This is a genomic window from Gemmata palustris, from assembly GCF_017939745.1.
Lineage (GTDB): Bacteria > Planctomycetota > Planctomycetia > Gemmatales > Gemmataceae > Gemmata > Gemmata palustris.
Genome location: NZ_JAGKQQ010000001.1, coordinates 5,521,406 through 5,579,076, shown reverse-complemented (window position 1 = coordinate 5,579,076; position 57,671 = coordinate 5,521,406). Strand labels below are relative to the sequence as shown.

The window sequence follows — 57,671 nt, the reverse complement described above, 5'->3', positions numbered from 1 at the left end:
ACGACTCGTTCAGTTTGTCCTTGAACGGGACTTCCCAGAGCGGCTTGCCGTCCAATCCCACGCCGCGGACGTGCGACCCGGTCAGCGCGACGATCTGCTCGTTGATGACGGTCGGGGAGGCGTAGCTCGCCGGGTCGTCGGTGGCCTTCCACGCGGTCTTGCCGGTCTTCGCTTCGAGCGCCACGATCCCGGCGCCTTTTCCGCCGACGAGAGCGACCACTTTGTCCCCGGTCACCAGCGGTGACGCGGAGGTACCGAAGAACAGATTCTTCGCGCCGAACTCCTTGAGCGCGTCCACTTTCCAGTCGACTTCGCCGGTTTTGGCGTCCCAGGACGCGAGAACACCGGTCCCGCCGTAGGTGAAGATCTTACCGCCGCTGACGGAGGGGGTGCCGCGCGGCCCGTTGCCGAACAGCGGCTTGAACTCCGGTCGGTCGTAGCTCTTTTCCCACTTCAGGTCACCGGTCTTCGCGTCGAACGCGGCCAGCGCGTCGGCGTTCTTGTCCTTCGGTTGGTAGAAGGCGTACACGACCCCGCCGGCGACGACGGGCGAGCTGTGCGCCTCGCCGACCGGCTTCACCCACACGGGCTTGAGGGTACCTTCCCACGGCGCGACCGGTTCGGGCGTGCTGTTGTCGCGATTCGGCCCGAGAAACTGCGGCCAGTCGCCCGCGCTCAGTGGGAGCGCGGGCACGAGCGCGAGCGCAAAAGCAGCGAGGAAGCGGGACATGCGAACCTCCTGGCGAGCCGGGCGGCATCAGCCCCCGGAGTGATTGACGACGGGCAGCGGCACCCGTGTCACGGGCGGTGTCATGCTATCGCCTGCCCGATCGTTTGGCCCCGCTTCACGGGGGGCGTTCAGGAAGTGGTGGAGGGGCGCGTAGTGCCAGCCCGTGCCGTGTACGTCAGCGATCCGCTTCAGTTTCGCGAGCGCGTCTTCCGTGATTTCCGACATGCGCGCTTCGTAGCCCGGGTCACAGAAATAGATCCGGCACCCGAGCGGGCGCGAGTCGCGCGCGGTGCAGAGCCCTTCGATTTGGAACGGGCACCCGTCGCGCGAAACGGGTTGCTCGTAGAACGGGGCGCGCTCGAGCAGAATCTCGGCTTCAAACGCGCTGATAAAGAGGGTGTGCCCGTACTCGGTGAACCGGCAGCAGCGCCCGGACGCATCGCACCGCGGGCGGGCCTCCGCAATGGCCGCGTCCGCGTCCGCGTACACCGCGAGCACGTCTTTTCGCACCTCGTCAGTCATCAGCACGGTCCCAGTCGTGGGTCAAAATCTGGAGCGGGAATGTCGACCTTTGTCTCTCGTGAAGGCGCCACAGGTAATGCGCAAGCTCATTTATGAGTGTAAATACACAATGAGAGGTCCAATTCGCGGGCCGCTTCTTAAAACGCCGGCGCCGATTTCACGAAAATCCTTGACGGAAATTTATACTTCGTTCATGATGAATTCCCCGTTTGTTTCATGTTCGCCCCATTTTGGGTGTCTCTCTCATTTTTCGTTCGGAGTCTGTCATGCCTCTCTCCCTCTCTCGTGCTACCCGCTCGCGCGGGTTCACACTCATTGAATTGTTGGTGGTAATTGCGATCATCGCGATCCTCATTGGACTCCTCCTCCCCGCCGTCCAGAAGGTCCGCGAGGCCGCGGCCCGGGCGCAGAGCCAGAACAACATCAAGCAAACGCTCCTCGCGTGCCACAACGGGCACGACACCACGAACTACCTACCGCCGGTCGTGTCGTTCTGGTGGAGCAACCCGACCAACTTCACCTACTCCAGCAGCGACGCGACGTTCTACTTCTCCCTGCTCCCGTACTACGAACAGGGCGCGATCTCCGCGGGCATCTCGAACTGGGGCGGCTCCGGTTTGGGTCAGGTCGGCAACACCGGCAAGGCGGCGATGAGCTTCCCGATCAAGATCCTGACGGCCCCGAACGACCCGAGCGGCGGAGACGGCATTTTCGCCCGCGGGTTTAACGCGGACTGGATGTGGGATCCGGCGAAGAGCGCGGGCGGTGTGGACGTGGCCCTGTGCAGCTACGCCTGTAACTTCCAGGTGTTCGGGCGCCCGGGCCAGAACGCCAACGACCCGTGGGACTGGCAGAACACGGCCGGCAAGAGCACGCTGACGAGCATCTCCGACGGTACCTCGAACACCATTTTCGTCGCCGAGAAGCGAAAGGCGTGCGGTCCGGCCGGAACGCCGAACAACTCGAACACGTTCGGCACCGCGTGGGGGCACCCCGCCGACGACCGGTACTGGCCGACCTTCGCCCGTATCCCGGTTAGCACGGGCGTGCCGGTCGATCAGCGCCAGTTCCCGGTCCCGCAGTTCGCCCCGACGAACGCGAACTGCGACAACTACCGCGCTCACGGCATGTCCTCGGGCGTGATTATGGTCGGGCTCGGCGACGGGAGCGTGCGCGGGGTCTCGTCGAGCGTCACGCAGCTCACCTGGAGCCAGGCCGTCCTGCCGCGCGACGGCAGCGTGCTGACGAACTGGTAAGCCCACTGGCGCGCGGTCCCGGCGCCTTGTAGCCCGGGGCCGCGCGTTTTCCCACCCTCTCCACTCCGCAAGCGGATATACGAATGCGTCGGACTGCCTCATTATTTCTCTGTGTTGCAACGGTCGCACTAATCGCACTCGGGTGCTCGTCGAAGTCGGAAACGAAAGAAACCGTCGTCACCGGTTCGGTCCTTCTCGATGGCGAGAAATTGACGATGGGTGAAGTGTACTTTGAATCCGAGGACGGCAAGGCAAGCGCACGCGGGGAGATCGCCCCGGACGGTACATACCGGATGCCATCTTCTCCACTGGGCAAGGTAAAAGCCGCCGTGCGCACCGCGAACTACGCCCGGTTCGCTCGCCCGGCGTCGAAGGACGGTAAGACGGTTACCGTGGGCGGGCGCGACGGCACCTACACACCGGTGCCGAAGAAGTACGAAGACGTCGCGACGTCCGGCCTCAGTTACACGGTGGCCGCGGACTCGGTGATCGAGATCACGATCTCCAAGAAATAGGGTCGCGTGTGCGGCCGCTCGCAACTGGTTGGAACCTCCAGCCAGTTGCCAGACGATCTCTCACATCTTGATGACCTTCAGCCGCCGGGAAATCTCCTCGACCGGGATCACCTCCCCGCGCCCGGAGCCGGGGCACACTTCGCAGGTGCGTTTCCAGTCCTCGGGCGTTTCCACGTTGCTGTCCCAGAACGGCCACGTGCGGCACTGCCCCGGGCGCACGCGGTACACAGTGCAGCCCTTCTTGTGATCGAAGAACACGCAGTCACCGTTGGCCTTTTCGCGGATCGTCCGGCGGCCCCGCGCCTTGCGGGTGTGCAGGTCGCGCACCTCGTCGAGCGGTTGACCCAGGAACGCGGCGAGGGCCTCGAGTTCTTCGTCGGTGACCCACACGAACCCGGGCGCCCCGGTGCAGCAGTCGCCGCACTGCGTACACTCGAACGCCAGACCGTCGGCGTACCACGGTTCGGTCGTGCGGGCCGACTTCGCGTCACTCACGTTTATCACTCCGAGAACGGTGAACCTGATGATACCGCGCGCGCCGATTGGTACCAACTGGGGCGCGCCTTCCGTCTGGTGATCCGTCCGATATTTGTTGCATTTAAATTAAGAATATCTGTATGTTTCGCCGCTTATTCTGTGGTTTCGCGACGACTCAACGTTTCGGCCGCGTGCTCGGGCTTTCGTTATGCGCTGTCGGTCGGGGCACAGTTCATTCGGACGGGCGCCGTGAAGCACGCGCTCGTGATCGGGGCGCGGCGCTCGCGCATCATCGATTTCACCGGTCCGGAAGCCCGTGGGACGATGGTTCGCAGTGGCCGGGGCACGCGGACAAGCGGCGAGAGCTGCTGGGAAATGAAATCCGGGCCGTTCTACGCCCTGGAGCGACCGAGCAAGAATTACATGCGGTGGCGGAACGCATGCTCAATTTGGCGGCGTGATATTTAAGGATGTCGCGCCAAGAGCAGATTCAAATACAACCGGCGGGCTCACGCCGCGCCATTCGTAAGGCTCCAACGGCTCGGTCGCTACAAAAGTCGCGCCGCACTCATTTTTCTGTCATATTGGTGCCGGACACGCGGCACGGGTGTTGCTGTTTTCGAGTTACGGCAACTCCCCTCTTGCCCCCGCACGGTTGCGTCCGCATCCTGTTAACACCGGTGCCGCCGGTCGGGTCTGCCCGCCACCGCTCCGAGGGTCCACCGCCCTTCGCGGAGGTCGCGATTGCTCGCCGTTCTATACGCGACGACTCTGTTCGTAGGCGCAGCCCTGCTGTTCCTCGTGCAACCACTCGTCGGCAAGCTGCTCTTACCGCTCGTCGGGGGTACGCCCGGGGTGTGGAACACCTGTATGGTGTTCTTCCAAATCGTGCTCCTCGGCGGTTATCTCTACGCGCACCGCAGCACCGGGAAGTTCGGCGTCCGCCGGCAGGCCGTGTTTCACCTGTTGTTGCTCGCGGCGGTCATCGTGTCGTTCAAGGCGGCGATCGCGTACACGGGTTCGCCGGTCGCGGTCGTCCCCTCCATGCTACCGGACGACCAGGACTCGTTGCTCCTGATGGTCGCGCGACTCGGCGTTGTCGTCTGGATTTCCATCGGCGTGCCGTTCTTTGTGCTGTCCACCACGTCCCCACTGCTCCAACGGTGGTTCGCCACGACCGGCCACCCGGCCGCCAAAGACCCCTATTTCCTCTACGCGGCGAGTAACGCCGGCAGCCTACTCGGGCTCCTCGCGTACCCGCTCTTGATCGAACCGCGGCTCACGCTCCAGGACCAGCAGTGGGTGTTCGCGGGCGGCGTGCTCGGGTACGTGGCGCTGGTAGTGGCGTGCGCGCTCACCGTCATCAGGAACGGGGAGCGCCCGGCCCCGAGCGCGGAACCAAAAGGGGACGTGCCGGAGGCTCTGGGGTCGGAACTTGCCCCCCCCACGTCCGTGTTTCCCGTTTCGGCCCGAAGGATCGGGCGCTGGGTCGTTCTCGCCACGCTGCCGTCGAGTTTGTTGCTCGGGGTGACCACGCACATTTCGACCGACCTCGCGCCGGTCCCGCTCTTGTGGGTGGCGCCACTGGCACTGTACCTCATGAGCTTCATTCTGGTGTTCGCCCGGTGGCCGGACGGCGTACACCGCGTCGTCGGTCGGGTGACACCGATGCTGCTCCTGTTCGTCGTGCTCACGCTCTTGCTGAACGCGGCCGAACCACTGGCCCTGGTCGTGCTGCTACACATGGCGGCGTTCTTCGGCGTCTGCCTCGTGTGCCACGGCGAACTGGCCAAGGACCGCCCGCCCGCCGAGTACCTGACCGCGTTCTATTTCTGGCTCTCGTTCGGGGGCGTCCTCGGCGGGCTGTTTAACGCCCTGATCGCGCCGCTCCTGTTTTCGTCACTCGGGATGGTGGAGTACCCGCTGGCCCTCGTGCTGGCCGGGGCCATCCGTCCGCACGACGACGAGCAGGAAGGGAAGCTGCGTGTCCCCGACGTCGTGCTCGTGCTGGTGCTGCTCGGCCTTTCGGTCGGGTTGGTGCTCACGGTGCAGCAGTTCTTGAAGATGCCCGTGGAACAGAGCGCGCCCGACGCCGTCGCCCAGCGCCTGCTCCGCGGGGGGCTGATGTTCGGGATTCCGGGCGTCGCCGCGTTCGCGCTGATCCGCAAACCGGCCCGCTACTCCCTCGCGCTCGCGGCAATTCTGCTCGCGGGCGCCTTCGACACGGGACTGTTCGGCGAGACACTCCATAAAGAGCGGAACTTCTTCGGCGTGATCCGCGTGACGCGGGACGGAAAGTTCATCAAGTTGATTCACGGCACCACACTTCACGGGCAGCAGCGCGCGGACGAACCCGGCCAGCCGCGCCCGATGACGTACTACCACCAAAAGGGACCGGTCGGTAACCTGTTCGACGCGCTGCCCCGGGAGCGGGTGAATAACGTCGCGGTGGTGGGATTGGGGACGGGAGCCGTGGCGTCGTATGCGCAACCCGGTCAGAAGTGGACCTTCTATGAAATCGACCCGGCGGTCGTGCGCATCGCTAACGACAAGCAATACTTCCGGTTCCTGTCGGATTGCCGCGGGTCGTGCGACGTGATCCTCGGCGACGCCCGCCGGCACCTGAACCGTGCCCCGGACGGCGCGTTCGACGTCATTATCCTTGATGGATTCTGTTCCGACGCGATCCCCGTTCACCTGCTCACGCGCGAGGCCATCGCACTTTACATGTCGAAACTCGCGCCCAACGGGATCATCGCCCTACACGTCTCGAACGCGCACCTGAACCTGCCGCCCCTCATCCGCCGATTAGCCGACGACCACAGCCCGTCGCTGGCCACTCGCTACTGTCACGACGTGCCCCTCGACGGCGAGCCCGAAGACGGCAAGACCGAGTCGCAGTGGATGCTGCTGGCGCGCTCGGAAAGCGACCTCGCACCGGTTCTCAACTTCAACAAAACTCACGCCAAGAAGTCGTTCATTCAGTGGGATCCCGTTGATCTAGTAGACGGCCCCATCTGGCGCGACGACTTCGCGAACCTGCTCCGCGTGTGGAAGCGGCGCGGGGAGGAATAACCGAAACGCGATTCGCAAAAGCGTTTAACCGCCGAGGGCACGAGAGGGCGCGGAGAAAAGCAAAGACCTTGAGGTAAGTTACTCAGGTCTTTGCTTTTCTCCGCGCCCTCTCGTGCCCTCGGCGGTGAATACTATCAGCCTATCAGCCTCTTACTTCTTTGCCTTCTCCAACGAGTCCTTCAGGAATGCCGCGAACTGCGCCGGGTCGTTGATCTTCCCCTCTTCGTATGTGCCGATCAGTTTCAACTTTCCGTCGGCCTGCGGCACGAGCACCGCGTAGAGCGGGAGCTTAATGTCCTTGAAGACCTCGGTCTGGAAGTCGCGATTGACCCGCGCCTCGGCCTTACGAGCCGCTAATCCCGGATCGGACGTGTACGACGCGGCCGGGAGCCAATCGGTGTAGAGTTGGACCTTCTCGAAGTTCTGCATCTCCTCGCGCACCGCGGGTTGCGGGAACACCGAGTGCTCGTTGTACTTGCAGTTCGTACACGTCTCGCCGGTGAAGTCCAGGAAGATGGGGCGCCCGCTCTTGCGCGCCGTATCGATGGTCTCCTTCAGGTCCGTGCTCCAGCCCTCGTCCTTGCTCGTTTCCGGGAGGAGGAACGATTCGACCCAGGCGTACACGGTGCCGGCCGGGCGCTGCGGCTTCCCGTCCTGGCCCTTGAACGTCGCCGGGAGCAGATACAGCGCGAGCCCGAGGAACAGTAGCGCGAAGATCAAGCGGGGGACGCCAATGTTCGGGTTCTCCTCGTCGTGCGGCAGGCGGTAGACGTTCAGCAGGTACAGCCCGCACGCGACGCTGATCGCGATCCATCCGCCCAGAACCACATCGTAGGTGAAGTATTGCGGCGTCGGGAGTACACCGAGTTCGGCGGTGCGGAGGAACTTGAGCGCTGCCGCCAGTTCCAGAAAACCCATCACCACCTTCACGCTATCGAGCCACCCGCCGGATTTGGGCAGTGCCTTCATCAGCCCGGGTACGAGCGCGAGCACAAAGAACGGGGCCGCGAACGCGGTGGCGAACGCCAGCCCGCCCGCGATTTCCTTTACAGTAGGTACCGCGATCAGGCTCCCGCCGGTGTCGTTACCGGCCGAAATGCCCGCGAACCCACCGAGGAACGGGGCCACGCACGTGAAACTGATGACCGTAAACGCCAGCGCGCCGAAGATCGTACCGATCACGCCGCCCTTCGACTGCTTCGCTTGCAACCGCTTCTGGAGCACGTTCGGCAGCGAGATCTCGTACATCCCGAACAGGCTCAGGGCCAGTACGAGGAACAGCAGCGCGAGCAGCACGTTGGTAACGGGTTGCGTGCTGAGCCACGCCATGAATTTCAGGAGCGCGAACGCGGACACCCCGAGCACCGAGATAATGGTGAGGCAGTACACGCCCGCCAGTTTGAGGCGCTCGCGGAACGAGCCGTGCGCTTGCTTGAGGAAGATGCTGACCGTGATCGGGATCATGGGGAAGACGCAGGGCGTGACGAGCGAGATCAGCCCCCAAGCCGCGGCCGTGAGAACGAACGCCCACAATCCCTGAGACTGCCCACCGTCGCTCCCACCACTCGTGTCCCCGGTTCGCTCGATGTTGCCCGCGTACCCGTTCATCTCTTCGGTGTAAGCGGCAACCGGTTTGGCCGCCTTTCGGTTGCTCTTTTTTGCGGCCTCCGCACCGGGCGCAGTGGAGCGGGCGGTGGCCGTATCCAGTCCGGCTACAAGAATCGCACCGGCACCCACGCGGATGACATCGGTCGGCGACTGAATCTTGAGGAGCGCTGAAGCGAGGTCTTGCGGGTTCACGTGGTCCGACGCGCCTTCTTCCACCCGGAACTCGGCGGGCGGGAGCTTTTTGCCGTCCGCAGGAATGCAGTTTTTATCGTCGCACACCTGGAGGTCCAGGCCGTCTAACACAACCGATTTGGCACCGGGCTTCGCTTTCGGCGAAACCACGGCCTTGAACTCCCAGGTGATCGGCTGATCGGTGTACTCGTCCATCGCGAGCGAATCCGGGCGCGGTTTCTGCTTCCACTTGACCGGTGGGTCCGCCACACCTCCGATGAAGATCAGTTCGCCGGGCGAAGAGAGCTCGAGCGTGTTACGGGCCAGTTGCTTCGGGTCCGTTGGGAACGCCGGGTACGTCCAGGCGTGCGACTTCGGCGAAACGGTCACCTTTACTGCGACCGTTTCGCCCCATTTCACTTTCGCGGGCACGACTTGGACCGTCACGTCCGCGCGTTTTGCGAACTCCTTCGGTAACTTGCTTTCTGCCCGCGCGAACGGCTCGTCCCCGAACTGGGCGCCGGCGGGCGCGGTGACAGCGCACAGAACGAATATCGCGAGCGGGAGGGCGGAGCGTGGCATGTGAGAGCACCGCGACGGGGGAACAAGAACAAAGCCCACGGGAGCCGTGGGCTTTTCTATGGATCAAGGGGCGACATGCCGGTCTGCCCCGCTGAGGGGACATACAGCACGGTTTGAGATGCCCTTACAGACGCGGACCGCGGGCGCCTTATTCGCGCGCCGCACGTCCGGCTACTTCGCGCCGAGCGCCTTTTCGACTTCTTCCGCGAACGCCTTTTCTACCGGTACCGCAGGGCCTTCGAGCACCTTGAACGCGGCCTCCACCGGCACCGCCTTCGAGGGGAAGCAGTTGTTCTTATCGCACACGTTCAGGCCGAACGACGCGAGTTTTACAGTCGTGGCGCCGGCCGTGGCCTTCGGCGACACGACCGCCTTGCGGGTGTACACCACCGTGCCCGGACAGTACCGCAGTTCCTTAATGTCGAGATCCGGTTCTTCCTTCGTGGCGAAGTCCTTCGGGTCTTCCGGCTTGCCCACGAAGATGAGCTTGTCCGGAGCGGGGAACTTGATCGTGTTCACCATCCCGTCCGCCTTCTTTTCGGGCTGGAACAGCGGGTAGGTGTGGTACCCCTCGTTGAGTTCGACGGTCAGCGAGAACGTGACCGTTTGGCCCCGCTTCGCCTCCGCGGGCGTGAAGCGCCCCTCGACCTTCTTCACGGCCTTCTCGTACCACTTCTGGGCGCTCGCCGAACCGGGTACGAGCGCGAACAGCGTAGCCAAAGCCATCGCAAACACGACCACACGCGCGCGGGTCATCGGTGAATCTCCTGAGCCTTTCTGACTTACCCGTCTCACAAGCCTGCTGTGTTGAAGGTTTGAGTCTTTGGTTTCGTGGCACAGGTCTCTGGCCTGTGAAGTCTTACACACAGGCCAGAGACCTGTGCCACGAAACCAAAGGCGAAACTCATCGTTTCAACGCAGTATCGCAAAGGGATGAGGCTGAAAAACCGCGCCGACTACTTTTTCGGTTCCTGCGGCTTCACTTCTTTTGGCACAAGGGGTGGTTCGACGCCCTTCAGTTGGAGCGTACTGACGGCCTTTGTTGCCACGTCCACGACACGAATGCGGTGCGCGTTCGTGTCCGCCACGAAGAGCTTGCCGTTCGCGTAGCTGATGCCGCTTGGTTCGTTGAACGTCGTCGGCCCGAACCAGCCGAGCGGGTTCCCGCCGACGAGCGTCTTTAGTTCACCAGTCTTCAGATCGAAGATCTTGACTTTGCTGTTGTAGGTGTCGGCGACGAACAACTTGCCGTCCGCGTAGGTCACGCCGAGAGCGTGCTGGAGGCGGGCCTCGGTCTTCTGCATCAGTGGGTCGTCGGCAACTTGCCCCGGCCCGTCCACGTCACCGAACGTGAACAGCCCGCGCCCGACGAGCGTTTCGACTTTACCCTCGGGATCGAGCGGCACCTTGCGCAGAGCACTGATTTCGCTGTCCGCAACGAACAGGTTCTTGCCGTCGCTCACCAAACCGCTCGGCTGCGCGAACATGGCCTTCCGCAGCGCGCCGTCGCCGATCGTTTCGCGCCCGTTGCCGGCGTAGGGGGTGAGGGTCTTCTCTTTCAGGTCGAGCAGCCAGATTTGGTGGTGCCCGGCCATCGCGATGTAGAGCTTGTCACCTTCCAGAGCCAAGTCCCACGGGCTGTTCAGGCCGATCTGCTTCGCGGGTACGGATCGCGCGAGTCGGCGGTTGTCAATTTCGTGATCTTGTTCACCGCTACCCGCGATCGTGGTGACCGTTTTCGCCTTCAGATCGACTTCGCGAATGAGGTGGTTCTTGCGGTCCGCCACGAACACCGTGTCGCCTCGTACCACCATGCCCTGCGGGTCATCGAACTGCGCCTTGTCGAACGCGCCGTCGGTCTTGCCCGGCGCCCCGGTGCCGATCACCGCGATCTTGTTGCCCTGCAGGTCGGTCACGACGAGCCGGTGGTGCGTGCTGTCCGCGATGAACAACCGCTTGCCCTTCTCGTCTGCCACAACCTTGCCGGGGAAGAACAGCGGGGTGTCGCCGCTCTCACGGAACTTCGCGAGGTCGAACCGGAGCGGCTTCTCGTCGAGCGTTTTCTTCTTCTTGTGCTCGTCGATCAGCTTTGAAACGACGACATCGAGCAACTCGTAGTTGCCCTCGCCCGACGTGTACCCGACGAGGTTGCCCTCGGGGTCGATGACCACGAGCGTCGGCCACGCTTCCACTTCGTACTTGTTCCAGATCGTGTGGTCCGCGTCGTTGATGACGGGGTGCTCGATCTGGTAGCGCAGGACCGCCTTGCGGATGCTCGCGGTCGCTTTTTCGTTCTCGAACTTCGGCGAGTGGACGCCGATGACCACCAGTTCGTTCGGGTACTTCTTCTCGAGCTTCGCGAGGTCCGGCATGATGTGAATGCAGTTGATGCAGCACAGCGTCCAGAAGTCGAGAATAACGATCTTGCCCTTCAGATCCTTCTTGAGCGTGAGCGCCCCGCCGCTGTTCAGCCACGCGGTGCCGCCCTCGAGTTCCGGGGCCGCGACCTTCTTCTTTTCTTCCTTCTTGTCGTCTTTCTTCTCTTTATCGTCCCGGCGGAAGGCGATCGCTTCCGAGGTTTTGAGGGAGGGAACGTCCAGTTGCTTCTTGCTCTGCGGCTCTGCGGGCGGGTCCGACTCCGCGCGCCCGGCCACCGCCTCGAACGTGAGGTACACCGTGCCGCACCCGAGCGCCAGCGCGACGGCCCACTGCCACGCGAACTTGGTTTTGGGTGCGGACGGTACGGGGGCGGGAACGGGCGCAGCGTCGGCCGGCGGCGGGGTGTCGCTCATCGTGCTCACTCCTGGGTCGGTCGTGGTCGCCACTATCGTAACCAATGCCATCCGCGCCGCATAGAGCGGAGCACAGAACCGGCCCCATCGTTACAACGCATCGAACAGGTCTTTCCACCCGACGGCCTCACCGAGCGCGACGAGTGCGGCGACCAGGGACGCCATCAGCACGCACTTGAACGCGAACACCCGGCGCTGGAACCGGGGCTCGTCGACGAGCCCGTTGGCGACGTCCAACAAGTACGAACTCCGACGGGAAATCGGGCCGTGTTGCCAGGCCCGCACCCACCCCCACGCGGACCGCAGCACCCGGCGCAACGAGCGCCAGTCCCCGGTTTCGTGCTCCATGCCGTTCAGCTCGCGCACGCGATCGAGTGCGCGGGCGAACGTTCGGATACCGGTCGGGCACAAGCAGTTACCGCCCGGCGGGTAAACGGTCTTCTCGTCGTGCTCGGTACACACCGGGTTCGCGCACGAAACTGTCTTGCACCCGTACAGATCGGCCTGTCGCTCGCAGCGCCGCGACAGCGCACCGAACACCACGAACAAGTAACCCGCGATCAGAGCGATGGGGGGCAGCAGAACCCACGTTTTGAACCCCTCGAGCCAGACCCGCAGGCGCACCATCTGCTCGGACGTGGCCGTGCCGAGGCACCGGTCGAGGTACAGTGCCAGCGCCGCCAGTACGGACAGGCTCAGAGCAAGGAAGATCGCGTACAGCCAGATGTGGCCGTGCTTCGCGTGGCCGATCTCGTGGCCGAGCACGCCGTCCAGTTCGTCCGGTGGAAGGTCTTCCAATATTCGGTCAGTAAAAACGACGTACCGCACCCGGGGTAACAGCCCGGTGATGAAGGCGTTCACCGCGGCCCCGTGTGTGTGCCACAGCAGGTAGTCCGCGCAGCGGAAATCGAGCCGCTTCGCCAGCGCCTCGAACCGGTCCCGCGTCGGTCCCGCGGGCATGGGCCGCAGCCCCAAAAGCGGCTTCATCACGAGCGGCATGAACAAGATAACGCACGGCACGACCGCCAGCGACGCGATCTTGTAGAGCGCGGTCCGCGACGTCTCCGGCGCGTACCGACCGAGCGTCTGCTGCGTCACGATCAGCACGATGGGCAACAGCACCATCAGCGCGAACTGGCGCAGGTTGTGGAGCAGGTACGCGGACCGGGGCCAGTACGGGCGGTCCCCGAGGTGCAGCACGCGGTGCAGCGCGCGCTCGGCGTCGTAGTAGATGAACCAGCACCCCAGGAGGACGACGAAGTAGGGGAGCGGAACCATAAGTTCAGCAAAGGGCGCGGTTTGCGCGGATTTGTTCCAGAAGATGAGGGTCTCGCGCCAGACGAGCCACCCCCACCCGAACGCGAGAACGGACGCGACGACCGTTCCGATGTTGATAAAGAACAGCGCCCGACGCCACCAGTTGTACACCCGCGCGACCTCGTACCGGCGGGCCGGGTCGATGCGGAGGGTACGAATGACCCAGGTGCGGAGGGCAAACGGGAGCGCCAGAACCAGTGCCACGGCCCCGCCCGTGAGTGCGAACGCGGCCTCGCGCTCGGGGGCGAAGGGCGGGAGCGGCCACTCAACCGGGAGGCACGCGGCGATGAGCACGAACACCAAGAGTATCGGCATACTCACAGTGTACGGTGCGTTGCGGGCAAGTGTTATTTCACTTCGGCTCCCGATACAACGAGCAGCCGACTTCGGTCCCCGGAACCGAGTGTCACGGTGCGCGTGTTCTCGTAAGTTTTGCCGCTAACGGACCAACGAGACTTGACCTCGAAGGCAAATTGCTCGCCCGGTTTGAGCACCGGGGACGTGAGCACGCGCTCCTCGCTCGCGCCACCGGCCACGGCCTTCCCGTTCAGCCAGACCTCGGCCGCGGCCGGGAACTGGAGCGAAAGCGTCGCCGGGAACTCGTTCGCCAACACGATCCGCGGTTCGGGCGGTCTCGGCGGAAGTGCGGGGACGAACTCAACGATAACTGAAGGCGCGTAGTCATACGACGGGCCGTAACCGTATCCGTACCCCCCGTAAGCGCCGTACTCGTACAACCCGGAACCGAAGAGATAGTTGCGATCGTAACTGGAGAAGTAGCGCCCCGGGCCGGCCCAGCCGTGCCCCCCGTGCGCGCCCCCTCCGCCGGCGGGCGTGAATCGGGGCGTGGCTTGAGGGATGAACTGCGTTCCCGGTCCGATGGGGCTACCCGGGTGAACGCCCGGCGAAAGTGGAAGGGGAGCGCTATGGCGTTGCGCGCTCGCGAACTCGGCACAACTGGTCAGCGCCAGAAGTGCCGCAAGGGTGCGGATCATGGTGTCTCTCCGGTGGGCACTTATTCCCGTACTTCGGTCCCGGATACGACGAGCAGCCGACTGTGGTCTCCCGGACCGAGTGTCACGGTTCGGGCACTCTCATAGATTTTACCGCGACTCGTCCAGCGGGCTTTCACCTCGAAGGTGTACTGCGTACCCGGCCTCAACACGGGGGACGTCAGGGCGCGCGACTCTTGCGCCTCGCCCTTCACCTTTTCCCCATTGAGCCAGACCTCGGCCGCGGCCGGGAACTGGAGCGAAAGCGTTGCCGGGAACTCGTTCGCTAGCACGATCCGTGGTTCGGGTTTCTGCGGGCGCTGCGCGGGGGCGTCTTGGACGGGCGCGATGGTTGTGGTCCCGTTGGGGAGATACCCGCCGAACGTGTACCCCAAGCCGGTCCACGGACTGTAGGACGACTGGTAGGCCCAACCGTTGGCCCACCCCCACGGAGCGATTGCGGGGAAGTAGATGATGCCCGGCTGACCCGGGCGCGACGTCGCAGCGCCGATGCCCGCCGGCATCACCGGTCGGACACCTGGTGAAAGGGGTAGGTTTTGCTGAGCATCGGCAAAGCCGGCGAACCCGGCCGTTGCCACGAGTGCGAACAGGATGCGCGCCATTGGTGTTCCTCCGCGGTGAGGGGCCGCGCTGAGATTCTACCGCAAGGCGCGTGCCGGAAGAATGCCCTTCATTCATGAGTTGAGGGAGGCGGGGCCTCGGGCACCAGCTCGCTGGCGCCGGCCCACGATTCCTTCAATCGCTGAATCACCACGAAGAACACCGGCGTCAAGAACAGCCCGAACGCGGTCACCCCCAGCATCCCGGCAAACACCGCCGTGCCGAGTGCATGGCGCATCTCGGCCCCGGCCCCCTTCGCCAGCACCAGTGGCACCACGCCGATAATGAACGCGACCGACGTCATGATGATCGGCCGCAAGCGCAGCTTGCACGCATCGAGCGCCGCTTCCCATCGCGTTGCGCCCGCGTCGGCCCGCTGTTTCGCGAATTCGATGATGAGGATGGCGTTCTTGCACGCGAGCCCCACGAGCACCACGAACCCGACTTGCGTGAAGATGTTCACGTCCTGGCCCGCGTACAGAACGCCGATCGCGGCACTCAGGATGCACATCGGGACCACCAGAATCACGGCCAGTGGTAGCGCCCAGCTCTCGTACTGCGCGGCCAGAACCAAGAACACCAGCACCACACTCAACACGAACGCCCGCAGCGCGGTGTCCTTCGTTTCCAGTTGCAACAGCGCGAGTTCGGTCCACTCGGCCTTCATAGTGGCGGGGAGCTTCTCGTTCGCGGTGCGCTCCATTGCGGCGAGCGCCTGACCCGAACTGGTTCCCGGCGCCGGGTTCGAGGTGATCGCGGCGGCGGGGTAGAGGTTGTACCGCTGCACCATCACCGGGCCGCTCGCGTCGCGCACCGAGAGGAACGTGGACAGCGGGACCATGATTTCCTTCGGCGGCGGAGCGGGCTTCCCGGACGCCTTCGCCTGCTGCGCGGCCATCTGGTTTTCGAGTTCGACCCCCGCGCTCTTGACCCGCAGGCGCTTGAGGTCCGAAGAGCGCCGGCGGAACTTCTCGTCGGCTTGGACGTTCACCTGCCACGTGCGCCCGAACAGATTGAAGTCGTTGACATACAGCGAGCCAAAGTACACCTGCAGCGCGCTCACGATGTCGCCGACCGCCACGCCCTTCGTTTGGGCCGCGTCGCGATCGATGTGGAGCCGCAGCCAGGGCGTATCGGCGCGGAAGCCCGTGAACGTGTCGCGCAGTTCCTTCTCGTCCGCACTCTCAACGATGCTCCGTGCCGCCTCCTCGATCGCCTCCGACCCGGTATCGCCTCGGTCCTCAATAATCAGTTTGAAGCCGCCGGTGTTACCGAGCCCGTCCACGGGCGGCGCGCCGAACACGGTGAGCCTCGCGCCGGGAACCTCGTCCGAGAGCTCGCGCTGGAGTTTGGCCGCGATCGCGTCGCTGGAAAGGGCCGGGTCGTGCCGGTTCGGGAAGTCATCGAGCATGACGTAGAGCGTCGCGAAGTTCGGTGCGGTCGTGCCGATCATCACCGAGTTCCCGGACACGCTCACGGTGTGTTTCACGCCGGGCGTGCGCTGGGCGACCGCTTCCAGCTTCCGCATCTCCTGTTCCGTGCGCTCGACCGACGCGGCGTCCGGGAGCACCACGTTCACGAGCAGGTAGCCCTTGTCCTGCGCCGGGATGAAGCCCGTTGGGGTGGTGTTGAGGGTGTCGTATGTGAGGTACAGCAGGCCGCCGTAACCGAGAAGAATGAGCAGCGACCCGCGCAGCGTGACCGCGACGACCCGCGTGTAGCCCACGGTGACCGCGTCGAAGCCGCGGTTGAAGCCGGTGAACAGGTACCCCAGTGTGCGGTTCAGCACGGTACGCAGCACCCACCCGGCCGCCCCGCCCACCAGCGCCGCCCCCACCGCCACTGCCACGGACATCGGCAGGGAGAAGGAAATCGACCCGAGCGGCACGTCCAGTTGACCCACGGCCCAGGGCTGCGGGTTGGCGTTCAGGTAGTAGTACACGAACCCCGCCCCGATGAGCGGGAACGCGATCGAGGGCAGCGGGTCGCGCGCCCGCGCGTCGGTGTTGGACTTGAGCAGCAGGGCACACAGCGCCGGACTGAGCGTGAGCGAGTTGAACGCCGAGATCAGCGTGCTGACCGCGATCGTCACCGCGAACTGGCGGTAGAACTCCCCCACGATCCCCGAGATGAACACGCACGGCACGAACACCGCCGACAGCACCAGCCCCACCGCGATGACGGGACCGGACACCTCGTCGAGTGCCTTCATGGTCGCGGCGCGCGGCTCGAGCCCGTGTTCGATGTGGTGCTGAACGGCCTCGACGACGACGATGGCGTCGTCCACCACGATGCCCACCGCGAGCACCAGCCCGAACAGCGTCAGGTTGTTGATCGAGTACCCGAGAACGGCCATCGCCGCGAACGTGCCGACGATGGCGACCGGCACCGCGGCCAGTGGGATGATCGCGGCGCGCCAGCTCTGGAGGAACACGAGCATTACGATCGCCACGAGCACCACCGCGTCGCGGAGCGTGTGGAACACTTCCGTGATCGACTCGTCGATGAACGGCGTGGTGTCGTAGGCGATCTGGTACGTGACGTTCGCGGGGAACCGGCTCTTGAGTTCGGCCATCTTCTCGCGCACGCGCTTCGCCGTGTCGATCGCGTTGGTGCCGGGGAGCTGGTACACCGCGAGCGCCACAGACGGCTTGCCGTCGAACGTGCAGGACTGGTCGTAACTGAGCGCGCCCAGTTCGATCCGGCCCACGTCCTTGAGGCGCACCGGTCGGCTGTCCGGGTCGGCCTTCAAGATGATCTCGCCGAACTGTTTGTCGTCGGTGAGCCGGCCCAACGTGTTGATCGTGTACTGGAACGCCTGCCCGCGCGGGGCCGGGGGCTGGCCCACCTGCCCGGCCGCGACCTGTGCGTTCTGCTGTTCGATCGCGTGGAGCACCTCGGCGGAAGACAGCCCCTTCACCGCCATCTTCTCGGGGTCGAGCCAGATCCGCATCGAGTAGTCGCGCTGGCCCAGGTACGTGATGTCGCCCACGCCCTGGAGCCGGGCCAGTTCGTCGCGGAGCTGGATGGTCGCGTAGTTGCTCAGTTCGAGGAGCAGTTGCTGGCGCGCCCTCTCGTCGTCCGGCGTGTCCGCGGTGTTGTACAGGTTGATAATCATCAACTGGCTGGGCGACTTCTTCTTAACGGTCACCCCGCGCCGCTTCACCAGGTCGGGCAGTACCGGCTCGGCCAGGTTCACGCGGTTCTGCACGAGCACCTGAGCGATGTTCAGATCGATGCCCGGCTTGAACGTGACCGTCAGCGTGTACGAGCCGTCGTTTCCACACGTGGACGACATGTACATCATGTCCTCGACGCCGTTCACCTGCTGCTCGATCGGTGCAGCCACGGTGTCCGCGACGGTGCGGGCGTTCGCCCCCGGGTAAATGCCGTACACCTCGACCGTCGGCGGGGTGATGTCCGGGTACTGCGCGACCGGGCGCGAGTACAGGCCGACCATGCCCGCGAGCACGGTCATGATCGCCAGCACCGCGGCGAAAATCGGTCGGTCGATGAAGAAGCGTGTGAACATGCCGCGCTTGGTGGTGAGTGTTTGGTGCCCAGTGCTCTTTGAACAAGCACCGAGCGCTTCGCTCGTCACTGCATTTATCTTTGCCCTCTCCCCTTGCGGGAGAGGGTCGCCGCGCTTCGCGGCGGGGTGAGGGGTGGCGCCCTGAGTGCGGAAGCCACCCCTGGTATGTCCGAAGGACCAACAGTGACATGTGTTGAATTGCGGCGCGTCCCGCTTGTGAACAAAACGACAAGCGCCCAATTCAACACAGTCACTCACCCGTCTCGCAAAGCCTCGCCGCCCTCTCCCCTTGCGGGAGAGGGCAAAGCAGAAAACTGCTCCGGTTACTTCGTTCCGCCGCGCGCCCGGATCTTGCGCACGACGTCGCCGAGCCGCCGGGCGGTCCGGGTCGGGACCGCGAGCACGATGCGACTGGCCCCCTGCACGGCGCCGCCGAGCGTGCCCACCGTGTCGCCGGTGGCGATGACCAGCATCCCGAGGAACACCGCGAGGAGCAGGCCGACGAACCCGAACAGGATCTCGTAAAGCAGCGCCTCGGACCCGAACTCGATCGCGAGGAGCATCCCCGGGATGGCAACAAGGACGAGTGCCAGTTCCGCCAGCGACATCACCCGGGAGTGCCCCGTCAGGCGCCGCGTGCGGCGCACGAGGCGGTCCATGAGGGCGAAGAACACGGGCGTGAGGAACACGCCGAACGCGGTCACCCCGAGCATCCCGCCCAGCACGGCCACGCCCAGCGCCTGGCGCATCTCGGCCCCCGCGCCCTTCGCGATCGCGAGCGGCACCACGCCCAGCATGAACGCGACCGACGTCATCATGATCGGCCGGAACCGGAGCGCGCACGCCTCCAGGATCGCCGCGTTCAGGTCCGCGCCCTTGTCGCGCGCAATCTTCGCGAACTCGACGATCAGAATGGCGTTCTTGCACGCGAGCCCCACGAGCACCACGAACCCGACCTGCGTGAAGATGTTCACGTCCTGCTTGCCGATGCCGGACGCGAGCACCCACTTGTTGGCGTTGCCGATGAGCACCCGGTCGGTCCACCCCGCGGCGCCGAGTGCCCACGGCCCCAGCTTCAGGAACTCGGGGCCGTCGCCCGCGTTCCACTGCAGAACCTGCTGCGTCGCGGACCCGGGGTCGCTGAGCCACACCGCGCCGAGCGAGCACGCCACGCACACCGGCACGACGAGGATCACCGCCAGCGGAAACGCCCAGCTCTCGTAGAGCGCGGAGAGGATCAGGAACACGAACGCGACCGACAGCCCGAACACCAGCCCGCCCGTGTTGCGCGACTGCTTTTCGAGGAACGTGAGTTCCGTCCACTCGTAGGCCATCTTGTCGGGCAGTTGCTGCTCGGCGAGCTTCTCGAGCATCCCGATGGCGTCGCCGGTGCTGCTCCCGGCCGACACGTTGCCGTTCACCGCCGCGGCCGGGTACATGTTGTACCGCGTGATGACCAGCGGCCCGCTCCGCTCGTTCACGGTCAGCAGTGCGCCCAGGGGCACCATGTCGCCCTTCTTGTTCCGCACCTTCAGGCGCTTCACGTCTTCCAACTGGTCCCGGAACCGGTCGTCCGCTTGCACGTTCACCTGCCACGTGCGGCCGAACCGGTTGAAGTCGTTCGCGTACCGGCTGCCCATCGTCCCTTGGAGGGCCGCGTACACGTCCCCCACGTCCACCTGGCGCTGCAGGCACGCATCAACGTTGATGGACAGCACGAGTTGCGGCGAATTGGTCTTGAACACGGTGAACAGCCCGACCACCTGCTTCTGCTGGTTCGCCTTATCGATGAACGCTTCCGTTTGCTGCTGAAGCATGGCCGGGCCGACGTCGCCGCGGTCCTCGATCATGATGCGGAACCCGCCGGCGCGCCCGAGCCCGGACACCGCCGGTGCGCCGAACACCTGCACCTGCCCCTCGGGGCAGAGCATGTTGAACCGCTTCCGCAACTCGATCGCGATCGCGTCGGCCGTGAGGGTCTTCGAGCGCCGGTTCTCGAAGTCGTCGAGGATGACGAACATGGAGCCGAAGTTCGAGCCGTAGGCGCTGATGACGAACGAGTTGCCCGCGACCGCGTTCACGTGCCGCACCGGGCGCACCTTGTTGCCGGTGCCGTCGTCCAGTTCCGTCTCCAGCGCGATCCGGCTGATCTTCGACATCACCTCGCGCGTGCGCTCGGCGCTCGCTGCGTCCGGGAGCTGCACGCTGCAAATCATGTAGCCCTTGTCTTGCTGCGGGATGAACCCGGTGGGCTGCGTGCGGAACGCGGCCATGCCCGATGCGACGATCGCCCCGTACCCGGCCAGAACCAGTAGCGGCACGCGCAGCCCGAGGCTGACGAGCTTCACGTACCCGCGGTTCACGGTCGCGAACACCCGGTTGAACAACTGCCCCAGGTACGTCAGCGGGAAGAAGGCGTAGCCCATCAGGACCGCGAAAATCGATCGCTTCCGCGTCGGGTCGGGCGGCCCCTTGAGCAGCAGCGCGCACAGCGCCGGGCTGAGCGTGAGCGAGTTGAAGGTGGAGATCAGCGTGCTGACCGCGATCGTGAGCGCGAACTGCCGGAAGAACGCCCCCACGATCCCCGAGAGGAACGCACACGGGAGGAACACCGCGCCGAGTACGACGCCGACCGCGATGATGGGGCCGGACACGTCCTCCATCGCGCGCAACGTTGCTTCGCGCGGAGTGAAGCCCTTCTCCAACTGGTGCTGAACGGCCTCGACGACGACGATGGCGTCGTCCACCACGATGCCCACGGCGAGCACCAGACCGAACAGCGTCAGGTTGTTGATCGTGAACCCGGCCAGCGCCATCGCGCCGAACGTGCCGATGATGGCGACCGGAACCGCGGCGAGCGGGATGAACGCGGCGCGCCACGTCTGCAGGAACACGAGTACCACAATTGCAACGAGGACGATCGCGTCGCGGAGCGACTTGAACACCTCGAAGATGGACTCGCGGATGAACGGGCTGGTGTCGTAGCCGATTTCGTAGGTGATGCCGGGCGGGAAGTCCGTGCCCATCTTCGCCATGTGCCCCTTCACCGCCTCCGCCGTTTCGATGGCGTTGGCTTCGGGCAGAATGAAGATGGCGAGGCCGACGGTGGCCTTGTCGTCGAACCGGTTAGCGACGTCGTGGGACTTCGCGCCGAGTTCCACCCGGGCGATGTCCTTCACCTTTACCAGTTGCCCCTGCGGGCCGGCCTTCACGACGATTTGCTCGAACTGTTCGACGTCCTCGAGCCGGCCGAGCGCGGTGAGCGTGAACTGGTACGGCTGCCCGGACCCGTTGGGTGGTTGCCCCACTTGCCCGGCCGCGATGGGCAGGTTCTGCTGCCGGAGCGCCAGAATCACGTCGGCCGCGGTGAGGTTCCGGGCGGCGAGCTTGTCCGGGTCCACCCACAGGCGCATCGCGTAGTCGCGCTGGCCGAAGATGGTCACGTCGCTGATGCCCGGCAACCGCTGCAGTTCTTCCTTGAGCTTCAGGACCGCGTAGTTGCTCAGGTAGAGCTGATCGTACCGGCCCTCGGGCAGCCCCGGCTCCGGCGGGGACGTGATCCCGACCGTCATGAGCAGTTCGGGCGACCGCTTCCGCGTGGTGATGCCGGTGGCGCGGACCACTTCGGGCAGTTGCGGAAACGCGAGGTTGACGCGGTTCTGCACCCGCACCTGGGCCATGTTCAGGTCCGTGCCGCTCTTGAACGTGACCGTCAACGTGTACGTCCCGTCGCTCGTACACTGCGAGGTCATGTACAGCATGTCTTCGACGCCGTTCACCTGTTGCTCAATGGGCGACGCGATCGTCTCGGACACGACCTGCGCACTGGCGCCGGGGTAGTTGCAGTCGATCTGGATCGTCGGCGGGGTGACTTTGGGGTACTGCGAGACGGGCAACGACCCGACGGCCATCGCCCCGGCGAGGGTAATCACCACCGAGAGGACGGTGGCGAAGATGGGCCGATCAATGAAGAACCGTGCGATCATAAGTCAGCAAGGAGAGGTCGGGTGGGGCGCCCGCCGGAGTGAGGTTCCACCTCCGGCTGCCATCGGTTCGGTGCGCCGTTCGGCGCGATCGGGCGATTCGAGTCACCAGTCGGGTGCGAGTGGGCTAGACGGAGCCCGGCCCCAGTTTCAATCGCGGGGCCGGGGCTTCGGGCGCTGCGGGGGCCGCATCGGTAGAGAGCTTCGTCGGCGGAGCCGGTTTCGGATTCACCTCCACGCCCGGGCGCACGCGGAGCATCCCGTCCACAATGACCTTGTCGCTCGTCTTGACCGCACCGTCTTCGATCACCCGCAACTGGCCGTACTGCTGGCCCACGCGGACGTTGCGCCGGACGACCTCATTCTTCTCGCCCACGAGGTACAGGAACTTTTGCCCCTGGTCGGACCCGATGGCCTTTTCCGGGACGAGGATCGCGTCGCGCGGCCCCCCGATGGGCATGCGCACGCGGACGAACTGCCCCGGCGACAGCATGTACCACGGCGCCCGAGAGATCTTCGGGTTCAGGATCTCGGCCCGCACCCGGAGCGTTCCGGTGCCGGCGTCGATCTGGTTGGACGTGAACACGACCAGCCCGGAGAGCGTGTGGGTGTCGTCGTCGGCCAGCGCGATCTGCACGATGCGCGGCTGCTCGCGGGACGACGTGACCGCGCCCTGTTCGATCAATTTGCGCACCCGCGACACCGTGCGCTCGTCCACGTCGAACGTCGCGTACACGTAGTTGAGCTGCACAATGGTGCTGAGGGCCGTGTCGTCGGCTTTGACGAGGTTCTCCTCGTCCACGAACCGCTTATCCAGTCGGCCGTCGAACGGGGCGCGGATGGTGCAGTACCGGAGGTTGGTGGCGGCGAGTTGCACCGCGGCGCGGGCCACGTTCACGTCGCCCTCGGCCTCGGCCTTGTCACCGGACTTGATGTCGTAGTCCTCTTTGGCCGCGCTCCCCTTGTCGTACAGTCCTTTCACGCGGTCGTAGTTGTCGGTCGCGGTTTTTAAGTGAACTTCGGCCTTACCGAGGGCCGCCGTCGCCTGATCGAGCTGCGCGCGGTAAATGCGGCTGTCGATCTCGAACAGGGGTTGCCCTTCCTCAATGTCCTGACCGTCCTTGAAGTGAATTTTCTTCAGGTGCCCGGTCACGCGCGACTTGATTTCGACGACCCGGTACGGTTCGGTGCGCCCGGCGAAGTCTTCGTAGTCGTTCACCCGCTGGGCCAGCGGCGCGCTCACGAGCACGACGGGCGGCGGGGTCTTCACCGGTTCCGGTGGCTTCCGGGCGCACCCGGCCAGCACAGCGGTGGTGGTGAGAAAAACGGTGGCGGCAACGTATCGAGTTATCATGGATTAGCGGCAGCGGGAGTGTGACTGCGGCAGGCGCCAAGTGAATACCGCACCCGCTCGAAGAGCTTACGCGGCACTCATAGACGCCTCATGATAAGGGGCGTGGCTCGCGGTTGCAAAGGACTTGATCGGGGTAAATGCCGCTGGCGCATCGGTTTGATGAGACCGAAGAACGCAAAACGGGGGCCAGAAGCCCCCGTGCTGTTGAGCACAGAACGGACACGCCTTTACTTCGTGTTGGACTCGAAAGTGACCTTCGCGCTACTGGGGTCGAGTTGTGGCCCGAGTTCGTACACGTTCTTGTAACCGTACCCGTATAGCGCGATGTAGGTCGAGATGTTCAGCGACGCGATCGCGCCCTTGCCGGGAAACGCTAAAGCCGCTTTGAGCCCCACGAGTTTACCCGTGGGGTTGTCCGGGGTGATACGGACGGTCGTCGGCGCGCCGCCGTTGACGAAGTTGTTGTTGCAGTAGATCAGGATCTTGGCGTCCCTGTCCGGCAGGGTCTTCTTAAGGCTCTCGATGTCGATGTCGGGGAAACTCAGGTTGATCGCGCCCTTAATGTGCAGGATGTCGTACTTCTCCTTGCTGCGGGCGTCGAGGACGATCGCACCCTTCTCCTGGCTCATCTTGATGAACTCGGATTCCGTGAGCCGGCGCTTCTCGCGGTGCTGGGCGGCCTCCTGAGCGATCTTCAGATAACCGTTGAAGTCGATATTGGGGTTCGCGAGCGGGTCGGGGACTTTTGCCACGGCCTTCTGAGGCGCGGGCGGTTGCGAGTCGGCCGAGTTCGCGGTCGGTGCGGCGACGTGCGCGGCCAGATAGCCACCCCCGAACACGAGCGTTAGGACGAGGTACTTCATCGCGTCTCTCCCGTTCCAAGTGCTCGCGGCACACGACCGCGAGTGCTTGGACTATACCGGGCTTCCGCGAACCGGGGCGCAACGAAGGTGTAACTACGAGCGCGGCGCTCGGGCTACGCCAGGATGTCCCTCACCACGCGCCCGTGGACGTCGGTGAGGCGGTAGTCGCGGCCCTGGAACTTGTGGGTCAGGCGCTCGTGGTCGATGCCGAGCAGGTGGAGCATGGTCGCGTGCAGGTCGTGGACCGGGAACACGTTCTCTTCGGCGTTGTACCCGAACTCGTCGGTGGCCCCATACGAGACCCCGCCCTTAATCCCGCCGCCCGCGAGTAGTACGCTGAAGCCCTTCATGTGGTGGTCGCGCCCGTTACCGCCCTGGGACATCGGCGTGCGCCCGAACTCGCCGGTGAGCACGATCAGCGTGTCCTCGAACATCCCGAGTCGCTTCAGGTCGCGGACCAGCGCGGCGAGCGGCTGGTCGATTTCCTCGATCTTCAGTTTGATGCCGTCCTTGATGCCGCCGTGGTGGTCCCAGTCGCGGTGGTAGAGCTGGATGAACCGCACGCCCTTCTGGGCCATGCGCCGGGCGAGCAGGCAGTTGGCCGCGAACGAGCCGTCGCTCCCCTTCGTGCCGTAGGATTCCATGACCTTTGCGGGCTCGTCCCGCATGTCCATCAGATCGGGCACGCTCGTCTGCATCTTGAACGCGAGCTCGTACTGACCGATACGCGTAGCGATTTCCGGGTCGTCTACCGCGGCGTTCTGCATCTGGTTGAGCTTCGCGACGGCGTCGATGACGTCTTTTTGCTGACCCGCGTCCACGCCGGGCGGGTTCGTGAGGTACAGCACCGGGTCGCCCTTCCCGCGCAGTTGAACGCCCTGGAACTTGCCCGGCAGGAACCCGGCCGACCACTGGCGCGACGCGATCGGCTGGTTCTGCCCGCCCCGCCCGTTCGAGGTGAGCACCACGAACCCGGGCAGGTCGGCGGACTCGCTCCCGATGCCGTAAGTGAGCCAGCTCCCCATGCTCGGCCGGCCCGACACGCTCGACCCGGTGTTCATGAACGTGTGGGCCGGGTCGTGGTTGATCGCCTCCGTCTTGCACGATCGGACGATGCACAAGTCGTCCGCGACGTCGGGCAGGAACTTGAACAGTTCGTTCATCTCCTGGCCGCTCTTTCCGTGCTTCTTGAACCCCCACTGCGGGCCAAAACACACGAGCTTGTTGCCCTGAAGCTGTGCGATCGGCTGACCCTTCGTGACGCTCTCGGGCATCAGTTGGCCGTTCCGCTTCGCGAGTTCGGGCTTGTTGTCGAACAGTTCCAGATGGCTCGCGCCGCCGGCCATCACCATGAAGATGACGCGCTTGGCCTTCGGTGTTACGTGCGGCTTCGCGATCACTCCACGCGGCACTTGCGGCTCCGCCGCACGCACGTTCCGGTCGGCGAGCAGCGACGCCAGCGCCGCAGTGCCCACCCCGCGACAGGCGTCACCGAGGAACGCGCGGCGCTGGAGGAACCGGATGGTTTGGAGGTTCATGAGGGCATTCCTGAAAGCCGCCCTTGCGGGCGGTGATTAGCGATTAATGCGAACCGGTGGTGAGGGCCAACTCACTCCCTCGTGATCGTCTCGTGCAAGTTCAGGATCACGCGACACACGCTCACCCATGCGGAAAGTTCCTCGGGCTTCGTATCCTTGGGCACCGGCATGTCGCCGATCGCGAGGAGTTTCTTCGCGTCGTCCGGCTTGTCCGCGAACTGCTTGCGGTGCTTGTTCAGCACACTCAGTAGCACTTGAGTCTCCTCGGGCTTCGCGACACGACCGGTGGCGCGCTCGAACGCCCACGCCACTTTCGCGTCGTCGGTCGCGCCGCCGTCCTTCAGCGCCTTCGCTGCGAACGCCTTGGCCGCCTCCACGAACTCCGGGTCGTTGAGCAGCACGAGCGCCTGCTGCGGGATGTTCGACTTCGGCCGGTCGCAGGTGCATTCTTCGCGGCTCGGCGCATCGAACGCGACCATCGCCGGGTGCGGGAACGTGCGCTGCCAGTGCGTGTACATCCCGCGCCGGTACACCTTGTCGCCCGCATCCTTCTGCCACTCGCGCACCGGGAAGTTGAGTGCGGCCCAGTACCCGGCCGGCTGGTAGGGCTTCACACTCGGGCCACCGATTTGCGAGTTCAACAGCCCGCTCACAGACAGCGCGGTGTCGCGGATGAACTCGGCGTCGAGGCGCTGGCGCGTCTGGCGTGCGAACAGCTTGTTCATCGGGTCGCGCTCGCGGACCGCGGGCGTTTCCACCGACGATTGCCGGTATGTGGCCGACGTGACCATCAGCCGGACGAGGTGCTTCACGTCCCACGAAGAAGAACCTAACCCCCCAACCCCCTTCCCTAAAAAGGAAGGGGGAGAAGAGCCAGAAGTCGAAGGGAGAGCAGAACCCTTGATGCTTTTTAGCCCCTCTCCCTTTGGGGGAGGGGTTGGGGAGGGGTTTGAGAACTCGCTCGCGAGCCAGTCGAGCAGTTCGGGGTGCGTCGGCTGCTCACCCTGAATGCCCGTTTCTTCGAGCGAGCGGGCGATGCCGTAGCCGAAGAAGAGGCGCCAGAGCCGGTTAACGGTGGCGCGTGCGACGAGCGGGTTCTCGGCCGAAACGGTCCACTTCGCGAGATCGAGTCGAGTGTAGCGCCCCGTCCCCCCGGCGAGTGGCGGAAGAGGGGGAAGGAACCCCGGCGCGTTCGGCTTCATGACGGGGCCGGTTTCATCGAGCCAGTTGCCGCGCGGCAAGATGCGCACCGTGCGCGGCGAGCCACTGATGGAAATGAGGACGTGCGGCAGGGCGTTCTCGAAATCCGCCCGCGCCTTTGTCGCGGTAGCGAAGGCGTCGCGCTCAGATTTAAGATCGGGCGCGTTGTCGCGTGCGAAGGCCACGAGGCGCCCGTTCTCCGCGGCAGTTCGTTTGTCGACGTCCTTCGCGAGAATTGCCTTTACGTCGTTGGGAACGGTAACCGCCGCACCCTTTTTGTCGGGCTTCGGGTTGGGCCATTTCTCTGCGCTCTCGAACGCCTTCGCGCTTTCGGCAAACGTCTTCGCGGCCGCATCGAGTTTCGTCTGCGCGACGGGGATCGCGCTGGTAAGGCGCTTCAGTTCCGCGTCCTGTTCGGGCGAGGACGGTACGGGCACACCGGGGCCGCGGTTGCCGATCGCGGGCTCCTGAATGTCGGCGAAGAACGCGGCCACCGAGTAGAAGTCCGCTTGGGTATACGGGTCGAACTTGTGGTTGTGGCACTCGGCACACATGAGCGTGCCGCCGAGCCACACCTGCCCGTAGTTCCGCACGCGATCGGCCGCGTACTTCGCCTCGTACTCCTTCGCCTGCGCGCCGCCCTCTTCCGTCGTTTGCAGGAGGCGGTTGTACGCGCTCGCGACCTTCTGCTCCATCGTCGCGTTGGGCAACAGATCTCCCGCGAGTTGTTCAACGGTGAACTGGTCGAACCGCTTGTTCGTGTTGAAGCTCCGAATGACGTAGTCGCGGTACGGCGACACGTTGATGGGGTTGTCGCTGTGATAACCCGCGGAGTCCGCGAACCGCACGAGGTCCAACCACCACACCGCCATGCGCTCGCCGTAGTGCGGCGACGCGAGCAGCTTCTCGACGAGGTTCTCGTATGCCTTCGGGTCTTTGTCGTTTACAAAGGCGCGCACGTCTTCCGGCTTCGGCGGTAGCCCGGTGAGATCAAACGACAGTCGGCGGATCAGCGTGACGCGGTCCGCTTCCTTCGCGGGGGCAACGCCCTCTTTTTGCAACCGCGCGCGGATGAACGCATCGATCGGGTTCGCGGATTGGACCTTGGCTTTCGGAACGTCCGGTCGGTTCACTGGCACGAACGACCAGTGTTCGGAATACTTCGCCCCGTCCGCGATCCACTTCCGCAGTGTCTTGATTTGCGCCTCGGTAAGCGCCGGCTTCTTGGACTTCGCGGGCGGCATACGCTGTTCGGGATCGGTCGTACAGATGCGAGTGAACACCTCGCTCGCGTCCGGCTTCCCCGGAACGAGGGCGCCCGATTTAATGGCGTCCTCGCGCACGTCCAACCGCAGTTTCGCCTTGCGGACCTTTTCGTCCGGCCCGTGGCACGCAAAGCACTGGCTCGACAGAATGGGCCGCACGTCGCGCGCGAAATCGACCGGAGCCTCCACCGCGACCGGCGGCGCGGTCGGAGCAGTCGGTGGCTGCTCACCAAACCCTTCGGTGGGTTTGGCGAGCGTCGCGAGCAAGAGGGCGCATGCGAGAGTGGCGGAGGATCGCATGGGTGAGTTATCGGTGGGGAGGCGATTCGGTGAGGTTGGCATTATACTGGTGCCGGTCGCTTGAACGCGAGACTTGTTCTGGCGTCTTCGTCTGGCCGTTACCTCTCCGGGCCGAGGCGCGAGCTTCTCCTCTCACGCTCCCGGCTCGTCACAAATCCTGTACACAGACACCGCACACCACTTCGAGGAGACGTCATGCTGCGCTGCTTCGTAACCGTTTTCGCGCTCTGTGCGCTCGGCCCGCCCGTATTCGCGCAACCGTCCGTTCCGGCCGCCGAACCGTACCGGGCCGCGGTCGCGGAACTGGAAAAACTCATCAAACATGAGGTGGGCGACAAGAAATTGCCTGCTCTCTCGATCGCGCTCGTGGACGATCAGAAGGTCGTATGGGCCGCGGGCTACGGGTTCCAGGACCGCGAGAAGAAGATCCCCGCGACGGCCGAAACCGTGTACCGCGTCGGGTCGGTGTCGAAGTTGTTTACTGATGTCGCGGTGATGCAGTTGGTGGAAGAGGGGAAGCTCGATCTCGATGCGCCGGTGGCGAAATACATTCCCGACTTCAAGCCCTCTTACAAGGAAGGTGAGAAACAGATCACGCTGCGGATGCTGATGTCGCACCGCTCGGGGCTGATCCGCGAACCACCGGTCGGCAACTACTTCGACCCGACCGAACCGGGCGTCGAAAAGACCGTTACGAGCCTGAACGGGATCGGCCTGATCTACCCGCCCGAATCGCGCATCAAGTATTCCAACGCCGCCATTGGCGTGGTCGGATACACGCTCCAGAAGTCGCAGAACGAGCAGTTCGAGAAGTACGTTCAGCGCCGCGTGCTCGAACCGCTCAGCATGAGCGCGAGTTCGTTCCTGCCGACGCCCGAGGTGAAGAAGCGCCTCGCGGACGCGGTGATGTGGACGTACCAGGGGCGGGAGTTTCCCGCGCCGTTATTTGAACTTGGAGAAGCGCCCGCGGGCTGCATGTACTCGACCGTGCTCGACCTCGCGAAGTTCCAGTCGTGCCTCTTCACAGGCGGAAAGATCGGCGACAAAGCGTTCCTTAAACCGGAAACGCTCGCGGAAATGTTCCGGCCGCAGTTCTCGGAGAAAGGAACCAAGAGCGGCTTCGGCCTCGGTTTCTCGCTGGGGGAATTTGAAGGCAAGCCGCGCGTCGGACACGGCGGGGCGATCTACGGCTTCGCAACGACCTTTGTCGCACTCCCGGGAGAGAAGATCGGCGCCGTGGTGGTCGCGTCGCGTGACGTATCGAACGCGGTGACGGGGCGCATCGCGGACGACGCGCTGCGCCAGATGCTCGCGGCGAAATCGGGCAAGCCGCTGCCGAAAATCGAAATGAGCGAGCCGCTCACGACGAACGAAGCTGTCGCTCTGGCCGGTCGCTACCGCACGGGAGAACGTTGGGCGGACGTGTTCGAGTCCGGCGGGCGCGTGTTCTTCGAGCCGGATCGCGGTGGCGCGCGCGTGCAACTCCGGAAGTTCGGAAACGGGCTGATCTCGGACGATACGCAGGTATGGGGTAACAAGTACGGTCTCACCGACGGCAAAATCACGAACGGGAAGCTCACGTTCGAGAAGGAGAAGCCGGCACTCGCTCCCCCCGCGGAACCGCCGAGCAAGTATAAGGGGCTGATCGGCGAGTACGGCTGGGACCACCTCCCGCTGTACATTTACGAGCGCAACGGGAAGCTCCACGCGCTTATCGAGCTGACCGAAATCGACCCGCTCACCGAAGAATCGGAGAACGTGTTCGCGTTCCCAGCGGATCGCGGGATGTACCACGGCGAGAAGCTCGTCTTCACGCGCGATGCGACCGGGCGCGCCACGAAAGTAACATCCGCGAGCGTCGTGATGGCGCGCCGAAAGATCGATGGCGAGAACGGCGAAACGTTCAAGATCAAGTCCGTGCGCCCGCTCGCGGACCTGCGCAAAGAGGCACTCGCGGCCAAACCGCCTGCCGAGAAGGGCGAGTTCCTGAAGCCGGAACTGATCGACCTCGCGACCATCGACGGGGTGAAGTTCGACATCCGCTACGCGACCGACAACAACTTCCTCAGCACGCCGTTCTACTCTTCCGCGAAAGCGTACATGCAGAAGCCCGCGGCCGACGCGCTGGCCCGCGTTCACACGAAACTGAAGGAACAGGGGTACGGGTTACTCGTGTTCGATGCGTACCGCCCCTGGTACGTCACCAAGATGTTCTGGGACGCGGCGCCGGAGAAGTTCCACGGCTTCGTGGCGGACCCGTCGAAGGGGTCGCGGCACAATCGAGGTTGCGCGGTGGACCTCACGCTGTACGACCTGAAGACCGGTAAGGTCGTCGAGATGGTGAGCGGCTACGACGAATTCTCCGACCGCGCGTTCCCGGACTACATGGGCGGCACGTCCCGGCAGCGCTGGCACCGCGAGTTACTCCGCTCCGCGATGCACGCAGAAGGGTTCACGGTGTACGAAGAGGAGTGGTGGCACTTCGACTACAAGGACTGGAAGAAGTACCCGATCCTGAACAAGACGTTCGAGGAACTGAAGTAGAAACAACGCGGCCCCGGCAGTGAACCGGGGCCGTGGCGCTTGCTTCTTTCGTACACCGAGGCCGCAAGGAAGCGGGAAGCAACTTCCACACAAAGGGATACGCTTCAGTGTAGTCCGCTCGCTCCGCGAGCGGATCTTGAGCCTCCGATGCTAGAGCAGTAACTCTAGCGCGGGAGCCAACCGCTCGCGGAGCGAGCGGACCACACTGAAGAGCACCCGATCTCGTTAAGCCCGCATTTCCCAAAGGAAGTTAGCGGTTCGCCAAGTCACGCGGCATCGGCGCGACTTCGAGTTCATTCTCTTCTTCGCGCCCGGGGCGCCCCGGGCCGCGTTCGCCCGGGAACCCGCCGCGACCGCCCGGTCCCATACCCGGGAACCCGCCCGGCCCACCGGGGAAACGACCACCCGGCCCCACGCCTGGACCGCCGGGGAAGCCGCCGCGCCCACCTGGGCCACCCGGACCCATGCCGCGTTGCTCGCCCGGGCCACCCGGCCCGCGCGGTCCCATCGGTCCCACCCCGGGGCCACCGGAGAAGCCCGGGCCACGCGCGCCGCCTCCGAAGCCGGGGTGACCGGGATGGTCGGCGTGGACCGGGTGGTGCCCGTGGATCGCGTGGATCAACTTGCGGGCCGCGACCGCCTTGGCGGGGTCGTCACCGTCGGCCAACTTCTGGAGCGCCGGGAGTGCGGCCGGGCCGACCGACACAATCGCCCCGCGGGCGCTGTCGCGCACCGTGTCGTGCGGGTCGGTGATCTTTTCGAGCAGCACCTTCAGCCACGCATCCACCACCGCGTCGCTCCTCGGCGCCGGGGGCGGCCCCTTCTTGTCTTCAACCTTCTTTTTCTCGTCAGCCTTCTTTTGCTCGACCTTCTCGTCGGCCTTTTTGCCGCCCTTACCGAACTGGCCCTTCCCGCCGAACGGCGGTTGATTGTCGTCTGGAGCGGCCGTCACGACCGCGGCTCCCACGAGTCCCAAAACCAGAGCTGCCGGGGCCAACACTTTTGAAACCCAGAACATCCCGTTTCTCCGCAGCGATAGGAGAGGACAACACGGGCGAATCGCGGCGCCCAACGTGTTGCGTTCTCTGTCATAATGGAAAACGGGGAACGGCGCCGGTCACGACCAATCACTCAGACCGCTATCATGACTCGCGTTCGCGGTCGCGGGTCCGGGTGGGAGGCCGTTTATCCTCCAACAGCGCTGATGCGAGGAATACGATGGCCGTCGAAGCGGAACAGGAGATCGCGGAACTATTAACGCGGGTGCGGGCCGGCGATCAACAGGCCCTGGCAGAACTTTTCGCGCGGCACCGGAACAAGCTGCGCCGAATGGTCCAGCTCCGGCTCGATCACCGGCTCGCGGGCCGCGTGTCGCCGTCGGACGTGCTCCAGGAAGCGTACATTGACGCCCTGAAGCGCGTCGACCACTACTTCGAGAAGCCGGACCAGCCGTTCTTCGGGTGGCTGCGGTTGATCGTCGGTCAGCGCCTCGCGGACGTTCACCGCGAGCACCTGGCCCAAAAGCGCGACGTCGGGCAAGAGGTGTCCATCAACCGCGGCGGGCCGACCACGGACTCGGCGTGCCTCGCGGCGTGCCTGCTCGGTGCCGGGAGCAGCCCTAGTCACGCGGCGGCGCGGACGGAATCGTTCGTCCGGCTGGAAGAAGCGCTGAACAGTATGGACGCGCTCGACCGCGAGGTGCTGGCCCTGCGGCACTTTGAAGAACTGAGCAATACTGAAACTGCGGCACTGCTCGGGGTCCAACCCGCCGCCGCGAGCAAGCGCTACGTCCGGGCACTCGCCCGCTTGAAACAGATCCTCGAAACGATCCCGGGTTTCGGCGGGTAACGGATCTCATGCCAACAAGAGGTGCGTCCGCGCCTCGCCTCTCGCCTGATTCGCTGTCCGTTAAAGCATTCCAGGTACCGCTCCGGCGGTATGCTATGCTGTCACGCCCTTTTTGGGGCGAAGAAAGCAGGCCGATCATGCACTCCGACGATCGCGACCCGGTCGACATACTGGCCGAAGAGTTCGCCGACTTGCTGCGGCGCGGGGAGCACCCGTCCGTCGGCGCCTACGCCGCCGCGCACCCCGACCACGCTGAGCAGCTCAAGGAGCTGCTCCCTGCCGTTGCGCAGATGGAACTCTTGAAGCGGTTCCGCTCGCCCGCGGGCGCGGCCGAGAAATCGCTCCCCGACCGCCTCGGCGACTTCCGCATCGTGCGCGAACTCGGGCGCGGCGGAATGGGCGTCGTGTTCGAGGCGGTCCAGGAATCGCTCGGCCGGCCGGTCGCTCTCAAAGTGCTCGCGCGGCACGCGCAACTCGATCCGGTGCAGCGCGAGCGCTTCGTGCGCGAGGCGCAGACCGCGGCGAAGTTGCACCACACGAACATCGTCCCGGTGTTCGGCGTCGGCGAGCAGGACGGGCTGCCGTATTACGTGATGCAGCTCATACCGGGGTGCGGGCTGCACTCCGTTGTGCGCCAGTGGCGCAAGCACCTGAACAAGAGCGAAGAAGCGTTCAACGAAACGTGCGCGCACACCCCCAATACGCCCGTCGCGAAACCCACGGGGGCGCCGGCACCGTTCGAGGTAGTCGAACCCGAACTCGAAGGCCCCGAACGGGGCGACTGGCGGTTCATCGCGGGGGTCGGGGTTCAGGCCGCGGAAGCGCTGCACTACGCGCACAAGCAGGGCGTGTTGCACCGCGACGTGAAGCCGGCCAACCTCATCCTCGACGGCGAAATCGTCTGGGTCGCGGACTTCGGCCTCGCGAAGTTGATGCACATCAACGGCCTCACCGCGACCGGCGACATTCTGGGCACGCTCCAGTATCTCCCGCCCGAGTGCCTGACCGGGACCGCGGACGCCCGGAGCGACGTATACGGCCTGGGCGCAACGCTCTACGAACTGCTCACGCTCGAACCGCCCTACGCGGCCGACAGCCCGGCCCAACTCATCAAGAAAGTGGCCGACGCGGACCCGCCGGCCCCGCGCACGCTGAACCTGGACGTCCCGCGCGACCTGGAAACGATCGTCCTGAAAGCGATGGCGCGCGAACCGGGGAACCGGTACGCGACCGCGCGCGACCTCGCGCGCGACCTCGAGGCCTTTCTCGACGACCGGCCCATCAAGGCCCGGCGCATGACGCTCGTTTCGCGCGCGTGGCTGGCGTGCCGGCGCAACCCGACGGTCGCGTCGCTCGCGTTCAGTACGGCCGCGGCCCTCATTCTCGCGGCCGTGACGGGTTGGGTGGGGTACGCGCGCGAAGAGAACCGCCGGAAGGAGGCCGAGGGTGCGAAGACCGAGGCCGAGAAAGCGACCAACGATGCCCGCAACATGTCCAACAAACTGCGCGCGAACCTGAAACTCTCACTGGAAACGTTCGCCAAGGTCTTCGAGGCCGCGAGCGGGAACGCGCACTCGGATTTCGGCATCCTGATGCCGATGGCCGGGCGCGGACCGGATCACCGGATCTTCCTCAGCTTCGGGGGCGGGCCTGGGGGACCGGGCGGCCCCGGTGGTCCCGGTGGCCCTGGTCCCGGCCCCAGGGGGCCGGGCGGCCCTCCCGGTGGGGGACCACCTGGAGACTTCGGTTCGGACAAGGCCGCGATCCTGGAAGCGGTTCTCGCGTTCTACGACAAGTTCGTTGAGCAAAATGCGCCCGAAGACCCGCAACTCCAATTTGAAGCGGCGAAGGCGTCGCGCCGCTTGTGCGAAGCGAACGTGCGGCAGAGGTGCTCGGACAAGGCCATCGCCGCGTTCCGCCGTGCGGTCGCGCTGCTCGAACCGCTCGTGGACAAGTACCCCGATAACGAAGGGATGCGAACGGAACTCGTCGTCGCGTACCTAGTCGCGCCACAGGAGGCGTTCCCGACGGACCGCGACGCCCCCTTCCGGCGCGCGGCCGAACTCGCGCGGGGGAACGTGTGGCTCACCGGTTCGGTGCTCGTCCGCGTCGGCTTGGCGAACGAACAGTCCGAGGACCGGCCGGAGTCCGCCGAGTCCGCGTACCGCGACGCGATCGCGGCATTCACTTCTGTGCCCAAGGAGAACTGGCCCCCGCACGGTCACACGGAACTGGGGTTCGTGCGCCAGCGCCTCGCGAGCGCGTTGAGATTCCAGGGAAAGTTGTCGGCCGCACGCGCGGAACTGGAGCAATCGATTCGGGAACAGCCCCGGATCGTTGACCCGATCGAACGGGAACCGGGCGAGGGGCACCCGCGCCTCAATCCCAATCGTATGCAACTGGCCGATACGTACTGGATGCTGGTGCGGGTCTGCGAAGAGCAGAAGGACGTTCGCGCTGCAGATGAGGCGCGGGCGAAGATCAGAGATTTGGGCTTCCCTGACGACGGCCCTCCCGGTCCATTCGGCCTGTGGTACGGGGGCAAGAAGGGAGATCGGGGTTGGGGCAAGAAAGACGGCTTCCCGCCGAAGAAGAACTGAATGCCGTTCCGGTCGCTCGACCGTGCCGGGTGCGGTTACTTCTGAACCTGGGGTGCGGAGCGCTCACGGCACCGCCCGGACGATATCGTCCGAGTCGCGGATGGAACCGCGACCCGCGGGATTGTCTGTGAGACAGCCCCAGTCACCAGTTGTAAGTTGAGACCAACCCCGATTGCTCACGTCTCAAGTTACAGCACCTGAAGCGTGACGTTGACTGGACGGGCACGACCGAGCGCCCGGCTGTCGTGCAGTTCCGCTTCCACCTGCCTCAATCACGTCCGCAACTCAATTCCCAGCAGCCGGTCCATGACTATGACGAAGAGGCGAACATCAGCCACATCGTCGAAATTAAACGTGTAGGCGCGGCCCGGCCCGGACCACTCTTTCTGTCCGCCGAGTACCCGAACCGTGAAGGTACCTTCAGACAGATGGAACTGCCAGATGTCCTCTCGGGCGCAACGAACCGTTTCGCCACCGCGGTGGACGTCCAGAACGTCCGGGCCAACGGCCAGCCAATTGGAACCGTCCAGATTGAACCGGATAGCCCCGTGCCGGGCGAGTTCGTCGGACAAGTTCTCGAGTCGGTACTGGGTCCAGGCGATTTCCGCCGCACACGCCCACTGGTAGGGCATGTGCGCCCAGGGGTTCTGCCCGTCCGCCGAACCGTAGTACGTGTCTGCGGTCTGGAACCGGATTTGTCCGTCCGCGTCGACCCAATCGAAGCGGAACTCGGTCTCCTGATACGCCCCGTTCCGGTAGTGCCGCGTCAGGGCGGTGCGAAGGGCCGTCGCGTCCCGAAAGAGGAAGACTTCGCTCTCTCGCAGGTGCTGACGGTTGTTGACACAGATGTACCGTGCGACGCCGCCCGTGCCCACGTAACTGCACGCATGCTGGAACCGCGCCCACCCCAACCCCAGCGCCGAACCCAGGAGACCGAGGACCGCACCACCGACCGGAGCGGCGGTTGCGTCCTTCGGCTCCAGAACCGACATCACGAGCCAGCCGAGGAGGAATCCGAGGGCACCGAGAACCGAACTTGCGAGCCGAACCTTGCCTGCGGCACGTGGCCGGGTTCCCCTGACAAGGGACGTGTAGGCGCTGATCGGCGCACCGATCTCGGGCGGCGGGGCGACGAAGTAATCCCCCTCGGGCACCAGCGGTCGGCCACCGTGCCCGGTGACGCCGGCACCGGGGGTCCAGTGTTGCTCCCCGTCCGGAACAACCGCGGTATCTCGGGTCGTCGCGTCCCGGACGGCCTGTTGCTGTCGGCCCTCCTGCCGCGCCCGCGGCAACAAAATGGCCCCAAACGCGAGAAACATGAGCGAAGCGAGGCTGACGATACCCATTCCGGTCAGCGCGTTGCTATCGAGGGTTCCCTTGTCCCGGTATTCGGACCAACCCATGTAAAGCACGAACCCGCAGCCGGCTGTACCGAGTGCCAGACTGCTCCACGCAGCGGACAGCGTCTTCTGCCAGTTCGCGGGGTTGGTATCGTGTGTGCTCACCATTCGTTGACTTTCTGGAACCCTACCGGCCCCTTCTGCGCCGCTCTCTTCGAGCGTATCAGTTGCCCGGACCACTGGAGGGACGAGACGTTCGACGAGAACCGAACTTAGAATTTGCCGGTCGATCTCTGCACTCGTTTGTCCCTTGAAACAAACGAGTGCAGAGATCGACCGGCAACCGTCTGTGTAACGTCCAGCAGGATAACTTATTCGATACCGCGCTCAAGCAGGAAGTGGTCCGTGGATCATCACGCTATTGGCCACAAGCACGCACTCGACTTTGGCCCCGATTGGGAGCGGATTCTTGATCCGCTCCCAAATCGTCCGGATAGCGGTGTTGGAACAGCGGTCCCCGCGGAGGGTCGAAAAGCAAGTGCTCGGATGACGCAACATCATCCTGGTGGAAACCACCGAGCTAACTGCACCCGACACGGCCGAACGACCGGAACACGGATTCTCACTTGAGCAAGTCGGCCGGTGTGACGCCGGGCTTCCAGTCGGCGTTACCTCTAAATTTGAAGGGCGTCGGCTTAAACGTGCCCACGAGATCCACGTTCGCTTTGTCAGGGATCTTCGATTCCAAACCCGCCGCCCAGAAGCACCCGTTCACGATCAGGCGTCGGGTGCCCTCGAACTCCAGATCCTGCGACGCGCCCATCGTGGTCGTGAACACGCGACCGGCCTTATCGCCCTCGCCCTTGTAGGTCTTGGTCCACGCGACCGGCATCATCGGGTCGTTCTTCTTCCCGCTCACGGCCTTCGACTCGGGCTTCAGCGTTTCGGTCACTTCCCCAACACGAGGGGCGTACTGTCGCCGGGTAGCGGGAGCGTGACCGTGTAGACGTCCGTGGTCCCGAAGATTTCGCCGGCCGCAATTCCCTTCAGGATCGCGTGCTTCTCCTGTCCCTTCACGACGATACCGCGCGTGCCCTCCTTGCCGTGCGAGCCGTGGTGCCACCCACGTTTCGCCGAGCACCTGTTTGCCGAAGCCCTGCTTGAAGTCCGCCTCGCCGTTGCTCCACGAGAACTTCGCGAACTTCCGGTCCTTCGGGATATTGAAGGCGTGCGTCGCGGTGCGGAGACCCACGACGGGTTTCCCCGCGGCCACGTAATCAACGACGTGCTGCATCTGGTCGTCGGGCAGGTTGAGGAACCGCGTGAAAATCACCAGGAGATCGGCGGTCTTGAGGGCCTCGAGTCCCGGAACGTTGTTGATGTTTGGGTTGACAGTTCCGTCTTTGGGGTCCACCGTAAACAGGACCGTACACTTGAACCCGTGGTGCTTGGAGAGGATCTTCGCGAGCTGCGGGAGCGCCTCTTCGGAGCGGTACTCCTGGTCGCCGCTCACGAGGACAATGTGCTTGCCCTTCCTGGGACCGTCGCCGCCTTCGAGCGACGGATTTGTCTTCCGCGCGAGCGAGCGCGGGAGCGCGACGAGAGCGAGCAGGGCAGCGAATCGAGAGAGTTTCATAGCGTGTACGATGGGTGAGGGTGGCATTCCTGGGACCGCGGGCGTCCCGCCCGCTGTTTTGAGTTAGTCCGAAGCAGCGGGCGGGACGCCCGCGGTCCCAGGGGAGGAACGGGCCTCAGTATACGCTCGCGTGCCGGGCGGGTACACTGCCTGAACGACGTTCGGGAGGGCAGCCATGTTTCGTCTGTTGTTGTGCGGGGTGTGCGCGTTGAGCATTTCCGTGGACGCCTTCGGGCAAGAGGGCTATCAGAAGCCGCCGCAAGCGGTCACCGACATTCTGGACGCGCCCGCGCCGCCAGCCCTGTCGATCAGTCCGACGGGCGAGAACCTCTTACTCGTGCAATCCGCGCGCTACCCTTCGATCGAAGAAGTCGCAGCGCCAATGCTCCGGCTCGCGGGGCTGCGTATTAACCCCAAGACGAACGGCCCCGCACGGCCCACGCGCGTGACCGGGCTGTCGCTGATTCCGATCACAGGTGGCGAACCGAAGCCGATCGTCCTGCCCGAGAAGGCCAAGATCGGGCTCCCGATGTGGTCGCCCGACGGCAAGCGGTTCGCGCTCCAGAGCACCACGGACGCTGGCATCGAACTGTGGGTGTGCGCGCTCGACGAACTGAAACTGGAAAAAGTGAAGGGCGTGCGGCTGAACGCGGCCATCGGCGAATCCGCGCAGTGGATGCCGGACGGCCGATCGCTGCTCGTGCAACTCGTTCCCGAAGGGCGCGGGGCCGCGCCCACTCCGCCGATCGCACCGGTCGGACCGGTCATCCAAGAAAGTGGCGGAAGGGCCGCGCCCGTTCGCACGTTCCAGGACATGCTGAAAGACCCGCACGACGCGGCGCTGTTCGAGTATTACTGCACGTCGCAACTCGCGGTCATTAGTGGCGAGGCCGAGAAGCCCGCGATTCAAAACATCGGGAAGCCCGCGATTCACATCGGGTCCGACCCGTCGCCGGACGGCCAGTTCTTGCTGGTCTACAGCGTACAGAAGCCGTTCTCGTACTTGCACCCCTACTCCGCGTTCCCGCGCGCGGTCGAGGTCTACAAGGCGAGCGGCACGAAGGACGGCACCGTTGCGGAACTGCCGTTGCAAGACAAAGTACCCATCGAAGGCGTGCCGACCGGTCCGCGCTCGATTCGGTGGGTGCCGACCCTTCCGCACTCGCTCATTTGGGCTGAAGCACAGGACGACGGCGACCCCAAGAAGAAGGTTCCGCACCGCGACGCGCTCTTCACCGCAACGGCCGGCGGCGAAATTAGGGGCACGGAGTTGCTGAAGGTGGAACAGCGGTTCGCGGGGATAGATTTCTTCCCGAACGGGAATCGGATGCTCGTCCGTGACTACGACCGCGACCGCAAGTGGGGGCGCACGTTCCTCGCGTCGAGCACCGCGATTCTCGCCTCCGAACCGAAACTGCTCTTCGAGCGCTCGGTCCAGGACCACTACGGCGACCCGGGTACACCGGTGATGCGGCAACTCCCGAGCGGGCACACGGTCGTCCGCACCGCGGGCGACCCGGCCGGCGACACGTTCTTCCTGCGCGGCGACGGCTCGACCTCGAAGGGCGATCGCCCGTTCCTCGACAAGTACGACCTCAAAACGATGAAGGCCGAGCGCCTCTACCACTGTCCCGAAGGCGTGTACGAGGAAGTGGTTCGGGTGCTGAACGTGTCGGGGACGAAGGTGCTCGTTCGGCGCGAATCGGTGAGCGAGCCGCCGAACTACTTCTACCGCGATGGCACCCACGAAAAGGCACTGACGAAGAACACCGACCCCGCACCGGAATTGCGCAAAGCGAAGAAGCAACTCGTCACCACCAAGCGCGCGGACGGTACCACGATTTCGTTCACGCTGCACCTGCCCCCGGACTACAAGGAAGGCACCAAGATCCCGGCGGCGTTTTATGCGTATCCGGTCGAGTTCGCGTCCGCGGACACCGCGAGTCAGGTCACCGGGTCGCCGCACCGGTTCACGAGTGTGACCGGCTATTCGCACCTGTTCTTCCTCACACAAGGCTACGCGGTGATGGAAGTATCCATGCCGATCGTCGGCCCGCCCGAGACCGCGAACAACAACTTCGTCGAACAGCTCAACGCGAACGCGCTGGCGGCCATCGATAAGGCCGCGGAGTTCGGGATCGATAAGGACCGCGTCGGGGTGATGGGGCACAGTTACGGCGCGTTCATGACGGCGAACCTGCTGGCGCACTCGAAGTTCTTCAAGGCGGGCATCGCGCGGAGCGGGGCGTACAACCGCACGCTCACCCCGTTCGGCTTCCAGAACGAGCGCCGGACGTTCTGGGAGGCGCCGGAGATTTACGGCCAGATGTCGCCGTTCTACCACGCGGAGAAGATCAAGGAGCCGCTCCTCATGATCCACGGCGCTGCGGACAGCAACCCGGGCACGTTCCCGGTGCAGAGCGAGCGCATGTACCAAGCAGTGCGCGGGACCGGCGGCACCGTGCGACTGGTGCTTCTACCACACGAGGACCACGGGTACTCGGCCCGCGAGTCCATCGGTCACGTGCTCTACGAACAGATCGCGTGGTTCGATAAATACGTCAAGAACGCGAAGAAATAAGCGCTGGGGTTCGCCACAAGCATGACCCACGAGAGGTACAAAAGCTCACAAGCTTTGTACCCCCTTGTGGCCTTCGTATCTTTGTGGTGAGGCGCATTCGGTTTTGAGCAACGGAAGTCGCATGGCTGATTCGGCACAGTTGGTTATTGGGATCGATGGCGGGGCAACGAACACGGTGGCCGTGCTCGCGGACGCGCGCACCGGCGCGGCGCTGGCGCGCGGGGAGGGCGGGCCGTCGAACATTCAGGCGACCGGCGTCGAATCCGCGCTCCGGGAACTGAACGCGGCCGTCGTAGCCGCGTTCAAGGCGGCCGGGCTGCACCGCGGGCCGGTCGCGGCCGCCGCGCTCGGTCTGGCGGGCGTGGACCGGAGCGAGGGCCTTGACGTCATTCGCGGGTGGGCCGATCTCGTTCAGCTTTCGGACAAGCTCACGATCGCGAACGACGCGACGCTCCTCTTCGCGGCCGGCACGCCCGAGGGCTGGGGGCTGGCGGTCATCGCAGGAACCGGGTCGATTGCATTCACGCTTGATGCCCACGGGAAGGACGCTCGCGCCGGTGGGTGGGGGTACCTGATGGGTGACGAAGGCAGTGCGTTCCGAATCGGGCTGCTCGGGTTGCGAGCCGCGTGTCGCGCTGCGGACAACATCGGGGAACGCACCGCCCTCCTGCCCACCTACCTGAAGGCACTCGGCTCGAACGATCCGCGCGAGTTTATTCCGGCGGTGTACCGGGGAAAGTGGGACAAGGCCGCGATTGCCGCGCTCGCGCCGCTGGTGCTGACCGCGGCGGCTTCGGGCGACGCCATCGCGACCGCAATCTTCGAGCAGGAAGCACGCGAACTGGCCCTGACAGCGGCCGGGGCGGTCGCCGCGGGCGGGTTGTCGCGTGACGGCATCCCGGTGGCACTGGCCGGCGGGCTGCTGCTCGAAAGTGAAATGTTCCGCAACTGCTTCCTGTGCGAACTCGGGGCCTGCGGCATCTCCCCCAGTTCTGTTGGGCTGGTGGACGACCCCGTTGTCGGTGCGGTGGTTCTCGCGCGGCGGTTACTGTCGCGGTAACAACCTGCTGCGGTTTACACAGTCGCCACGAGATCGCCCCACCCGGGCGCGTCGAAGATCCGGTCCGCGATGCGTTCGAGCCGGGCACGGTCCTGAATCGCGCGCACCACGACCTCAACACCTTCCGGCGCCGGGCCGAGCTTCTTCGCGCCGATCCGGAGAATGAGTTGTTGGGCTTCGCGGACCTCACCGCGAGCCATCCATTCGTTCACATATTCGGACTCGTCCACGTTCCAACCCTCCAATTTCGTCTGCCAAATTGCCTTTCGACCAGTTTTGGTCGCGAAAAGCATCGCGATCGCGGCCATTTGCGCTTTCCGCCGCCGATCCGGTTCGCCTCCAGCGAGCACCTTCCACCTATCGATGATGTCGGAAGTATCTCCTCCGGACATGAGTGGAAGCCAGGGCAGTAGTGCCGGCGCCCAATGGCCCGCTTCGATCCCCACCAGCAACTCCTCCGCCGATTCGAGTTCGAGGTTGCGTTCGACAACCCGGAGTTGCGAGTAAAGGCCCGCCGCGGGCCAAATCATCTCGCGCGACGCGGAACCACTTCCCGTCAGGTTAACGACCGCCGCGCCGAGGTGGAAGCGGCTGCCGCGCTCGGTGTCCGGTTTCCGTTCGAGCCACAGCCCGGACAGATAGCCCATCAGTCGGCCGAACATTTCCGGGTCCGGCTTCGTTTGAAATTCAACAGCAACGATCCACGGTACGCCGTTCGCACCAGCGTTTTCGACGTGAGCCACCGTATCCGATACGCGATCCGTGTCGCCGGGAAACGGGACGCCTCGCGTATCGAGCCAACCGCGAAAGACGAAATCGCTCGCGGGCAGTCGAAGGAGCCAACTCAAGAACGCGCCGGGGTCGAGTTTGGCCAGGAACCGGCTCGCTTTGTCGTAATAGTTCTCCGGCATTTCGGAGCTCGCGTTGAGTTGCGGATTGCTACGCGGCCCGGTTCGCGCGGGGGTATTCGCCGGTTTGATCGGCGAGCCATGCGGCGCAGCGCGCCCAGTTGCGGCCGTCGCCGGGGCAGATGTGGCCCAGCAAGCGCCCGCCGGTCGCGCCCGTGAGCACTGGTAGGTTCCCGGCCACGCCGTCACAGGTTAGCGCGGTCAATACCGCTGCCGCGGCTGCGTTGCGCGACAGAGCCGGCACGCCCACTGCCTCTGCGCGTTCGGCGCTGTCGCTGAACTGCTTCGCCACCAGTTGCCACAGGAAGCCGTTCCGAACGCCGCCGCCCGAAAGTACCACGCGGCGCGGACCATCCGGCTTCATGACCGGGAGGCGCCCCGCGCTGCCGATCGCACGCGCCGCGAGGTGCGTTGCGGTGCAGAGGAGGTCGGGGAGGCTCGCGTTCAGTTGGCGCACCGCGTCGAACGCGGCGAGTAAGAAGCTGCGGCCAAAGGCTTCCGCGTGGACCGTTTTGGGCGGCGTGCGGGTGAGGTGCGGGTGTTCCGCCCAGCGTGCCAGGAGGGGTTCGAGGCACCGCCCCTGGACCGCGTGCTTCCCAACGCTGGCGGGAAGCTCTTTTCCGCGCGTCCCGTTGAAGAGGATCGCGTCGAGCAACTGGTTCCCCGGTCCGGCTTCAAAGCCGAACGCGGTGGAAACCGTGCCGCCCGCCGGGACGAACAGCACGGTCGAAGCCGCCCCCAGGTGAATCAGGAGGCGCGATTCGGTGGTGTCACGGAAAAGCAGGAAGTCGGCCGCGGCGGTGATGGGGCGCCCAGAGCCGCCGGTCGCGCGGTCGCGGTCGGTAAAGCCGTGCAATGTGGTGATGCCGGTCTGTTCCGCAACGCGCTCCGCGACCTCCGGCCAGTCAATCGGAACGCTGGCGGCGGGCCGGGTCGGTTCGAGGATGCCCGCCGCGAACGTGTCGCGCGGTGATACCGCCGCTTTACTCAGGGCTTGGCGCGCGGCAAATACGACCGTGTCGGCCACGGCCCGGAGGAATTCCGGCGGAACTGCAGTGGGGGAGGCGACCGAGGCGCGAAGGACGTCGCGTACCGCGGGCGGGAAGGCGATTCGTGGCGCAGCGACCACCCGGGTTGTGAGATCGAGGCCCAACCCCTCGACCCGCACCGCGGTCGCGTCCACGCCTTCCAGCCCGGAGCTTACAGAAAGGCCGAGTAAGGTTCGGACCATGAGCAGTTCCAGGTTCCAAGTTCCGGGTTCCAAGTTGAACGGACGGAGAACGTACCGGTTCTCGAACCTGGCTTTGGAACGTGGAACGTGGAACTGAGGGGCTACGCGGCCGCGAGAGCCACGTCCGAGTTCCGCACGGCGGCCAGGACGAAGCACTCGAAGATCTGCACGTCCAGCGCGCTGGCGGTATCCGCTTCCGGGTGCCACTGCACGCCGACGCAGAACCAGTTCGGGTCGGTCGATTCGATCGCCTCGATCACGCCGTCCGGCGCCTTGGCCGCGACGCGCATCCTCTTGCCCATCTGGTTGATGGCTTGGTGGTGCGCGCTATTCACCCGCAGTTCTTGCGTGCCGTAAATGTCGTCGAGGCGGGTGTTTTCTTCGATGAGAACCATGTGCCGGTGCGGGGCGCCGGTCTGGTCGAAGTGCGGCAGCGCCTTCGGGTTGTCCGCGGGCAGGTGCATGTGCAGGGTGCCCCCCGCGAACACGTTCAACTGCTGCATCCCGACGCCGATGCCGAGCACGGGGATCTTGCGCTCGAAGATCTTGGCGAGCAGGTAGCGGTCCGAGTCCTCGCGGCGGGCCGGCATCGGGTTCACGACGGCCGTGAGCGGCTGCCCGTTGCGGCGCGGGTCCATGTCCGCCCCGCCGGTCAGCACGATGCCCGCGCACTGGTCGAGCAGCGCGTCAATGTCCGCGAGGTTGTCCTTGCGGAGCGGCGGGAGAACGACCGGCAGGCCCCCGGCGGTCAGGATCGCGTCGATGTAGCCGACGTTGAGTTTGGCGAACGGGATGCCGTTCTTCGGCGTGATGAAATCGGTGTTCACCGCGATCAGCGGACGGGCGGGCGGCGCGGCGGGTTCTTTCTCTTTGGTGCGAGGGGGCATGTGCGGCGAGTCCTCCGTGACCGGCGTGGCCTGGGGCGTCATGCCCGAGGTGAAAGAGCAGTGTAGCGGGCGGGAAAAGTACGATACAAGGCCAATTCAGTGGAGATCGGAATTCAGCTCCTGAGATTCTGTGCGCGCAGGAAAAGTACAGCGCGTCATCTGAGGGCTGAATTCCGACCGGTCCTGCTACGAGTCGAAGTACAGCGCGAACTCGTAGGGGTGCGGGCGCACGCGGATCGCGGCGACCTCGGCCTTGCGCTTGTACTCGATCCACGTCTCGATCACGTCTTCCGTGAAGACGCTCCCGTGCAGCAAGAACTCGTGGTCCTTTTCCAGCGCGTTGAGTGCCTCCACGAGCGTACCAGGGGTCTTCGGCACGTTCTTGAGTTGCTCCGCCGGCATGTCGTAGATGTCCTTGTCGAGCGGGTCGCCGGGGTGGGTCTTGTTGCGAATCCCGTCGAGCATCGCCATGAGCATCGCCGCGAACGCGAGGTACGGGTTAGCGGCGCCGTCGGGAATCCGAAACTCCAGCCGCTTCGACTTCGCACGCGACGAGTACACCGGGATGCGGATGGCGGCCGAGCGGTTCCGCTGGCTGTACGCGAGGTTCACGGGCGCCTCGTAGCCCGGTACCAGGCGCTTGTAGCTGTTCGTGGTGGGGTTCGTGATCGCGCACAGCGCGGGCGCGTGCTTCAGCAGCCCGCCGAGCGCGTACATCGCGAGGTCCGACAGCCCGGAGTAGTCGCTGCCCGAGAACAGGTTCACGCGGTCGCCGCCCTTGTCCTTCCACAGCGAAACGTGGACGTGCATCCCGCTCCCGTAGTCCTCGAACAGCGGCTTGGGCATGAACGTCGCGGCCTTATTGTGCCGGCGCGCCACGTTCTTCACGATGTACTTGTACTTCAGCACGTTGTCGGCCATCGCCACGAGGTCGTCGTACCGCACGTTGATCGCGCACTGTCCGCCGCCGGCCTTCTCGTGGTGGTGGCTCTCCACGGTCATCCCGCACTGCATCATCGCGAGCATCATCTCGCTCCGCAGGTCGTGCAAGGAGTCCTGCGGCGGGCACGGGAAGTACCCCTGTTTGTACGGCACCTTGTACCCGAGGTTCGGGCGCTCGTCGCGGCCTGTGTTCCACTGCCCCTCGCCCGAATCGACGTAGTAGAACGCGGAGTGCGGCGTTTGGTCGAATTTCACGTCGTCGAAAACGAAGAACTCCAGGGACGGCCCGAACATCGCCGCGTCCGCGACGCCGGTGGACTTCATGTAATTGACGGCTTTTCGCGCCACGTTCCGCGGGTCGCGGGAGTAGTCTTCCTTCGTGAGCGGGTCCTGGATGTTGCACAGCATCGCGAGCGTGACGTCTTTGCAGAACGGGTCGATGAACAGCGTGTCCGGCTGCGGCATGAGCAGCATGTCGGACTCGTTGATCGCGACCCACCCGCGGATGCTGGACCCGTCGAACCCGATCCCGTCCTCGAAGGCGTTCTCGTCGAGCACCTCGGCCGGAACGGTGAAGTGCTTCCACAAGCCCGGGAAATCCATGAACCGGAAGTCGACGGCCTTGACTTCGCGCTCACGAATGAACGCCAGAACTTCGCGGGGAGTGCGTGCGTGCGTGGACATCGGGTAAATTCCGGGTGCGGCCGGGGCGCTCGGGTGGGGAAAGCGCGAACGCGGAGAGGAAGTGGCGCGTCCAGTCTTTATAAGTTCCGGGGTCCAACTTCCAATAGTGTTCGAGTTCCAACAGTTCCGGGTTCCACGTTCCAGCAGTTCCACGTGAGACCAAGCCACTGCCCCCAATCACTCCCCCAACTTGGAACATGGAACTCGGAACTTCAGAGGAGCACACATGTCCGATTTGCCGATCCGTCGGGTGGTTTTGTACAAGCACGGTGTCGGGTACTTCGAGCGCGAAACGCACATTGAGGGCGATCAGTCGCTCTCGCTTTCGTTTAAGCAGCGCGAGGTGAGCGACGTCCTCAAGTCGCTCACGGTGCTCGACCTGGACGGCGGCCTCGTGTCCGCGGTCAGTTACGATTCGACCACGCCGGTCGAACAGCTACTCGCGGAAATCGCGCTCTCCATCCCGGATTCGGGAAGCCTGAAGGGGCTGCTGCCGCAAATTAAGGGCGCGCGCGTATCGGTGAAGCCGACCGGCGGCTCAACGGTTCAGGGTGTAATTCTCGGCATCGACAAGACGGACGCGCGCACCGAGCACGGTCTCGAAGAAACGCACCGGCTCTCGCTCCTCACCGACTCCGGCGACGTCCGCACGTTCGACCTCTTCGACCTCGAACTCACGATCCTCGACGAGGGCATCAAGCGCGACCTCGATTTCTACCTGAAGACGCAACTCGCGTCGAAGAAGAAGGACGCTCGCACGTTCACGCTGTTCGCGCAGGGCGAGGGGACGCGCACGGTCCGCGTGAGCTACGTGCTCGAAGCGCCCGTGTGGAAGGCGACGTACCGGATACTGCTGGATGAGGGGGTAGGTTCTTCTCCCCTCATCCAAGGTTGGGCGGTCGTTGACAACACGTCGGACGAAGACTGGCAGGACGTGGGCCTCACACTCGTGGCGGGCCTTCCGGTGTCGTTCACGCACGATCTCTACACGCCGCGGTACATTCGCCGACCGGTGGTCGAGGTGAAGGAGACAACCGGGGTGCTCCCGCCGATGGCGGAAGCGGGCGTTGAAGACTACGAGATGACGGGGGAACTGACGGCGTTCTCGGCCGGCCTCGCTGCTCCGGCACCGGTCCGCATGGCGAAAATGCGTCGGAGGGAGAACGTTGAAGTCGTTGAGAAAAACTATGGGAACAGAAGTTCGGCCGTATCCTCGGTTCAGGCCCAAACGCGCGAGCGGCAAGTCGGCGACCTGTTCGAGTACAGCATCGACAAACCCGTCACCGTTCGCCGAAACCAGTCCGCGCTCGTGCCGATCCTGCTGAAGCCGTTCGCGGGGCGCTCGGTGCTGCTCTACCAGAAGGCGGCCCGGGCGGAGAACCCGATCCGCTGTGTCGAGTTCGAGAACACAACCGGGCTCACGCTCGAAGGCGGGCCGGTCACGGTACTCGAACAGGGCAGTTACGTCGGGGAAGCGATGCTCGATACGCTCAAGCCCACCGAAAAGCGACTGGTCGGCTACGCGGTGGAACTGGCGGTCCGGGTGCTCGACAACATCGACTCGCACAGCGACCGCGTGACGCGCGTGACGATCCGCAACGGCACCCTCAAGACGCACTACGCCCAGGTGCAGAAGACGACGTACACGTTCAACAGCACGTCCGACAAGGAACAGGTGGTGTACCTCGATCACCCGCGCGACGATTCGCGGTGGAAACTGGTGGAGACCGCGAAGCCCCACGAGACGACCGAGAACTACTGGCGGTTCCGGTTCCTGCTCCCGCCGAGCACCGCGAGCAAGTTCGTCGCCCAGCAACAGCAGACGCTGTTTCAGTCGTTCGGCCTCGCGGACATCACCGACAAGCAGCTCTCGGCGTGGGTCTCCGCAAAGTACCTCGATAAAGCGACCGAGAAGGCGCTGAAAGAGGCGCTCGCTCAGCGGCAACAGGTGGGTCGCATTGAGGAGAAATTGGCCCAACTCAACGACGAGCGGAACAAGATCCACGCGGAGCAAAAGCGCATCCGCGAGAACCTCGGCGCGCTCGGCGACCGGGCGAGCGAGAAGGCGCTGCGGGAGCGCTTCGTCGCCACGCTCGACAAGCAAGAGGACCGCCTCGCGAAGATCGCGGAAGAGGAGGCGAAACTGCACGCCGATCGCGACGATGCTCGCGAGAAGTTGAGCGCCGCGCTCGCGAAGTTGGAGTACGATGCGCCCGTATCTGAATGAAAAGAGACGACCGGCCGTGGCTCACCGCAGTCCGTCTTGTTTCGGGATCGCTGCCGCGGACGGAATGAGCAGTGGCCGCAAGGAAGCGGGAGGCGCCAGCGCTCCCTTGCGGCCACTGCTCATTCAAGGAAGCCGAAACCGGCCTAACGTGGACCTCTTCTTTTGTGCTCTTTGTGTCTTTTTGTGGCCAATCTCTTCTGCTTGTGGCCCTCTACACCAACACCGTCTCACCCCGATCGGGAATGCCCACGTCGGCGAACCCGATGCCCGTAAGCCCTTCCGCCAGTTTCGCGGCCCGTTCGGGTTCGCCGTGAACGAGGCGCACGCGCGCGGTGGAACCGGCCAGAGGGCCGAGCATCCGCAGCATGTCGCTGTGGTCGGCGTGACTGGAGAGCCCGTTCAGCACGACCACCTCGGCCTTCACCGGGCACGGTCGGCCCAGCACGCGGACTTCCGGGCGCTTCTCGACCAGGCGCCGACCGAGGGTGTCCGCGGCCTGGAAGCCGGCGATGAGGATCGTGTTGCGCGGGTCGCTGAGGCCGTGCTTCAAATGGTGCAGGATGCGCCCCGCTTCGCACATTCCGCTCGCCGAGATCACCACACACGGACCCTCGCGCCGGTTCAGTTTCACGCTCTCGTTCACCGTCTCGACGTACCGGACGTGCTTTTCGCCGAACAGGTCCGGTTCGGTCGCGAGGAGCGCGAGCGTTTCTTCGTCGAAGCACTCCGTGTGTGCGCGAAACACTTCGGTCGCCCGGTTCGCCATCGGACTGTCTACGAACACGGGAATGGGCGGGAGTTTGCCGCTCGAAATGAGCTGGTGCAGGAAGTACACCACCGTCTGCGTGCGCCCGACCGCGAACGCCGGAATGACGACGCGGCCCCCGCGCGCGATGGTTCGGCGCACCACTTCGCCCAGCTTGTCGGCCGTTTCGTCCACCGGCTCGTGCGTGTGCCCGCCGTAGGTGCTCTCGCTGATGAGCAGATCACACGCCGGGATCGGTTCCGGGTCGCGCAAAATGGGCAGCCCCGGTCGCCCCACGTCGCCGGTGAACGTGAGGCGCCGCACCCCGGACGGTCCGTCGAGTCGCAGGTGAACCGTTGCCGAGCCGAGCAAGTGCCCGGCGTCCGCGAACGTGACTTCGATTCCCTTGCTCAGGGTGAACGGCTCACCGTACCGCACCGCCTGCATTTTGGTCAGTGTGCGGAACACGTCGCGGGCGTCGAACAACGGGGTGACCTTCGGTTCGTGCCGCGCGCGCTTTTGGTTCAGGTAGTTCGCGTCCTCTTCCTGGATCTTGGCGGCGTCGCCGAGCATAACCGCGGCGAGCGCGCGGGTGGCCGGGGTGCAGTAGATCGGCCCCGCGAACCCTCTGCGCACGAGGTTCGGCAAATTGCCGCAATGGTCCACGTGCGCGTGACTGAGAACGACCGCGTCGATGTCGCGCGTGCGGAACGGGAAGTCGCGGTTGCGGAGGTGACTCTCGGAGCGCTTGCCCTGGAACAGCCCGCAGTCGAGTAAGATCGTTTTGCCCGCGGTCGTGAGCTGGTGCATCGAACCGGTCACGGTTCGCGCGGCCCCCCAGAACGTAACCGTTGGTTCGGCCGGGGGCTGTGGGTCTTTGGCCATAAGATCTTTCGAGTTAGAACGGGCAGGCGAAGACCGAGCCCGTGTATCGTCGCTGTGTGCGTTCGAGGCAATCGGACCGAGTTCGGTCCGGGGCCGTGCATTTGAACCATCCGGCGCAGTTTTCTGGTTCCGTCCGGGCGCGCGTGATGGCACAATATCGTTATCCTCCCTCGCCTACCGCGCCACAATACCGCTTCTCCCGCCCACCGATCGTTTCACGAGAGCCCGCAATGTTCCGATCCGGCTCACTGGTCACCACGCGCCGCAGTTTCCTCGGTTTGGGCGCGTGCGGGCTGCTCGCGCTACCTCACTGGCAACCCGCCTTCGCCGCCGGCAAGAAGGCCCGGGCGAAGTCCGTGCTCGTGGTGTTCGAGCAGGGCGGTGTGTCGCACATGGACACGTTCGACCCGAAGCCGGATGCGCCCGCCGAGCACCGCACGCCGTTCAAAACCATTAATACGGCCGCGCGCGGAATGCAATTCACCGAACTGCTCGCGCGCACCGCGGTACACGCGGACAAGCTCACCGTCGTCCGGTGCATGACGCAGCCGAAACCGGGTATCGGCAACAGCCACCCCAAAGGCTCGCAGTACATCTTCAGTGGCGAATCGCCCGACGGCGCGGAGGTGATGCCGGACATCGGCTCGGTGGTGTCGTACCGGATGGGGAGCGCGGCGCGGAACCTTCCCTCGTACATCATGGTTCCGGGGACGAGCGAGCAGGAGTACAACACAAAAATTGGCTTTCTCCCCCCGCAGCACCGCGTCTTCAAGACCGGCGGAAAGCCGCACGATCCTAAATGGACGGTCCCCAACCTCGCACTCGCCGGCATCGCTCCCGATCGCTTCAAGGACCGCACCGATCTGCTCAGTAACCTCGATGTCGGCATTCCGGGAGCGGACCAAGCCAAAGACGCGAAGACGCTCACGAGCATGCGCGACCAGGCCGAAGACATGCTCACCAACCCCGCGACGCGGAAGGCGTTCGACTTGCGGGCCGAACCGCTGAAAGTGCGCGAAGAATACGGGCTGGGGCACCGCGGGCAGTGCTACTTGCTCGGCCGCAAGCTGATCGAATCCGGGGTGCGGTTCGTGACGATCGATTGCCGCGAACCGCCCGCGCGCGAGTACCCCGGCGGTGGCAACATGAACTGGGACCACCACGACCACATCTATTCGCCGAAGGACACCGCCATTAAAGGCGGCGGGGCCGGCGCGGGGCGGTGGGGCATTCAGACGTGGCCGATGATGGGCAGCACGGACCGCGCGTTTTCCGCGCTGCTCGCCGACATGCACCAGCGCGGGCTGCTCGAAGAAACGCTCGTGTGCTTCGTGACGGAGTTCGGCCGCACGCCGCGCATCAACGACCGCAAGGGCCGCGACCACTGGACGCACGCCTTTAGCATCGCGTTCGCGGGCGCCGGGGTGCCGGGCGGTCAGGTGGTCGGCGAAACCGACAAGGAAGGCGGCTACATCACCAGCTCGAAGGCCTACACTCTCGAAGATTACGCGGTGACGATCTACGAGAAACTCGGCATCGACCTGACGAAGCCGATTTACACCCCCGCGGGCCGCCCGATCTACCCCGGCAAAGACGGGCACGCGATCACGGAAGTGATGTGACGCTCGCCGAGATTCGGATGACTCCCCTTGCTGAAACACTCGCGCTGTTGAAGTCGCTCCCGTGGCCCGAGAATCAGTGCGCGATTCAAGAGGGCCGGGCGAGCGCGGTGCTCCGGCGCGGTCGTATGGAGGCCACCGTTCGTAGCGCGGCCGACGGCTTGGTCGATGTCGTTTACGAGCCGGCGCTCCACGAAACGGCCCGCGAGCGCGTGCGCCCGGCCGTGGCGGTCAAATTGGTACTGGCGATCTTCCACCGCGAGCGCTTGTGTCGAGTTGAGGTTCCCGAAGCGTAAGCCCCACGAAACGGATTCAATGACGATCTTCACGCTACTGCTCGGTGCGACTCTCGCGGCCCCCGCCGATGCTCCGGCGCGCATCGAGGTGTACCCCACGAAGGTCACGCTCACGTCCCCGCGCGCGGTGTGTCAACTCGTTGTCACCGGGCACTTCGCGACCGGCGAGACGCGCGACCTCACGCGCGACGCGACTTTTACTCCGCCCGCGCCCGTGGTCGAAATACGCGATGGCGTAGTCGCGCCCAAGAAGAACGGGCGGGGAGAGATTGCGGTGGCTGTGGGTGGGCACACGATCAAAGTGCCGGTCGAAGTGAGTGGCCAGAGCGAGCCCGACCCAATGCGGTTCCGCACAGAAACGCTCGCGGTGATGACCAAGCAGGGGTGTAACGGCGGTTCCTGTCACGGCTCGCCGGAAGGGAAGGGCGGGTTCCGACTGTCGTTGTTCGGCTACGATCCGGGCATTGACGCGGAGAGCCTCGTTCGCGGCGGACTCAATCGGCGCGTCGATGCGTTCACCCCGGCGGACAGTTTGGTACTCAAGAAGCCGCTGATGCGCGTCCCGCACGTTGGAGGGAAGCGCCTCAATAAGAGCGACCTCGGTTACCGCGTGCTCCTGGACTGGATCGCGCAGGGGGCCAAAACGGATGATGACAAGCAACCCGCGTGCGTGCAACTCGTGGTGTATCCGGGTCCGAACCGCATTCTGCGTGCGCCGAACCTCGCACAGCAACTCAGCGTGATCGCCAAGTTCGCCGACGGCACCACCCGCGATGTGACCGCACTCGCCACCTACGAAGTGTCGCACAAGGACGTGCTATCTGCCTCCGATACGGGATTGGTTACGGGTGCGAAGCGCGGTCAAGGGGCCGTTTCCGTTCGCTACCTCAATCACCTCGAATCGGTTCACTTCACGATGACCGAAGAGGTGGAGGGGTTCGTCTGGAACAACCCCGCAGAAGCGAACTTCATCGATAAGCACGTTCACGCGAAGCTCAACCAGCTCCGCGTACTGCCGTCGGGCACCTGCGACGACGCGACCTTTTTGCGCCGCGTCTACCTCGACCTTACCGGCTTGCTCCCGCCTGCGAAAAAGGCGAAAGCCTTTCTCGCGGACACAACCGCCGACAAGCGCGCGAAGGTCATTGACGAGTTGCTCGCGTCGGAGGAGTTCGCACGATACTGGGCGCTACGCACAGCGGATTTGATGCGCGTGAACTCCAAAACGCTTCCCGAAGGTCGCGCGGAACTGCTCGCGGACTGGCTCGTCGAGAGCTACCGCAAGAACGCGCCGTTCGACAAGGTCGCGACCGAGCTACTCACTGCGACCGGCGACGCCGCGAAGGTGCCCACCGCGAACTACTTCCTCGCGATCCCGAACCTCGAAGACCTCGCCGAGACGACCGCGCAACTGTTCATGGGATCGCGCGTGAACTGTGCGAAGTGCCACAACCACCCGTTCGAGAACTGGACCCAGGAGGACTATTTCCGCATTGCGGCGGTGTTCACTCGCGTCAAGAAGACGGGCAAAGTGGTGTCGGCCGGTACCACCGGCGAGACGACGCACCCCACGAGCGGCAAGGTACTCACCCCGTTCGGCGATGTGGTAACCGATCCGAAGGCGGATCGCCGGGTCGCGTTCGCGCGCTGGCTCACGAAGCCGGGCAACCCGTTTTTCGCGCGCGTCGAGGTGAACCGGATGTGGTTCGGGCTGTTCGGGCGCGGGATCGTTCATCCTGTGGACGACTTCCGCTCCTCGAACCCGCCGGCGATTCCCGAACTCCTGGACACACTCGCGAGCGAGTTCGAGCGGAGCAATTTCGATCGCAAACACATTCTCCGGCTCATGTGCAACAGCCGCACTTACCAGCGGTCCACCGCGACGAACAAGTTCAACGAAACGGACGACGCGCTGTTCTCGCGCTACCCGATCCGCAGGTTGACCGCCGAGCAGATGCAGGACGCGATCGGCTACGCGACCGGGAGCCTGGCACCTCCGGTCGATCTCGGAGCACAGATCACAAAGGCGGAGACCGAACTCGCCGCAGCGCCCGCAGATAAAGCCAAACAAACCGCCCTGCGCCGGTTGAAGGACCGCACCTCCTACGCAACGCAGCGCCTCACGCCCGAGCAGTCGCAGTTCCTCATGGCGTTCGGCCAGCCGAAGCGCGAAAGTCCGTGTGCGTGCGAGCGCGTGGACGAGCCGACCGTCGATCAGGCACTGCAGTTGCTCAACGGCCCGCTCGTGGCCGGGCGCGTGAGCGGGTCCGCCGATGCGTTCGCGAAACTCACGGACGCGGAGCTGGCCGAGCACCTCTGGCTCGCGGCATTCACTCGATTACCCAACGAAGCCGAGCGGAAGAAGGTGGCCGACCACCTGAAAAAGGCCGCGAACCGCCCGGACGCGGTGCGCGATCTGGTGTGGGCGGTCATCAACACGCGCGAGTTCCTGTTACAGCACTGATCCGGGCGCCACAGGTGGTACGATCGTGATTGCGCTGGGTACCCACTGGTTCTGTCCCCTACTCAACCGCGCGATCGCGGAAGGGTACTGCCTCGATATCCAGTACCAGCGACTTGGTTACTGCAAGCCGGACGTTCTGACCGAAGTGAAGCGGGAAACGCGGAAGTCGGCGGGAGAGATTTCCGCTACTTGCGACGACTGCCCGAACCAACCGCTACCGGACCAGCCCTGAACACGGCCCTTCGCCCCGGGAATCGTATGCGCTGCCTGTCGAGACCTCTTCGCTTTGTGGGCGCGGTCGCGCTGATCGTGTCGTTTGCCGCGCCGGTATCGGCCGCGGACCCGGCGTTCCTGTCGGACGTTGCGCCCGTGCTGGTGTCGCGGTGCGTGAGTTGCCACGGTGGAGTGAAGGCCCGCGGCGCTTACAAGCTGGACACGTTCGACAACCTCCTGAACCCGGGTTCGTCGGACGCGAAGCCCGTGGTGCCGGGCAAGCCGGAGGAGTCCGCGCTGTACCAGCGTCTCATCGCGCCCGATCCGAAGGAGCGGATGCCGCCGGGCGATGATTCCCTTTCGGCGGACGAAATCGCCGCGGTGAAGCGGTGGATCGCGGCCGGCGGGACGTTCGACGGGGCCGACCGCGCGGTCGCGCTGAAGGGCATTCTTCCGCCGCGCAAGCACCCGACCCCGCCCGAGAAGTACCCGGCCGCTGCGCCGGTGTTCGCGCTCGCGGTTTCACCGGACGGCAAAGAACTCGCCGCGAGTGGCGTCAACGAAGTGACTGTGTGGGACGCCGCGAACGGGAAATTGCTGCGCCGGCTCCCGCGCCTCCCGGCCCGGATTCACGCACTGGCCTACACCGCAGACGGCAAACACCTTCTGGTCGGCGGCGGGACCGCGGGCGAGTACGGCGAAGTCGCGCTCGTGGACGCCAAGACCGGCGCGCGCGTCCGGGTGTTCGGCACGTTCGACGACATCGTGCTGGCGGTCGCGTTCTCCGCGGACGGCAAACTGGTCGCGGCCGGCAGCGCGGACCGCACCGCACGCGGGTTCCACTTCGCGGACGGCAAAGAGGCGTGGCGCGCGTCACTGCACTCGGATTGGATCACCGGAGTCGCGTTCAGCCCGGACGGTAAGTGGGTCGCGACGAGCAGCAAGGACCGCACAGTAAAAGTGCTCGAAGCCGGTACCGGGAAGCTGTTCACCACGTTCAACGGGCACCGCCGACAGTACGCGCCGCACGTCGGGCAGCTCGAGGTGTACGCGGTCGCGTTCGATTCGGCGGGAACCGCGTTATCGGTTGGGGGAGGAGCCGCGATTCGGGCGTGGGAGCCGATCAAGACGCAGGACGAGAACGGCAGCGCCGCCGACATGGAGGAGCGATTCAAGAAGGCCGGTCACACCCGCTATTTGGAATTCCCCGCGGGCAAGCCGGTGTTCGCACTCGCCCTGGGCGACGGGCACACGTTCTCGGCAGGTGGTGATGGCCTGTTACGTGAGCACGACATCGCTTCTGGCAAGCTCGTGCGCGAATACCCGAAACACAACGACTGGATATTTGCGGTCGCGACGCACTCCGGTGCGGGGCGAGTTGCTACCGGCGGGTTCGATGGGACCGTTCGCGTCTGGGACACCAAAACCGGGAACGCGATAACGTCCTTCGTGGCCGCACCCGGCTTCGCCAAGTAACGGGTTCGGTCGCGCGAACACGCTGAGCCATCACGCCGCGCGCGATACCGGCGTTTCGTTCGACGCGGGACGCGCTACCCGCGTGATTCGCGGTTGTGTTCGTGCCGCGTGCCAGCGCACCGCCAACCACGACACGAGCGAGCCACCAAATACCCACCAGTAGAGCGGCACCACCCGCACCCACCAGGGGCCGACGATCCACGCACTCACCGCGAGCGGGAGCCCCCACGCGGCGAGCACAACGAAGTCGCGCCGGAACTCGGGCCGCTCCTTGATAATCTTCGCCAGCAGCCAGAAGCCCGGCGCGAGGAACGGCACGAACCACCGCACCGACACGCACGCGCCGCCGTGGTTTTTCGAGAGTACGCCGTACATTGCCCACCCAACCGCGCACCACGCGATCAGCCCGAGCAGTTCCGTGCGGTGGGCTGTTCCCCGGCGCCACAGCACCAGAGCGCCCGCAGTCAGCGCGAGCAACAGCGGCGGGTTGTGTGTGAGGAAGCCCTTCTTCCCAAAGAGCAAATCGAGCGTGTACGCGAACTGGGCGAGCGGGCGCGGGCGCACGACGCCGGTCATGGTGGTCTCGAACGGGCTGCCGGGCCAGCTCAGGTATTCGGGGTGCATGTTCAGCGGGCGGAGCCAGTCGCCGCCGATCGCGTAATTGATCGCGTGGCCCGTCACCACGCAGGGCAGCATCGCAGCGCCACACACCAATACGGGAAGCACGCGCCGGGTGCGTATGGCGACGACTACTAACACGACCGGCACGAGTGGCGGGCCGACGCCGAAATC

The 57,671-nt window shown here is 64.9% G+C and carries 38 protein-coding genes and 1 pseudogene (2 of these 39 running past the window's edge); 15 read left to right on the top strand and 24 right to left on the bottom strand.

The annotated features are described in order from the left end of the window. Positions 1–730: the 5' portion of a PQQ-binding-like beta-propeller repeat protein gene (locus tag J8F10_RS22950; RefSeq protein ID WP_210657810.1), read on the bottom strand. Its footprint begins 491 nt before the window's first position; the window shows 730 of its 1,221 coding nt (coding positions 1–730); its start codon is at positions 728–730; its stop codon lies beyond the left edge, outside the window. Positions 731–757: 27 nt separating this feature from the next. Further along, positions 758–1,252 carry a hypothetical protein gene (locus J8F10_RS22945; RefSeq protein WP_210657808.1) on the bottom strand — a complete coding sequence of 165 codons (495 nt, stop codon included), beginning with the start codon at positions 1,250–1,252 and terminating at the stop codon, positions 758–760. Positions 1,253–1,518: 266 nt separating this feature from the next. Here J8F10_RS22945 and J8F10_RS22940 point away from each other — a divergent pair, with 266 nt between their 5' ends. Beyond that, positions 1,519–2,508, top strand: a complete 990-nt coding sequence (locus tag J8F10_RS22940; RefSeq protein ID WP_210662085.1) for a DUF1559 family PulG-like putative transporter — start codon at positions 1,519–1,521, stop codon at positions 2,506–2,508. A gap of 83 nt (positions 2,509–2,591) precedes the next feature. Further along, complete coding sequence (locus tag J8F10_RS22935; protein ID WP_210657806.1) at positions 2,592–3,023, top strand: hypothetical protein; 432 nt, start codon at positions 2,592–2,594, stop codon at positions 3,021–3,023. A 60-nt stretch (positions 3,024–3,083) separates the two neighbouring features. Here J8F10_RS22935 and J8F10_RS22930 read toward each other — a convergent pair whose 3' ends face one another. Next, complete coding sequence (locus J8F10_RS22930) at positions 3,084–3,518, bottom strand: YkgJ family cysteine cluster protein (RefSeq protein WP_210657803.1); 435 nt, start codon at positions 3,516–3,518, stop codon at positions 3,084–3,086. A gap of 159 nt (positions 3,519–3,677) precedes the next feature. Between J8F10_RS22930 and J8F10_RS40930 the strand changes: the two are divergent. Both J8F10_RS40930 and J8F10_RS22920 read left to right on the top strand, forming a co-directional pair. Next, positions 3,678–3,845, top strand: a pseudogene (locus J8F10_RS40930) (3-oxoacyl-ACP synthase); the annotation flags it as partial. 399 nt (positions 3,846–4,244) lie between these two features. Then, positions 4,245–6,575 carry a spermidine synthase gene (locus J8F10_RS22920; protein ID WP_210657801.1) on the top strand — a complete coding sequence of 777 codons (2,331 nt, stop codon included), beginning with the start codon at positions 4,245–4,247 and terminating at the stop codon, positions 6,573–6,575. A gap of 150 nt (positions 6,576–6,725) precedes the next feature. On the opposite strand, the gene J8F10_RS22915 is transcribed toward J8F10_RS22920, so the two are convergent. From J8F10_RS22915 to J8F10_RS22855, 12 genes are all read right to left on the bottom strand, one after another. After that, positions 6,726–8,936, bottom strand: coding sequence for a protein-disulfide reductase DsbD family protein (locus tag J8F10_RS22915; protein WP_210657800.1), 2,211 nt, complete (start codon positions 8,934–8,936; stop codon positions 6,726–6,728). 171 nt (positions 8,937–9,107) lie between these two features. Next, the gene (locus J8F10_RS22910; RefSeq protein WP_210657798.1) at positions 9,108–9,692 is read right to left on the bottom strand and encodes a hypothetical protein; all 585 of its coding nucleotides are present in this window, start codon (positions 9,690–9,692) and stop codon (positions 9,108–9,110) included. A 200-nt stretch (positions 9,693–9,892) separates the two neighbouring features. Further along, complete coding sequence (locus J8F10_RS22905; protein WP_246523522.1) at positions 9,893–11,728, bottom strand: thioredoxin-like domain-containing protein; 1,836 nt, start codon at positions 11,726–11,728, stop codon at positions 9,893–9,895. 90 nt (positions 11,729–11,818) lie between these two features. Beyond that, entirely contained in the window at positions 11,819–13,360 is a 1,542-nt protein-coding gene (locus J8F10_RS22900; RefSeq protein WP_210657795.1) for a M48 family metallopeptidase, read from the bottom strand. A gap of 32 nt (positions 13,361–13,392) precedes the next feature. Then, on the bottom strand, positions 13,393–14,040 hold the full coding sequence (locus J8F10_RS22895) for a hypothetical protein (protein ID WP_210657793.1): 648 nt from the start codon (positions 14,038–14,040) through the stop codon (positions 13,393–13,395). A gap of 20 nt (positions 14,041–14,060) precedes the next feature. Beyond that, positions 14,061–14,660: a hypothetical protein gene (locus J8F10_RS22890; RefSeq protein WP_210657791.1), complete on the bottom strand. Its 600-nt coding sequence runs from the start codon at positions 14,658–14,660 to the stop codon at positions 14,061–14,063. 68 nt (positions 14,661–14,728) lie between these two features. Continuing rightward, entirely contained in the window at positions 14,729–18,190 is a 3,462-nt protein-coding gene (locus J8F10_RS22885) for an efflux RND transporter permease subunit (RefSeq protein WP_210657789.1), read from the bottom strand. 323 nt (positions 18,191–18,513) lie between these two features. After that, positions 18,514–22,176: an efflux RND transporter permease subunit gene (locus tag J8F10_RS22880; RefSeq protein ID WP_210657787.1), complete on the bottom strand. Its 3,663-nt coding sequence runs from the start codon at positions 22,174–22,176 to the stop codon at positions 18,514–18,516. Positions 22,177–22,300: 124 nt separating this feature from the next. Further along, positions 22,301–23,527, bottom strand: a complete 1,227-nt coding sequence (locus J8F10_RS22875; RefSeq protein WP_210657785.1) for an efflux RND transporter periplasmic adaptor subunit — start codon at positions 23,525–23,527, stop codon at positions 22,301–22,303. Between the two features lie 227 nt (positions 23,528–23,754). After that, positions 23,755–24,390: a rhodanese-like domain-containing protein gene (locus tag J8F10_RS22870; protein WP_210657782.1), complete on the bottom strand. Its 636-nt coding sequence runs from the start codon at positions 24,388–24,390 to the stop codon at positions 23,755–23,757. Between the two features lie 113 nt (positions 24,391–24,503). Next, a complete protein-coding gene (locus tag J8F10_RS22865) occupies positions 24,504–25,928 on the bottom strand; it encodes a DUF1501 domain-containing protein (protein WP_210657781.1) in 1,425 nt (474 codons plus the stop codon). Between the two features lie 71 nt (positions 25,929–25,999). Further along, complete coding sequence (locus J8F10_RS22855; RefSeq protein WP_246523517.1) at positions 26,000–28,693, bottom strand: PSD1 and planctomycete cytochrome C domain-containing protein; 2,694 nt, start codon at positions 28,691–28,693, stop codon at positions 26,000–26,002. Between the two features lie 195 nt (positions 28,694–28,888). Here J8F10_RS22855 and J8F10_RS22850 point away from each other — a divergent pair, with 195 nt between their 5' ends. Next, positions 28,889–31,237, top strand: coding sequence for a serine hydrolase (locus J8F10_RS22850; RefSeq protein ID WP_210657779.1), 2,349 nt, complete (start codon positions 28,889–28,891; stop codon positions 31,235–31,237). A 250-nt stretch (positions 31,238–31,487) separates the two neighbouring features. Here the strand turns inward: J8F10_RS22850 and J8F10_RS22845 are convergent, their stop codons facing one another. After that, complete coding sequence (locus tag J8F10_RS22845) at positions 31,488–32,255, bottom strand: hypothetical protein (protein ID WP_210657777.1); 768 nt, start codon at positions 32,253–32,255, stop codon at positions 31,488–31,490. A gap of 200 nt (positions 32,256–32,455) precedes the next feature. On the opposite strand from J8F10_RS22845, the gene J8F10_RS22840 reads away from it, so the two are divergent. Both J8F10_RS22840 and J8F10_RS22835 read left to right on the top strand, forming a co-directional pair. Then, the gene (locus tag J8F10_RS22840) at positions 32,456–33,085 is read left to right on the top strand and encodes a sigma-70 family RNA polymerase sigma factor (protein WP_210657775.1); all 630 of its coding nucleotides are present in this window, start codon (positions 32,456–32,458) and stop codon (positions 33,083–33,085) included. A gap of 137 nt (positions 33,086–33,222) precedes the next feature. Beyond that, on the top strand, positions 33,223–35,685 hold the full coding sequence (locus tag J8F10_RS22835; protein ID WP_210657774.1) for a serine/threonine-protein kinase: 2,463 nt from the start codon (positions 33,223–33,225) through the stop codon (positions 35,683–35,685). Positions 35,686–35,957: 272 nt separating this feature from the next. On the opposite strand, the gene J8F10_RS22830 is transcribed toward J8F10_RS22835, so the two are convergent. Together J8F10_RS22830 and J8F10_RS22825 are read right to left on the bottom strand one after the other, a co-directional pair. Beyond that, positions 35,958–37,193: a hypothetical protein gene (locus J8F10_RS22830; protein WP_210657772.1), complete on the bottom strand. Its 1,236-nt coding sequence runs from the start codon at positions 37,191–37,193 to the stop codon at positions 35,958–35,960. A gap of 454 nt (positions 37,194–37,647) precedes the next feature. Then, entirely contained in the window at positions 37,648–38,661 is a 1,014-nt protein-coding gene (locus J8F10_RS22825) for a ThuA domain-containing protein (protein WP_246523516.1), read from the bottom strand. A 175-nt stretch (positions 38,662–38,836) separates the two neighbouring features. On the opposite strand from J8F10_RS22825, the gene J8F10_RS22820 reads away from it, so the two are divergent. Beyond that, a complete protein-coding gene (locus tag J8F10_RS22820) occupies positions 38,837–41,242 on the top strand; it encodes a S9 family peptidase (RefSeq protein ID WP_210657771.1) in 2,406 nt (801 codons plus the stop codon). A gap of 121 nt (positions 41,243–41,363) precedes the next feature. After that, positions 41,364–42,302 carry an N-acetylglucosamine kinase gene (locus J8F10_RS22815; RefSeq protein WP_210657770.1) on the top strand — a complete coding sequence of 313 codons (939 nt, stop codon included), beginning with the start codon at positions 41,364–41,366 and terminating at the stop codon, positions 42,300–42,302. Positions 42,303–42,316: 14 nt separating this feature from the next. Here the strand turns inward: J8F10_RS22815 and J8F10_RS22810 are convergent, their stop codons facing one another. The 4 genes from J8F10_RS22810 to glnA form a co-directional block, all read right to left on the bottom strand. After that, positions 42,317–43,213 carry a hypothetical protein gene (locus J8F10_RS22810; RefSeq protein WP_210657769.1) on the bottom strand — a complete coding sequence of 299 codons (897 nt, stop codon included), beginning with the start codon at positions 43,211–43,213 and terminating at the stop codon, positions 42,317–42,319. Positions 43,214–43,241: 28 nt separating this feature from the next. Beyond that, positions 43,242–44,441, bottom strand: a complete 1,200-nt coding sequence (locus J8F10_RS22805; protein WP_210657765.1) for an anhydro-N-acetylmuramic acid kinase — start codon at positions 44,439–44,441, stop codon at positions 43,242–43,244. 101 nt (positions 44,442–44,542) lie between these two features. Continuing rightward, complete coding sequence (locus J8F10_RS22800) at positions 44,543–45,328, bottom strand: gamma-glutamyl-gamma-aminobutyrate hydrolase family protein (RefSeq protein ID WP_210657763.1); 786 nt, start codon at positions 45,326–45,328, stop codon at positions 44,543–44,545. A 186-nt stretch (positions 45,329–45,514) separates the two neighbouring features. After that, positions 45,515–46,954 carry a type I glutamate--ammonia ligase gene (gene glnA, locus J8F10_RS22795; protein ID WP_210657760.1) on the bottom strand — a complete coding sequence of 480 codons (1,440 nt, stop codon included), beginning with the start codon at positions 46,952–46,954 and terminating at the stop codon, positions 45,515–45,517. Between the two features lie 226 nt (positions 46,955–47,180). Here glnA and J8F10_RS22790 point away from each other — a divergent pair, with 226 nt between their 5' ends. Next, positions 47,181–49,181, top strand: a complete 2,001-nt coding sequence (locus J8F10_RS22790; RefSeq protein ID WP_210657758.1) for a cell envelope integrity protein TolA — start codon at positions 47,181–47,183, stop codon at positions 49,179–49,181. Positions 49,182–49,392: 211 nt separating this feature from the next. Here J8F10_RS22790 and J8F10_RS22785 read toward each other — a convergent pair whose 3' ends face one another. Then, on the bottom strand, positions 49,393–50,811 hold the full coding sequence (locus J8F10_RS22785) for an MBL fold metallo-hydrolase (RefSeq protein ID WP_210657757.1): 1,419 nt from the start codon (positions 50,809–50,811) through the stop codon (positions 49,393–49,395). 230 nt (positions 50,812–51,041) lie between these two features. On the opposite strand from J8F10_RS22785, the gene J8F10_RS22780 reads away from it, so the two are divergent. The 5 genes from J8F10_RS22780 to J8F10_RS22760 are packed head-to-tail and all read left to right on the top strand — an operon-like array spanning position 51,042 to position 56,879. After that, entirely contained in the window at positions 51,042–52,433 is a 1,392-nt protein-coding gene (locus J8F10_RS22780; RefSeq protein WP_210657755.1) for a DUF1501 domain-containing protein, read from the top strand. A 17-nt stretch (positions 52,434–52,450) separates the two neighbouring features. Further along, positions 52,451–52,726 carry a hypothetical protein gene (locus tag J8F10_RS22775; RefSeq protein WP_210657753.1) on the top strand — a complete coding sequence of 92 codons (276 nt, stop codon included), beginning with the start codon at positions 52,451–52,453 and terminating at the stop codon, positions 52,724–52,726. Between the two features lie 19 nt (positions 52,727–52,745). After that, complete coding sequence (locus J8F10_RS22770; RefSeq protein ID WP_210657751.1) at positions 52,746–55,190, top strand: DUF1553 domain-containing protein; 2,445 nt, start codon at positions 52,746–52,748, stop codon at positions 55,188–55,190. A gap of 25 nt (positions 55,191–55,215) precedes the next feature. Further along, a complete protein-coding gene (locus J8F10_RS22765; protein WP_210657749.1) occupies positions 55,216–55,422 on the top strand; it encodes a hypothetical protein in 207 nt (68 codons plus the stop codon). Between the two features lie 26 nt (positions 55,423–55,448). Continuing rightward, a complete protein-coding gene (locus tag J8F10_RS22760; RefSeq protein WP_210657747.1) occupies positions 55,449–56,879 on the top strand; it encodes a c-type cytochrome domain-containing protein in 1,431 nt (476 codons plus the stop codon). A gap of 30 nt (positions 56,880–56,909) precedes the next feature. Here the strand turns inward: J8F10_RS22760 and J8F10_RS22755 are convergent, their stop codons facing one another. Further along, a protein-coding gene (locus J8F10_RS22755; RefSeq protein WP_210657745.1) for a hypothetical protein crosses the window boundary here: on the bottom strand, positions 56,910–57,671 show its 3' portion. It continues 684 nt past the right edge of the window; the window shows 762 of its 1,446 coding nt (coding positions 685–1,446); its start codon lies beyond the right edge, outside the window — the gene reads right to left on this strand; the stop codon is at positions 56,910–56,912.

Excerpts from the sequence above, each read along its gene's own strand:
- J8F10_RS22945 (WP_210657808.1), bottom strand. The coding sequence starts at position 1,252 with ATGACTGACGAGGTGCGAAAAGACGTGCTCGCGGTGTACGCGGACGCG.
- J8F10_RS22940 (WP_210662085.1), top strand. The coding sequence starts at position 1,519 with ATGCCTCTCTCCCTCTCTCGTGCTACCCGCTCGCGCGGGTTCACACTC.
- J8F10_RS22935 (WP_210657806.1), top strand. The coding sequence starts at position 2,592 with ATGCGTCGGACTGCCTCATTATTTCTCTGTGTTGCAACGGTCGCACTA.
- J8F10_RS22915 (WP_210657800.1), bottom strand. The coding sequence starts at position 8,936 with ATGCCACGCTCCGCCCTCCCGCTCGCGATATTCGTTCTGTGCGCTGTC.
- J8F10_RS22910 (WP_210657798.1), bottom strand. The coding sequence starts at position 9,692 with ATGACCCGCGCGCGTGTGGTCGTGTTTGCGATGGCTTTGGCTACGCTG.
- J8F10_RS22905 (WP_246523522.1), bottom strand. The coding sequence starts at position 11,728 with ATGAGCGACACCCCGCCGCCGGCCGACGCTGCGCCCGTTCCCGCCCCC.
- J8F10_RS22900 (WP_210657795.1), bottom strand. The coding sequence starts at position 13,360 with ATGCCGATACTCTTGGTGTTCGTGCTCATCGCCGCGTGCCTCCCGGTT.
- J8F10_RS22895 (WP_210657793.1), bottom strand. The coding sequence starts at position 14,040 with ATGATCCGCACCCTTGCGGCACTTCTGGCGCTGACCAGTTGTGCCGAG.
- J8F10_RS22890 (WP_210657791.1), bottom strand. The coding sequence starts at position 14,660 with ATGGCGCGCATCCTGTTCGCACTCGTGGCAACGGCCGGGTTCGCCGGC.
- J8F10_RS22885 (WP_210657789.1), bottom strand. The coding sequence starts at position 18,190 with ATGTTCACACGCTTCTTCATCGACCGACCGATTTTCGCCGCGGTGCTG.
- J8F10_RS22880 (WP_210657787.1), bottom strand. The coding sequence starts at position 22,176 with ATGATCGCACGGTTCTTCATTGATCGGCCCATCTTCGCCACCGTCCTC.
- J8F10_RS22875 (WP_210657785.1), bottom strand. The coding sequence starts at position 23,527 with ATGATAACTCGATACGTTGCCGCCACCGTTTTTCTCACCACCACCGCT.
- J8F10_RS22870 (WP_210657782.1), bottom strand. The coding sequence starts at position 24,390 with ATGAAGTACCTCGTCCTAACGCTCGTGTTCGGGGGTGGCTATCTGGCC.
- J8F10_RS22865 (WP_210657781.1), bottom strand. The coding sequence starts at position 25,928 with ATGAACCTCCAAACCATCCGGTTCCTCCAGCGCCGCGCGTTCCTCGGT.
- J8F10_RS22855 (WP_246523517.1), bottom strand. The coding sequence starts at position 28,693 with ATGCGATCCTCCGCCACTCTCGCATGCGCCCTCTTGCTCGCGACGCTC.
- J8F10_RS22850 (WP_210657779.1), top strand. The coding sequence starts at position 28,889 with ATGCTGCGCTGCTTCGTAACCGTTTTCGCGCTCTGTGCGCTCGGCCCG.
- J8F10_RS22845 (WP_210657777.1), bottom strand. The coding sequence starts at position 32,255 with ATGTTCTGGGTTTCAAAAGTGTTGGCCCCGGCAGCTCTGGTTTTGGGA.
- J8F10_RS22840 (WP_210657775.1), top strand. The coding sequence starts at position 32,456 with ATGGCCGTCGAAGCGGAACAGGAGATCGCGGAACTATTAACGCGGGTG.
- J8F10_RS22835 (WP_210657774.1), top strand. The coding sequence starts at position 33,223 with ATGCACTCCGACGATCGCGACCCGGTCGACATACTGGCCGAAGAGTTC.
- J8F10_RS22830 (WP_210657772.1), bottom strand. The coding sequence starts at position 37,193 with ATGGTGAGCACACACGATACCAACCCCGCGAACTGGCAGAAGACGCTG.
- J8F10_RS22825 (WP_246523516.1), bottom strand. The coding sequence starts at position 38,661 with ATGAAACTCTCTCGATTCGCTGCCCTGCTCGCTCTCGTCGCGCTCCCG.
- J8F10_RS22820 (WP_210657771.1), top strand. The coding sequence starts at position 38,837 with ATGTTTCGTCTGTTGTTGTGCGGGGTGTGCGCGTTGAGCATTTCCGTG.
- J8F10_RS22815 (WP_210657770.1), top strand. The coding sequence starts at position 41,364 with ATGGCTGATTCGGCACAGTTGGTTATTGGGATCGATGGCGGGGCAACG.
- J8F10_RS22810 (WP_210657769.1), bottom strand. The coding sequence starts at position 43,213 with ATGCCGGAGAACTATTACGACAAAGCGAGCCGGTTCCTGGCCAAACTC.
- J8F10_RS22805 (WP_210657765.1), bottom strand. The coding sequence starts at position 44,441 with ATGGTCCGAACCTTACTCGGCCTTTCTGTAAGCTCCGGGCTGGAAGGC.
- J8F10_RS22800 (WP_210657763.1), bottom strand. The coding sequence starts at position 45,328 with ATGCCCCCTCGCACCAAAGAGAAAGAACCCGCCGCGCCGCCCGCCCGT.
- glnA (WP_210657760.1), bottom strand. The coding sequence starts at position 46,954 with ATGTCCACGCACGCACGCACTCCCCGCGAAGTTCTGGCGTTCATTCGT.
- J8F10_RS22790 (WP_210657758.1), top strand. The coding sequence starts at position 47,181 with ATGTCCGATTTGCCGATCCGTCGGGTGGTTTTGTACAAGCACGGTGTC.
- J8F10_RS22785 (WP_210657757.1), bottom strand. The coding sequence starts at position 50,811 with ATGGCCAAAGACCCACAGCCCCCGGCCGAACCAACGGTTACGTTCTGG.
- J8F10_RS22780 (WP_210657755.1), top strand. The coding sequence starts at position 51,042 with ATGTTCCGATCCGGCTCACTGGTCACCACGCGCCGCAGTTTCCTCGGT.
- J8F10_RS22775 (WP_210657753.1), top strand. The coding sequence starts at position 52,451 with ATGACTCCCCTTGCTGAAACACTCGCGCTGTTGAAGTCGCTCCCGTGG.
- J8F10_RS22770 (WP_210657751.1), top strand. The coding sequence starts at position 52,746 with ATGACGATCTTCACGCTACTGCTCGGTGCGACTCTCGCGGCCCCCGCC.
- J8F10_RS22760 (WP_210657747.1), top strand. The coding sequence starts at position 55,449 with ATGCGCTGCCTGTCGAGACCTCTTCGCTTTGTGGGCGCGGTCGCGCTG.